This is a genomic window from Flavobacterium aquatile LMG 4008 = ATCC 11947 (assembly GCF_000757385.1).
Lineage (GTDB): Bacteria > Bacteroidota > Bacteroidia > Flavobacteriales > Flavobacteriaceae > Flavobacterium > Flavobacterium aquatile.
Genome location: NZ_JRHH01000003.1, coordinates 634387 through 692057 on the forward strand (window position 1 = coordinate 634387; position 57671 = coordinate 692057).

The window sequence follows — 57671 nt, forward strand, 5'->3', positions numbered from 1 at the left end:
TTGTTTTTTTCTTCGATTACAAAATACAAAGCTTCGTCAACCATTGGCATTTTGCGATTGTTGTCTTGCATGTATTCATTTTCAGTTTTTTGTAAAAGGGCTTTTATTCCTTCTTCACTTAAAAACTTAATTAACGCTTTGTTTCTTGGATATGCACGGAATGCTCTTAATAATTGAAAACCTCCGTCTTTAGTATTTCCTTCTTTAATAAGTTTTTTAGCTTCGGTTAAAAATCCGTTAGCTAACTGACGTTGTAAATTGAAAAGATTTTCGATTTTTGGTTTCAATTCATTAAATTCATGACGATCACCATCTGGAACCGGACCAGAAATAATTAATGGTGTTCTAGCATCATCAATTAATACCGAATCGACCTCGTCGACAATAGCATAATTGTGTTTTCTTTGAACTAAATCTTCTGGCGAATGCGCCATGTTATCTCTTAAGTAATCAAATCCAAATTCGTTATTTGTTCCATAAGTAATGTCGGCTTCATAAGCTTTTCTTCTTGCAACCGAGTTTGGAGAATGGTTATCGATACAATCTACTGTGATTCCGTGGAATTCGAATAAAGGTGCTTTCCATGTACTATCTCGTTTTGCTAAGTAGTCATTCACGGTTACTAAATGCACACCATTTCCAGTCAATGCATTTAAATAAAGTGGAAGAGTTGCTACAAGAGTTTTTCCTTCACCTGTTTGCATTTCAGATATTTTTCCTTCGTGAAGTACGATTCCACCAATTAACTGAACGTCGTAGTGAATCATGTCCCAAGTGATTTCTTTTCCAGCAGCATTCCACGTATTAGACCAATTGGTTTGATCGCCAACTAAAGTAATGTAAGGTTTTGTAGCTGATAATTCTCTATCTTTTTCAGTTGAGGTAACTGTAATTATAGAATTTTCTTTGAAACGTCTTGCAGTTTCTTTCACAACAGCAAAAGCTTCTGGAAGAATTTCCATCAAAACTTTTTCAGAGATTTCGTAAGCTTCTTTTTCTAAAGCGTCCATTGCATTGTAGATGTCTTCTCTGTCATCAATGTCAATTGTGTTTTCTGCTTTTAGTTTAAGTTCGGCAATTTTAGCATCTTTTTCGGCTCTTGCTTGCTTAATTTTTTCTTTGAAAGTAACGGTTTTCGCTCTTAATTCGTCATTTGACAATGCCATTAATGCACTTTCAAATGATTTTATTTTGACTACTAAAGGTTGGATTGCCTTTACGTCTTTTTGAGATTTATCACCTACAAATGCTTTAAGTATGCTATTTATGAAACTCATAATGGTTTTATTTTATATTTTTAGTGTTCCGAAAGTTCGGGATTGCGAATTTAAACAAAAAAAAAGCCCCAATGGAGACTTTTCTTCTGTTGTTTTAGTTTATTTTTAATATTCGTCCTCGTTCCAAAGATAATCTTCGTCGGTTGGATAATCTGGCCAAATTTCTTCCATAGATTCATAAATTTCACCTTCGTCTTCAATAGACTGAAGATTTTCTACTACTTCAAGTGGAGCACCAGCTCTAATTGCGTAATCGATCAACTCATCTTTGGTAGCAGGCCACGGTGCATCACTTAAATACGATGCTAATTCTAATGTCCAATACATCTTCTTTGGGTTTTAATTTGTGCAAAAATAAATTTATTACTGAAAAAGTCAAGTTTTTTTTGATTTATTTTTCAATAAAGTTTAAGAACGTCTTTTTTTTAAATTCCAAATTTTAAATTCCAAACTCCAAAAATGCTCTATTTTTAGATACATTGTAGGATTTAAATGTTGGAATTTGGAATTTTACTTTTGAAGTTTTAAGACACTACTTTCTCGGTATCCATTGAACTTCATCGGCGTTTAAATCGAATGACAACTTCCGTGCCAATACAAAAAGGTAGTCAGAAAGTCGGTTTAGGTACTTAATTACGAGTTCGTCTGTTGGTTCGATGTCATTTAAATGTACGGCTAATCGTTCGGCGCGACGGCAAACGCACCGTGCAATATGACAATATGACACAGTTGTGTGTCCGCCTGGAAGTACGAAATGTGTCATTTGCGGAAGCGATTCTTCCATGGCATCGATTTGATTTTCTAGGTATTCTATATCAGATTCTTGAATGCCAAGATTTTGTAGTCTTTTTTGACCGTTTTTAAGTGTTTCTTTTTCTGGTGGAGTTGCTAGAATTGCGCCAACGGTAAAAAGTCTATCTTGAACTTCTATTAATACGTTTTTGTAAAGTTGATTCATTTCTTGGTCACGAATCAAACCGATGTGGGAATTTAATTCGTCAACGGTTCCATAACTTTCAATTCGGATGTGGTGTTTGGGAACTCTTGTGCCACCAAATAGTGCGGTTGTTCCTGTGTCACCTGTTTTTGTATATACTTTCATTGCTGATATTAGATTTTTGATATTAGATAGTAGATTTTGGAATCTAAATTTCTAAAATTTCTTTTTTCAAAGGTAACAAAAATTAAAATGGATTGTTAACTAGCCCTGACAGGAGAAAGTAGCTCTCGTTTTTTAACGAGACTACTTTGTATGGCAGGAATAAGGATTACTGATAAAGCCCAAGCGATTCGCTCCTCATTAATCTATAAATGATCGGTATTTTGGGTGTCGCTTTCTATTAATCCGTCACGTAAACGTATGATTCTGTGAGCATATTTGGCGATGTCTTCCTCGTGAGTTACCAGGATTACGGTGTTTCCCGAGGCATGAATGTCTCCAAAAAGTTTCATTATTTCTACGGAAGTTTTACTGTCTAGATTTCCTGTTGGCTCATCGGCAAGAATGATGGATGGTTTATTGACCAAAGCTCTTGCAACAGCAACTCTTTGACGTTGTCCACCCGAAAGTTGGTTGGGTTGGTGGTCCATTCTATCGGATAGATTTACTTGTGTTAGTACTTCGGTTGCACGTGCATTTCTCTCGGATTTTGAATATCCAGCGTAAATCATTGGTAATGCGACGTTGTCTAATGCAGTTGTTCTTGGTAATAGGTTGAAGGTTTGGAAGACGAATCCGATTTCTTTGTTTCGGATTTCTGCCAAATCGTCGTCGTGCATTTGACTCACGTCTTTTCCGTTAAGGATATAGCTTCCAGAAGTTGGGGTGTCTAAACATCCTAAAAGGTTCATTAAGGTAGATTTTCCTGAACCCGATGGACCCATTAATGCTACATATTCGCCTTTGTTTATTTGTAAATCGATTCCTTTAAGTACGTATATTATTTCGCTACCTAGCACGAAATCACGCTTTATATTGGTGATGTTGATGAGTGATTGTGACATATCTTCTTTTGACTAATTTATAGCATTAGTAGTTAATAACTGGATAAAGTTACAAACTTTAACAACAAAAAACGAGAATTGTGTAAGATTAAAAAATAAATGTGTAACGCCGCTGATTGATGTTAGGACTAATTTTACATTAAATATTAAAACTTATTAATTATGAAAAAAGGTATATTAAAATTCGGATTGTTTTCGATGGTTCTTTTAGGGTTGGTTTCTTGTAAAAATGATGAAAAAGAGTTGGCTGATAAAAGAATTAGCGAATTAGAAAGTTATGTAGATTCATTGAAAACGGTTGCTGCTGCAGATATGGAAACCAATTGGGATCAAATTGCTGCAGATTTCGACAGAAAAAGCACGGAAGCTAATGCTGCGTTGACAAATTTGGATGAAGAAACGAGAAATACATCACAACAAAAAATTGATGCTGCGCGTTCATCTTATGATGGTTTTAAAGTAACTATTGAAACTAAAGCTGCTGAAACTACTGCAGTTGCTAGTAATCCGAATCAAATGTTACGTGACAGATTTTTTGGTGCTGGTAAAGTAGGTGAGGACATGAATTTTTCTTGGGTAAACAAAGACAATATCTTGAGTGTTTATGATGCTTTCTTTCAGTCTTATAAAGATAATAAAGAATCATTTACAAGAGAAGATTATGATGAAGTAAAATTAATGTATGAAGCATTGGATAGTAGAAAAAATACTGTTGAAAAAGAAGGATTAAGTTCTGAAGACAACGGTAAAATTGCTTCTATCAAATTTAAATTTGGACCAATGTTTAAAATGAACAGAATGGGTGCAAAAAGTAGAGAAACTGCTGAAGCAAAAGAATAATATTAAGTATGATTATTAATTCAGGAAAAGACAATCAGGGATGGTTGTCTTTTTTTTATGCCCTAATCACAAAATGTTCTCTCTTTTGTTCAATTCTAAAGAAAACAATTCCCCATTGAAACGTGTCAATAGTAACGGTAACTTTTGTATGATTTTTAATAATTTCCCAAGCTTCTTCCATGTCTTGGCTCCAATGAATATCATCGAAAATCCAAACAGAATCGTTAGTAATTATAGGAAGTAATAGCTCAAAATACTCCAAAGTAGCTTTTTTAGAATGATTACCGTCAAAATAAATCAGTTGGCAATGTTCAGTGTTCAGTTGGCAGTTTCTTAGATAATTTTCAAATTTTGTGTTTACAAATTCAATATTATTTAGATTTTGCAATTGACATTGATTTTTTGCAATTGCCATTGTATTTGGGCAACCTTCTAAAGTAATAATCTTAGCATTTTTATTACCTAAGGACATTGCTGAAGTTGCTAAACCTAATGAAGTTCCAATTTCTAGAATGTTTTCTGGCTGAAAATAATTTACAATTCTAAATAATAACTCTGCTCTTTTAGAAGAAATTCCGGCGTTTTTAGCAATTTGATTGGTGGCTCGAGTGTTGCTTTTAAAAACTCGCGAACCAGCACCAAAATCGGTTACTTCAATGGTGTTTTTATTTTCTAAAAGTGAATTTCTGTAGTTTTTTAAAATAGAATATTCACGATAATTCTTTTTATCATAAAAACATTTCGTAACCAAATCAAACACAAATGGCGAATGCACTCCATGTTGATTCTTGGAGTTCCAGAGGAAGTTTAGATATGATTTTATATGTTGTAGCAAATCTTTCTATTACACAAAGTTACACTAAGATGTCACAGAGATACACAAAGTTATTATAATCTGTTTGAATCAATCTCATTTTCTTTGTGAGACTTTGCGATTACTTTGCGAATCTTAGTGAAATAATTTATTCCATTTTGGAAGAAAGTTCAAACCAACGTTCTTCTTTTTCTTCCTTTAAATTAATTACTTTTTGAAGTTCCAAAGCTTTCGCTTCAATTTCATTGTCAGCAACTTTTCCGTCAGAAAATAATTGTTCAATTTGTTTCTTTTGGTGTTCTAAATCTTTGATTTCTTTTTCGATTTTATTGAACTCTTTTTGTTCGTTAAAATTCAATCCTGCCGAAATAGTTTTGGCTTGTTTCCAATTGTTCTTTTCTTTGTTATCGTCTTTATTCGCTGGTTCAGCCGAGTCTTCATACGCTCTAAAATCAGAATAATTTCCTGGGAAGTTTTCTACAATTCCGTCGCCTCTAAAAACGAATAAATCATCAACAATTTTATCCATAAAATACCTATCGTGCGAAACCACAAGCAAACAACCCGGAAAATCCAACAAGAAACTTTCCAATACATTCAACGTTACAATATCAAGATCATTCGTTGGCTCATCCAAAATCAAGAAATTCGGATTCTGAATCAAAACCGTACATAAATACAATCGTTTCAATTCGCCACCACTCAATTTTTCAACAAAATCATATTGTTTTTTGCTGTCAAATAAAAAGCGCTCCAATAACTGACTTGCCGAAATCAATTTCCCTTTCATCAAAGGAATATATTCGCCATATTCCTTAATAATATCAATAACACGTTGTCCAGGTTTTGGGTTAATTCCGCTTTGCGTGTAATAACCAATTTTTATTGTATCTCCAGTAATAACTTTACCAGAATCGGTCGGAATGGTTTGTGTCAACAAGTTCAAAAATGTCGATTTTCCTGTTCCGTTTTTACCAATAATTCCAATTCGCGCACCACGCTGAAAATCGAAACTAAAATTCTCCAAAATCTTTTTATCACCAAACTTTTTCGAAATTTTATGCAACTCAATGATCTTGCTTCCAAGACGTTCCATGTTAATTTCAAGTTCGATTTTGTTCTCTTTTCGGCGACTTTCTGCCTTTTCTTTAATCACATAAAAATCATCTTGACGCGATTTCGATTTAGTAGTTCGCGCTTTTGGTTGTCTTCGCATCCAAGCCAATTCTTTCACAAAAAGGTTTTGCGCTTTATCAATAGAAGCATTTTCCGAAGCTAATCGTTCTTCTTTTTTCTCTAAATAATAAGAATAATTTCCTTTGTAACTATATAATTTTCCATTATCCAATTCTATAATTTCGTTGCAAACGCGTTCCAAAAAGAAACGGTCGTGCGTAACCATAAATAATGTAACATTTTCTTTAGCAAAATAACTTTCCAACCATTCAATCATCTCCAAATCAAGGTGATTCGTTGGCTCATCCAAAATCAATAAATCGGGTTTATTTATCAAAATAATCGCCAATGAAAGACGTTTTTTCTGTCCACCAGACATGTTTTTCACTTTCAATTTGAAATCTTCCAACTTCAATTTGAACAAAATTTGTTTAAATTGCGTTTCAAAATCCCAAGCATTAAAACGATCCATATCGTCAAACGCTTTTTCATAAGCTTCTGCATCTTCTGGATTTTCAAGTGCTTTTTCGTAACGCTCGATTACATGTAGAATTTCATTATCAGACGCAAAAATACTTTCTTCAACCGTCAACTCATCTTGTAATTGTGGAACCTGAGATAAAAAAGACATTTTAATATCTTTTCTCATAACAACTTGCCCAGTATCAGGGGTATCGTCGCCGTTAATAATTTTCATTATTTGGGTTTTTCCCGACCCATTTTTGGCAATAAAAGCAATTTTTTGGTCTTTATTAATTCCAAACGAAATGTTTTCAAATAATGTTCTTTCGCCAAATGACTTCTTAATATTTTCTACAGAAAGGTAATTCACAAGTGTATTTTTTTTGCAAAAGTAGATTATATTTGTCAAATGCAACTATCTGTTATCATCCTAAATTATAATGTGCGCTATTTTTTAGAGCAATGCGTTTTAAGTGTTCAAAAAGCACTTGAACATATTGATGGTGAAATTATTGTAATTGACAATAACTCGTCAGACGATAGTTGTGCAATGATGAAAGAATTGTTTCCAAATGTAAAACTCATCGAAAATAAAGAAAATCTAGGTTTTCCAAAAGGAAATAACATTGGAGTTGCACAAGCCAAAGGCGAATACATTTGCATTTTAAATCCAGATACTGTTGTAGCAGAAGATACTTTTATTAAAATATTAGATACTAAAAACTGGCATCCAAATACTGGGATTATTGGCTGCAAATTAATTGACGGAACTGGAAAGTTTTTGCCAGAAAGTAAACGCGGCATTCCAACTCCTTGGGTTGCGTTTACAAAAATCTTTGGATTGTATAAAATTTCAAATCTATTCGGAAAATATTACGCCCAACATTTAACCGAAAATGAATCTGGAAAAGTAGAGATTCTCGTTGGAGCTTTTATGGTTATGAAACGAGAATTGTATAATGATATTGGAGGTTTCGATGAAAATTGCTTCATGTATTCCGACGATATTGATTTGAGCTATATAGTTTTGCAAAAAGGAAAATCGAATTATTATTTTCATGAAACAACGGTAATTCATTATAAAGGAGAAAGTACCATTCGTGACGAAAAGTATATGAAACGTTTTCAAGAAGCGATGAATTTCTTTTATTCTAAGCACTTTAAAAAGTCGTTTGTTTTCGATGTTTTTATGAAAATTGGAGCATTTGTATTTTCGCTAATAAAGAAAAATCAATCCAAAGAAATAAAAAGAACGATTGATGAATATATAATCTTTTCAAAGGATTTATTAGATTTGAATTTGAATAAAAAAGAAACAATTTTAAATGATTTTTCTAGGTTTAAAAACAATTCAAATTTGAATATCGAAATCATTTTTGATACAAAATCGTTTAGTTATAAGGATATTATAAACTTCATGAATTGTAATAAAAGTAAAAATTTAACATTTAAGAATTATATTCCGAACTCAAATTTCATCATCGGAAGTAATAATTCAATCGATAGAGGAGAAATTATCGTTATAAAAAATTAGTATATTCTTCGCAAAATGTAGATAAAATTACTAATTTTGCAATCATTATAAAAAAACACAACTTTAGTTTAAAGATATGGCAAAGTTTGAATTGAAATTACCTAAAATGGGTGAAAGCGTTGCAGAAGCAACAATTACCAATTGGTTAAAAAACGTTGGCGAAAGTATCGCTGCCGATGAAGCTGTTCTAGAAATCGCTACCGACAAGGTTGATAGCGAAGTTCCAAGTGAAGTTTCGGGTACGTTAGTTGAAATATTATTCCAAGTGAATGATGTTGTTCAGGTAGGACAAACCATTGCAATCATTGAAACTGAAGGTGGAAGTATTGATACACCAAAAAGCGTAGAAGTACCTTCGTCAATTGTTGCAGAAGTTGTAAAAACTGTTGATGTAGCTAAAGAAAATGTTGCTCCAGCCGATTTTTCAGGTTCAGATAAATTCTTTTCTCCATTAGTAAAAAACATTGCTAAAGAAGAAGGTGTTTCTGTTGCCGAATTAGAAAGTATTTCTGGTTCAGGAAAAGAAGGACGCGTAACGAAAGAAGATATATTAGATTTTGTAAAAAATAGAACAAGTCAACCAGTTGTTGCTCAAACTGTTGCTCCAGTAGCTAAACCAGTTGTTCAAAACGTTCCGTCAACTTCAACTTCAGCGGTTCCAGTTTCTGTAAATGGAGGTGACGAAATTATTGAAATGGATAGAATGCGTAAGTTAATTTCAGGTTATATGGTGGCTTCGGTACAAACTTCAGCTCACGTACAATCGTTTATAGAAGTTGATGTTACCAATATCGTAAAATGGAGAAATAAAGTTAAAGATGCTTTCGAAAAACGTGAAGGCGAAAAATTAACGTTTACTCCAATCATGATGGAAGCTGTCGCAAAAGCTTTAAAAGATTTCCCTGGAATGAATATTTCGGTTGATGGCGATTACATCATCAAAAAGAAAAATATCAATTTAGGAATGGCTGCAGCATTACCAAACGGAAATTTAATCGTTCCAGTTATTAAAAATGCTGACCAACTAAACCTTGTCGGAATGGCAAAAGCCGTAAACGATTTAGGTAATAGAGCCAAAGCAGGAAAATTAAAACCAGACGATACTCAAGGCGGAACTTATACTGTTACAAACGTAGGAACTTTCGGTTCGGTATTTGGAACTCCAATTATCAACCAACCACAAGTCGGAATTCTAGCTCTTGGTGCCATTAGAAAAGTACCAGCAGTAATAGAAACTCCAGAAGGAGATTTCATCGGAATTCGTCAGAAAATGTTCTTGTCGCATTCTTACGATCATCGCGTTGTAGATGGCGCATTGGGTGGAAGTTTTGTAAAACGAGTAGCCGAATACCTAGAAGCATTTGATGTAAATAGAGAATACTAAAAGAAAAGACAATTTAGTTAAAAAAATACCTACAATTTATTTTGCTAGGTGTTTTTTTTTTTTTTGCTTTGTGAAAATTTAATATTATGAAAATCAAATTACTTTTTCTGTTCTGTTTAGTAATAGTTACAAAAAATAGTTTTTCTCAAACCATTACTTTAGATACTTCTTTTGGAGTAAATGGAAAAGTCATAAATTCTTTTGCGCCTCAAAATGATGGGTTAAATTCTCTATTAATTCAAAATGATGGTAAAATTATAGTATCTGGTTTGCAGGATTATTCACTTAGTGGCAATGTTTTTATCTCAAGGTTTAATATTGATGGAACTTTAGATAATAGTTTTGGTGTAAATGGTTATGTTTTAACTCAATTAGTTTCTGAAACTGGTGGTTCATGTATTATTAAACTTCAGAATGATGGCAAAATATTAATTACAGGTTCTAAATCTCCAAGTGTAAATTCCAGTTTTTTTGATTTTGCAACTATGAGATATAACTCTGATGGAACTATAGATACTTCATTTGGAATTAATGGTTTAGTTGTTACAGATTTATTTGCTACTGGAGATTTTTCTAATGCAATTGATGTACAAAGTGATGGTAAAATTATTGTAGCTGGTTCGACTTATGTTGGTACAAAAACAGTTCCTTCAATTTTAAGATATTTAAATAATGGAACACTAGACACTTCTTTTGGTACAAATGGTAAAGCTCTTTTAGGACTATTTGATCCAAATAAGTCTGAATCAACAGCATGTATAAAAGTTTTATCAGATAATAGTATCATTTTAGGGATATTTACTTCTGCATTAGAAACTTTGGAGGATTATCTAAATTTTGGAGTTATTAAAGTTACTAACAATGGTTTACTTGATTCAACTTTTGGAACTAATGGTCATGTTTTAACTGATTTTGGCTTTAAAGACTATATTAGATCTGTGGATGAATTTGAAGGAAAAATAATTGCTTTGGGTTATTCTAGCAATACAGGTGTTGGAACAAAAATGGCAATAGCTAAATATTTACCAAATGGAAGTTTAGATAGTTCATTTGGAATCAATGGCTTAGTTAATGCTAATAAGAATGGTACTTCTCTTTATGATGCGATTAGTGGTCTAAAAGTTTTAAGTGATGGTAAGATGTTGTGTGCTGGATATACTGCGAGTTCAACTGCAGATTTTTTATTGATAAAATTTAATGTTGATGGAAGTGTAGATACTAATTTTAATAGTGTTGGTTATTTATCAACTGATTTTAATGGTTTCAATGATTTAGGAGCGGCAGTTGCTATTGGTAATGATGGTAAAATTGTTTGTGCAGGAATAACGACAGTTGGTTCAAATTATGACACAGCATTATCTAGGTATACAGTTGAAAGTTTATCGAATGAAGTCTACAATGAAAATTTATTTACAGTTTATCCTAATCCATTTACCGACTCAATAAATATAACTTCTAAAAATTTAGATTTTGCTAACACTTCTGTAGAGATTTATGATAGTAATGGGAAGTTAATTTCAAATTTTAAATTAAATAGTAGTGAAGTTTCATTAAAAGATATTTTATCTAATGGAAATTATTTTTTAAAAATATCAAGTCAAGGAAAGTCTGAAATAATTAAATTAATTAAAAAATAATTTTCATAATCTCTATAAATCAACCCTTTCCAAATTGTGAAAGGGTTTTTTATTTAAAAGCATAATAAATTATAAAATAATCGATAAACGGTAACTACAAAATTTTATATTTGTTGCAATAAAAATTTATAATGGAATTAAAACTCACTAGACCAATTTGCTTTTTCGACCTTGAAACTACAGGTATTGACGTTGCTAAAGATAGAATTGTAGAGATATCAATCTTCAAAGTATATCCAAACGGAAACAAGGAAAGCAAAACGTGGTTAGTAAATCCAACAATTCCAATTCCTGCAGCAACAACTGCTGTTCACGGAATTACCGATGAAAAAGTGGCTAACGAGCCAACGTTCAAAGAATTAGCGTCTCAAATTCATAACATGATTAAGGATTCTGATTTGGCAGGATTCAATTCCGATAGATTTGATATTCCGCTTTTAGCCGAAGAATTACTTAGAGCAGAAGTTGATTTTGATATGAAAAACAGAGTTTCTGTAGATGTTCAAACTATTTTTCATAAAAAAGAAGAACGTACTTTAAGTGCAGCCTATAAATTTTATTGTAATGAAAGTCTTGAAAATGCGCATTCTGCCGAAGCCGACACCATGGCAACATACGAAATTTTAAAAGCACAATTAGATAGATACGACGATTTAGACAACGACATGAAATGGTTATCTGAATTTACAACACGAAAAAAATCTGTTGATTTTGCAGGTTTTATTGCCTTGAATAAAGAAGGAAAAGAAATTTTTACTTTCGGAAAAAATAAAGGACAATTAGTAGAAGAAGTGCTCGAAAAAGAACCAGGTTATTACGGTTGGATTCAAGGCGCCGATTTTCCGTTGTACACCAAAAAGGTTTTAACCGCAATTAAATTAAGAAAACTCAATACAAAAAGCTAGAAGTTAGAAGCCTGAAGCTGGGAGTTTTTCTTCCGTCTTCCATCTTCCATCTTCCATCTTCCATCTTCCATCTTCCATCTTCCAACAATATAAGACATGAAAATCATCTGCATCGGTCGAAATTACGTAAAACACATCGAGGAACTCCAAAACGAGCGTCCAAGCGAACCTGTTCTATTTTTAAAACCCGATTCAGCTATTTTATTGAAACAACATCCGTTTGTAATTCCAGAATTTTCAAACGATATTCATCACGAAGTAGAAATTTTAGTCAAGATTAACAAAGTTGGGAAGTATATCGAACCCAAATTCGCTCACAATTATTACGAGGAAATAGGTCTCGGAATCGATTTTACAGCGCGCGATTTACAAGCAAAACTCAAAGAAAAAGGTTTGCCTTGGGAAAAAGCCAAAGCATTTGACGGCTCAGCAGTAATTGGTGATTTTTTACCAAAAAATTCTTTTAATTCATTAGAAAGTATTAATTTTGAATTAGTTAGCAATGGAAAAACTGTTCAAAAAGGAAGTTCAAGTCACATGTTGTGGAAAATTGACGAACTAATTTCGCACGTTTCACAATATTTTACAATAAAAATAGGAGATATCATTTTTACAGGAACGCCAGAAGGCGTTGCCGCAGTAAAACCAAATGACATTCTCGAAGGATTTATAGAAGATAAAAGATTATTTAAAATACAAGTAAAATAATGGCCCTAAACTACAACTTATCAAAGGTTTACGCACTTTCAGATAATGATCCTGAATTTGTTATGCAAATCATTACGCTTTTCGTAACAGAAGTGCCACTTGACCTAAAACAAATTCACTCTGGCATCAAAAATAAAGATCATAAATTGGCTTATGCGTATGCTCACAAAATCAAACCTACGCTCGATTTACTGGGAATGACAATGGCTCACGAAGAAATTCTTCAAGTAGAAGCATGGACAAGAGCCGAAGGTAAAAAGAAAGAAATTGAAGCCACTTTCGAAAGCATCGAAAACCAAGTTGAAAAAGCAATAAAAGAAATCAAAAAAGATTTCGAATTATAAAAATTAGAAGCGAAAGGCTCGGGAATTGTCAGTAATGGCAATTCCCGCTTTTCGTTACAATCTTGCCTAAAAAAGGCAAGGATTTTCACTACAATCGGGGCTAAAAGACTTTCTATATTATTCTTTGCTATCTTTGTACTCGCAAAAAATCTAATATCTTAAATTTAATATCTAAAATTAATTGAAAGCAACCATAGTAACCATTGGAGACGAAATTTTAATAGGTCAAATCATCGATACCAACTCAGGATATATCGCAAAAGCATTAGATAAAATCGGAGTCCAAACTCACGAATTATTATCAATCAGTGACGACAAACAGCACATTTTAGATACTTTTGAATCACTACAAAATAAAGTCGATTTTGTAATAATAACAGGCGGATTAGGACCAACAAAAGACGATATTACCAAGCACACTTTCTGTGAATATTTCAACGATACATTAGTCATAAATAAAGAAGTTGAAACACATGTTATCGAATTAATAGAATCAGTAATGAAGCGTCCAGCATCACAAATGAACAAAGATCAAGCGCTTGTTCCTTCAAGATGTGAAATCCTTTTTAATCAAGTTGGAACCGCGCCAGGAATGTGGATGAAAAAAGAAAATACAGTATTTATTTCGCTTCCAGGAGTTCCGTATGAAATGAAATATATAGTAGAAAACGAAATCATTCCTAAAATAGTAAAAGAGTACAAGCGACCTTACATTTTACACAAAACCATAATGACTTACGGGCAAGGCGAAAGTCTTGTCGCAGAACGAATTGAAGATTGGGAAAACAACCTTCCAGAATTTTTAAAACTAGCCTATTTACCAGCTCCAGGAAGAGTAAGATTACGATTAACTGCTCGTGGCACTGAAAGAGAAATTCTAGAGAAAACAATCAACGAAAAAGTAACTTCTTTAGCCAAAATAATCGGTGATATCATCGTCGGATTTGATGAAGATGAAACAATAGAAGTTGTTTTAGGACGATTATTAACTCAAAAACAAAAAACAATCGCAACTGCAGAAAGTTGCACAGGAGGAAAAATTGCGGAAGTTTTTACCTCGGTTGCTGGTTCTTCTAATTATTTTAGAGGAAGCGTAGTTTCTTATGCTACAGATACTAAGGTTTCTGTTTTAGGAGTTTTGCAAGAAACAATTGATGAATTTTCTGTAGTAAGCAGTCAAGTTGCTAAAGAAATGGCAATTGGTGTCCAAAAACTAATGAAATCTGATTACGCAATTGCAACAACTGGAAACGCTGGACCATCAAAAGGAGATGCAGATGCTACAATTGGAACTGTTTTTATTGCATTAGCAACACCAAATGATGTTTTTGTAGAAGAATTTAACTTTGGTCAACCACGTGAAAAAGTGATAGATAGAGCTGTAAATAAAGCATTTGAAATCTTACAAAAAGAAATTTTAAAAAATCTCTAATATTTTTTTGTGAATAAGGTTTCTTTTTTGTTTCTTTGCACCCTCGATTTGAATAACGATAAAAGATAAGCATAATGTCAAGAGTTTGTGACCTTACAGGTAAAAGAGCGATGGTAGGAAATAATGTTTCTCACGCAATGAACAAAACTAAGAGAAAATTTTCTGTTAACTTAGTTAAAAAACGTTTCTATCTTGCTGAAGAAGACAGATGGGTTACTTTAAGAGTAGCTGCTTCTACAATTAAAACAATCAATAAAAATGGATTAGCTGCTGTGTTGAAAACTGCAAAAGCTAACGGATTTATTAAATAATTCCTATCCTATAAAAATAAAGCAAGATGGCAAAGAAAGGTAATAGAATACAAGTGATTTTAGAATGTACTGAGCACAAAGGAACTGGTCTTCCAGGAACTTCTCGTTACATTACAAACAAAAACAAGAAAAATACTCCAGATAGATTAGAGATTAAAAAATTTAATCCAATCTTAAAGAGAATGACTGTTCATAAAGAAATTAAATAATTAGAGATTTTTACATTTGTAGAAAATTTCAAATACACATTTTAATCATGGCAAAGAAAACCGTTGCAACGTTACAAACATCTTCTAAGAGATTGACTAAAGCTATCAAAATGATAAAGTCTCCTAAAACAGGTGCTTATACATTCGTAGAAAGCATTATGACTCCAGAAGAAGTGGATACTTTCTTAAAAAAGAAATAATTCCGTATTTAAATATATATCAAGGCTACTTTCAATTGGAAGTAGCTTTTTTATTTTTATATTTGTCTCTAATTTTATTTTTTATGATGTAGCACTTTCTACAATCATAAATTTTTAAACCTAAAGTAGAAAATGAATTTTTTTAAAAAAATATTTTCATCCGAAAAGAAAGAAACATTAGACAAAGGTCTTGAACAAACCAAGACTTCATTTTTTTCAAAACTTACTAAAGCTGTTGCAGGAAAATCTAAAGTAGATGATGAAGTTTTAGATAATCTTGAAGAAGTTTTAGTGTCTTCTGATGTTGGTGTAAACACAACATTGAAAATCATCAAAAGAATAGAAGAACGTGTTTCAAATGATAAGTATTTGGGAACGGACGAGCTTAATCAAATTCTAAGAGAAGAAATCGCATCCTTATTGTCGGAGACAAAATCAGGTGAAGAAACCGAATTTAAAATTCCAGCTGACAAAAAACCGTACGTAATCATGGTTGTTGGTGTAAATGGAGTTGGAAAAACTACTACAATCGGTAAATTAGCCTATCAATTTAAAAAAGCAGGTTACAGCGTTGTTCTTGGTGCCGCCGATACTTTTCGTGCAGCTGCAATAGACCAGTTACAAATCTGGGCAGATAGAGTTGGAGTTCCAATAGTGAAGCAACAAATGGGAAGTGATCCTGCATCAGTTGCATTTGATACTTTGCAAAGTGCAGTTGCTCAAAATGCAGATGTTGTAATTATTGATACAGCAGGACGTTTGCATAATAAAGTCGGATTAATGAACGAACTTTCTAAAGTGAAAAAAGTAATGCAGAAAGTAGTTGAAGATACACCAAATGATGTGCTTTTAGTTCTTGATGGTTCAACAGGACAGAATGCGTTCGAACAAGCAACACAATTTACTGCTGCTACAGAAGTTACTTGTCTTGCAGTGACAAAACTTGACGGAACCGCAAAAGGTGGTGTTGTAATAGGAATTTCAGATCAATTTCAAATTCCAGTGAAATACATTGGTGTTGGTGAAAAAATTGAAGATTTGCAAGTATTTAATAAATATGAGTTTGTTGACAGTTTCTTTAAAAAATAGTTTATGAACAAATTTCTATCCTTTTTTAAAACAACCTCACCACTTATTTTAATTCTGGTAAGTGTCGGAATTGGGATTTTAGCTAAATTAATAGAAATTAAATTTAAAAATATAGCAATGGGTTTGCAACTCATTACTTTTATATTGTTTATCTACGCATTGAAAAGGTTCGGAGATAAAATTTTCAAATAAAAAATAAATGCGCTATTGGTATAGCGCATTTATTTTTCCCCAAAGTTCGTTATCAAATCCCGATAAAGCAAAAGTTGGATTAGCTGGGTTTGCAACGTCTCCCATTCTAATAATAACCATTTTCTTACTAGGAATTACGTAAATTTTTTGATCATTTTTACCTAAAGCAGCGAACATGTCATTTGGTGCATTCGGAATTAATGTTCCGTTAAATTCAAATTGTGTTGTAGGTAAATGATAGGTTGATTTTCCATTCAGCCACCACAAATAACCATAAGCTTCGTTAATATTTTGAGAAGTTGTACTTGCTTGATTGAAAAAACTCTCACTTACAATCGTTGTACCATTCCATTTTCCTCTGTTTAATGACATCAATCCAAAACGTGCCATATTTCTAGCCGTGCTCCAATAAACGCTTAGTCCATCACCAGAATTTACCCAAGCGCCGCCAGTCATGCCAATTCGATCTCGCAATTTGGTATTGAAGTAATTAGGCCAAGTTTGTCCACTAGCTTGAGCAATAACATCTTGTAATTTCACATAAACATTATGATAAGCCCAACGATTTCCGGCATCGGCAACATATTGCAAATTGGCTGGCGAAACATCATCACCCAAACTATCATCCAAACCTGAATTCATAGACAATAAATTTTTACAGGTAATTAAATTTTCTTTTGCCAATGGCGCGCTTGTCCAACCAGTTCCTAAATAATCAGAAACTTTATTATTTATATTGACTAAACCTTCGTCTTGTGCAATCCCGGTTACAGTTGATGTTAAGGTTTTTCCAGCACTTGCCCAATACCAAGGAGTTGTAGCTGAATGTCCATTAAAATAATTCTCCATAACGATTCTACCATTTACTAAAATGATAAATGATTTGGTGTTTTTCAATTCTAAGTAATCCAATAAAGGTTGAACCTGTGATTGATTCCATCCCAAACTTGCAATTGATTTGGTTTCCCAGGTTGTACTTCCATCATTTGGTGGGAAATACATGGTTTCAAATGTTGAAAAACTTACTTGATTACCATAAGCAGTTCCAACAGAATTTGTCGCATAAGCTCGAACATAATACGTAGTATTTGGAAGTAAACCTGTTAAATTGGAAGTAAAAGTTCCAGTTCCAGTTCCATCAGACGTTTTTGAATCTGCTATAGTTGGATTTGCTGTAGTACTCCAGCAAATTCCTCTGCTTGAAACATTAGATAATCCATCCGATGAAATAATTCCACCACTAATAGCTGTTGTGGTTTCAATTGAAGTAACTACAGATGTAGTAAGTGTAGCTAAAGTGGCATTGGAATCATCCGAATCATCATTAGAACTGCATCCTAAGGCAAAAAATGATAAGATTAATAATGTAAAATAATTTTTCATAGTAGGTTGGTTTTACATTTTAGACTTAAAAAAGTTTAAAAGGTTTAATCAAAAATACTTTTTTATTCTTTAATAAATTGTAATTTTAAACTTTATTTAAATCATGAAAAAAGCACTTTATTTTTTAGTTTTATCACTCTTTTTTGTAAGCTGTAAGCAAACAATTACCAATCAAGATATCAGTAAGATTAATGGTTATTGGGAAATTGAAAAAGTACTATTAAAAGATGGTGAAAAGAAAGATTATAAAATCAATGAAACTGTTGATTACTTTCAAGTTTCTAACAATAAAGGTTTTAGAAAAAAAGTAATGCCGCAACTTGATGGAACGTATCGTACCAATGATGTAGTTGAAGAAGTTTCGATTTCATCTAAAGATGGAAGCTATTTCATTAATTATTCGACAAGCTATGGCAAATGGCAAGAAGAAATAATAGAAATTAAAGATTCTACTTTAGTACTTAAAAATAAGGAAGAACAAGAATATTATTATAAAAAATACCAAGGATTTTCATTAAAATAATGGCAAAAAGAACAAGCAACGAGAGTTCCATATCAGAAGTTTTACAACAGTTTATTCAAGTAAATAGGCTAGAAGCTGGCATGGATAAAATTGATGTAGAGCAAGCCTGGAAAAACTTGATGGGAAATGGCGTAAACAGCTATACACAAGAAGTTATTTTAAAAGGAACTACATTGTATGTAAAGTTAACTTCGGCAGTTTTGCGTGAAGAATTAAGTTACGGAAAGCAAAAAATAATAGATATGCTAAACGAAGAATTGCGAAAAGAAGTCGTAAAAGATTTAATTTTAAGATAAAAAAAATCTCGTTTCAATTAAGAAACGAGATTTTATATTTTTATGCACAATCAGCATAACTGCCAACTGCGACTGAACACTCAATACTAGAATTGCTCTCTTCCAGCAAAGTGAAAAGCACTTTCGATAGCAGCATTTTCATCAGAATCTGAACCGTGAACTGCATTTTCGCCAATAGAAGTTGCATATTTTTTACGAATTGTGCCTTCAGCAGCATCAGCAGGATTTGTAGCACCAATTAAGTTTCTAAAATCTTCAATTGCATTTTCTTTTTCAAGAATTGCAGCAACAATTGGTCCACGAGACATAAATTCAACTAACTCACCATAGAAAGGTCTTGCAGCGTGAACAGCATAAAATGCTTGAGCATCAGCAACAGTTAATTGCGTTAATTTCAAAGAAACAATCTTGAAACCACCTTCAGTAATCATGTTTAAAATTCCACCGATGTGTCCGTTTTCAACAGCATCAGGCTTAATCATTGTAAATGTTCTATTTGTAGCCATTTTAATTTATTTGTTTTAATTCGGGTGCAAAAGTAAGCTTTTTTGTTTGAATTAAAAGTTTAAGAGTTTAAAAAAGTTTAATAGTTTAAAAGTGTATTCATTTGGAGCGAATGGCTTGGGCGTTCTTGGTTTCCGTTTTCCTGCTTTCCGTTGCAATTCCCGATGAAAAATCGGGAGATTTCCACTGCAATCAGGGCTAAAAAAAATTCCATTTTAACTTTTGTAAACTTTCTAATCAACAATCTACAAGACTATAATCTTAAATTCTTGTTCCAACGGTTGTAATTCAGCTAAAACTTTTTCTAAAAAACTACTTCCAACTTCAAGATAAAACTCACTAAAATTGGCTTTTCGTTCCTGCAAACTTTGATTGGGAAACAACTCATTTTGAAGTAATAAAATACGTTCTAATTTATCGGTATGCACTCTTTTTTCGGCTTTTAAAAGTCGTTTTTCAAGGTTTTCTAATCCTTTTATTTGTTTTATTTCTTGTGCTTTTACAGCTCCAGTAAACGATTTGTCGGTTTTTACAGCAATTGCAAAAAGTGACTCAAATTGTTTTTTCAAATGTTCTTTTTGTGTAGTAAAGTCAATTGTGAATTCTGAAAATTCTTTAGTTTTTTTATCAAATAACTCTTGCTGATTCGAAAATAAATCAGACCAAAATAATTCTAAATTATCTGCTTTATCAGCTTGTTTTTGTGTTGACAAAAGCACAGAATTCCGAATCAAAAGCATCGGAAAAGTTACGTTATTCGCTTCAAAATTAGATTTCAATTCCAACCAATACGCAATTTCGCCACCGCCACCAATGTAGCATAAATTAGGCAAAATTACTTCTTCGTATAAAGGTCTCAAAATTACATTTGGACTAAATTTTTCTGGAGAATTTTCTAGTTCTGCAAGAATTTCATCTCTGGTAAAAGTGATATCAGTATTGTTTATTTTGAACTTATTATCTTCAAAAATAATTCGTTCACGCAAATTATCTTCAATATAAAATAAGTTGATTTCACGCGGATTCACTTGAACAAAATAGTCTTTAAGATGTTCGTTGGTTTCCATTACGTTCTTAAAGGAATTTTGCTGTAAAAGTTCTTTTTTTACATAAGGAATAAACAATTTTTTCAAATCTGTAGAATCACCATCTATAATCACTAATCCTTCATTTTTAAACAATTCGTTGGCTAAAAATCGAGTTGCATCGGCTAAATTAGAATGTTCTAAATAACTTTTTGTAAACAAATTTCGCAAATCATCAGCATTTGAACCAATTCCTAATTCCGATGAAAATAGTTCAAAAACTTCTTGTAAACCATCTGTAGAAAGTCGTCCTACTGGACCAAAACTTTCTCTGTTCCATTTTACTTTTTTGCTTTTAAAATTAAAATAATTGATTTCTTCAAAATCATGATCTTCTGTCGCCATCCAATAGATTGGTACAAAATCATGCTTTGGGAATTCTGTTTTTAATTGCTTACATAGATTTATTGTAGAAGCAATTTTGTAAATAAAATAAAGTGGTCCTGTAAATAAATTCAGCTGATGACCAGTAGTTATTGTATAAGTATTAGCTTGTTTTAGAAGTTGAATATTGCTCGAACTTACTTCAGAAATTTCAAAACCGGCATATTGTTTTTCTAGTTCAGAAACTAATACGTGACGGTTTTCAACTGGAAAATTGGCTTTTTTCTCGTCAATTTGTAATTTGAAGTTCTCAATTTTCGGAAAGTGATTGTATAGTTGCTTTAAATTGGGCTTTTCATCTAAATAATCTACAATTAATTTAGAAAAATATCCCGAGTTTTGATAGCTTATACAGTCGTTTGGCATTTTATGTTTTTTTTTGTAAAAATACTCAAAATTGAATTAATAGAATTGTCTTTAACTTTCAATTAAGGTTTATCTTTTTAATGTAAAGTGCGCACGATGCTCTCTACCATCTTCTCTTTTTACGACAAACCAATAATCATCAGAAATCATTTTGGTACTATTGTAAGTTCCGTCCCAACCAATAGAATTCGGATTTAATACTTTCATAATTTTTCCGTATCTATCAAAAATAGTGACTGTTAGATTAGGTTCATATTGTGAAAATTTAATTCTCCAATAATCATTTGTTCCATCATCATTTGGAGTGAAAAATTTTGGATAGTTTAAAAGTACAACATCTTCATCTATAATTCCGCATTCATCTTTTACGTAAACGGTGTAAAATCCGCTTGTTAATCCACTAAAAGTATTACTAGATTGATAATTAATTCCATCTAAAGAATATAAATAGTTGTCATTTATAGCTGTTGAAACGATAATAATATTTTCGGAATCGGTCCAATCTTGAGTGTCAATTGAGGTGATATTTGCAATTTCAGATTCTACGACTGCAAATGTCTTAGTTGATGAACAAATTATAGAACCATAATTTTTAGTCACAGTAACAGAATAAGTTCCAGCAGTTGAAATTACAATTGATTGAGAACTCGCTCCAGTTGACCAAGAATAACTATTAAAACCCGTTCCTGCGTTTACAATGATATTGCTTGTTTTGCAGATTGGCATAACATCATCTATTGAAATAACTGGCTTTTGAAACAATGATAAATTTAATTCAACTATTTGGTGACAACCATTTGCAGAATCTAATCTTACATAAACTACCGTTGAACCAATAGATAAAGTATAATTTGTGTTTAATTGATTGGTTATAATTTCATTTTCTGCATCATAATAGGACGAATAATAAGTAAAATTCATACCTGTAGTTGAAGCTATAAGATTGGAATTATAGTTGGAAAGTACTACATTTTCTGAACCATCATTTAAATCATCACAAAACGATTGCGAGTAATTATTTGCATTTAAAGTATTTATCAAAGATGCATTTATTATTAATCTACCTACACTTTCACATCCGTTAATTGTTTGTGTTGCAAAATAGGTTGTTCCGTCAACTAGTGCTGTTGAATTCGGTAAAATAGTCGTACTTGCATTGTTTGCATACCAATTTATTGCGGTTCCAGAAACACTGATGTCACTTAATGTTGGATTAGAAGTAGCACAAAATTCTTGACTAGCATTTCCTGTTGGAATAGGAGTATTCTGAATTGAAATTGTCACAGGAACTCTCAAACTTTCACAGCCGTTGATTGTTTGTGATGCATAATAAATTGTTCCATCAATCAAAATTGTTGTATTTGGAAGTAAATTTCCGGACGTTGACGAGTCATACCAGTTGACATTTGTACCAGAAATTAAAACATCATTTATAGTTGCATTTTGTTGAATACAGAATATTTGTGGTGATGTCACTGTTGGAAGTGAATTTGAATTTACCGTAACATTTATAGCGATTCTATTACTTTCACAATTATTAATGGTTTGGGTTGCATAGTAATTTGCACTGGTTAACAGATGATTAGAAGGAAGCTCAATTGTATCGGTAAGTGATGAATACCATTTTATATTTGATCCGCTAGCTATTAGTGTTGAAATTGTGGCATTGTCACTTTCACAGAATACTTGATTACTAATGATTGGCGGATTTGGAGTTTGATTAATAGTAACAGTAACTGCCAATCTTGAACTTTCAGGACAACTTCCATTTTGATTAGCAGCATAGTAAGTTTGACCATTAACAAGTCCTGTAGAACTAGGTAATTGTATTATTGAAGTTAATGAGTTATACCATTTAATTGAGCTTGAGTTAGGTGATAAATTTGCAATAGTTGGATTTTGGGAAGAGCAAAAAGATTGGTTATTACTTGCGTTAGGTGTTGAAGTATTACATGGACCAAGTTTTAAAACAAAACCATCATCAGTTAGTACTCCACTGTGGACTGCATCAAATCCAACAACATTTAATGATGGATCTAAATCTGCATAACCTGCAAAATAACCGCAATAATATTCATTGTTGTTTTTTATTTTAATTCCAGAAAATTTCAAATTGTATATATAGTCATATGGTGTTGGTTGTACATTGGGCTGTCCTAATTTAAAAGCATATTCAAAAATCCTATTTGGATCAAATTTGACCACTAAACTTTCTCCAAATTGAGATTGATATCCATTTAATAAAAATGTGTTTGGTGATGGATCTACATCAACAAGTCCAGAAAAACCAGACGCAAAATAACAGTTGTTATTATCATCTGATTCAATTAAATTAAAGTTGAGGTTATTAAAATACTCTTTGTAGTCAAGAAAATCTCCATTAGAATTTAACCATAATAAAGTATTGTTTGCAACTGTTAAAACTGAATTTGTTGAAGGATCTATATCTGAAGGCGGTGCACTACTATTTCCTCTAATAAACGATATAATGTAATTACCGTTTTGTGATATATGAAATGCAATCGGAATTAAATTTTGAAAACTTTTCTCCCAAATTAGATTACTACTAATGTTGTCAATTTTCATTAGATTTTCTGTATAATCAGAGGTTGATTGGTTGAAAATATGATATAGAACATTTATATTATTGTCTGGACTTATCTTCAATGATTCAAATTCAGTATGCTGATAATCATATGATTTGGACCAAATAATATCAAAATTAGAATTCATTTTTATTATGTGATTTCCCCATCCATTTGCGAATAAATTTAGAGATGAATTTGAATTGTTTAAAACAATATCATCAATGAAATACCCAGTTAAAAAAACATTATTTGAAGAATCTAAATCAAATGAAGAAGCGTGAATTGAAGATTCATTAATACTATTCAAATCTTTAATGCTCTTTACCAACAATTCATTTCCTAATGGATCAAATTTTGTAATTACAATATTGGCATTTGAAATAGTTGTGTTTCCAGAATAATTAGTCAATGACATTAAAGAATAAATATTATTGTCAGAGCCAATTTTTACATCAATAACATAATCTGCGGTATTTCTGATCATGTTAAATACTTTTCCCCAAAGATAGTTTCCATCTGGATCTAATTTTATTAAGTAGCATATATTTCCAGATGTTCCCACTGTATTGTTTTCTATTATCTCTTCAGCTAATCCAGGATTTATATCAAAGTAATATGAAGAGCTTTCTCCTAATAAGTAACTATTTCCTTCATCATCAATATCCATTGCTTTAATTCTATCAGTTTGACCCTGACCAATTTGTTTAGCCCATTGAAAATCTTGAGAAAATGATTCGAAAAAATTTAAACAGCAAAAAAGAAAAAGAATAGTAAGTTTTTTCATTATTTTTTTAACAAATATATAAATCTCAATCGAAAAATAACTTATGTTAATTTTAAATTTAGCTTACTTTTGCAAAACTAATTATTTTCAATTGAAAGATATCCTCTTAATAACGCCACCATTTACCCAACTGAATACTCCTTATCCAGCAACGGCTTATATTAAAGGTTTTTTGAACACTAAAAACATCTCCGCTTTTCAAATGGATTTGGGGATAGAAGTGATTTTAGAATTGTTTTCGAAAGAAGGCTTGACCGATATTTTTTCTTCCAACTTCGAGCTTCCATCTTCCAACTCACAACGAATTTATTCCTTAAAAAACGATTACATAAAAACAATTGATGCTGTAATTGGTTTTCTACAAGGTAAAAATCCAAGTTTAGCAAGACAAATTTGCAGTGTAAATTTTCTTCCCGAAGCGTCTCGTTTTTCACAATTAGACGATATGGAATGGGCTTTTGGAACCATGGGAATGCAAGATAAAGCCAAACATTTAGCCACATTATATCTTGAAGATTTATCCGATTTTATTGTAGAATGTGTTGATGAGAATTTCGGTTTTAGTCGTTATGCCGAGCGTTTGGGCAGAAGTGCTAACTCATTTGATGAATTGTATGCTAATTTGCAAAACGAACCCACTTATATTGATAAAATTACACTCAAAATTTTAAAAGAAAGAGTAGAAGAAGTCCAACCCAAATTAGTCTGTTTTTCGGTTCCATTTCCGGGTAATTTGTATAGCGCTTTTAGAAGTGCACAATTTATAAAAAATAATTTTCCTGATGTAAAAATCGCAATGGGTGGCGGTTTCCCAAATACCGAACTTCGGGATTTAAAAGATAAACGCGTTTTTGAATTTTTCGATTTTATAACTTTGGATGATGGCGAATTGCCAATTGAGTTAGTTCACCAATCAATTTGTCATTCTGAACTTGTTTCAGAATCTCTTTTTAAACGAACTTTTCTGTTACAAAACAACGAAGTAACTTACGTAAACAATACTACAAAACCCGATTATAAACAAAGCGAAGTTGGAACTCCAGATTATTCTGATTTGCAACTTCAAAACTATATTTCGGTGATAGAAATTGCCAATCCAATGCACAGTTTATGGAGCGATGGACGATGGAATAAACTCACCATGGCGCACGGTTGTTATTGGGGAAAATGTACGTTCTGTGATATTTCATTAGATTATATAAAATTATACGAACCCATTGCTGCTAAAACTTTAGTAGATAGAATGGAGGAATTAATTACGCAAACTGGCGAAAACGGATTCCATTTTGTTGACGAAGCCGCGCCTCCAGCATTGATGCGCGAAGTTGCGTTGGAAATCATTAAAAGAAAATTAGTGGTTTCGTGGTGGACGAACATCCGTTTTGAGAAAAGTTTTACTTCCGATTTGTGTGTTCTTCTTAAAGCTTCTGGTTGCATTGCCGTTTCTGGTGGACTGGAAGTAGCATCTGACCGACTTTTGGAACTAATTAAAAAAGGTGTAACGGTAGAACAAGTTGCTCAAGTAACTAGAAATTTCACCGAATCTGGAATTATGGTTCATGCTTATTTAATGTATGGTTATCCTACACAAACCATTCAAGAAACGATTGATAGTTTAGAAATGGTGCGCCAATTATTTGAACTTAGCGTGTTACAAAGTGGTTTTTGGCATCAATTTGCTATGACAGCGCATTCTCCAGTTGGAATGTTTCCTGAAGAATTTGGTGTTATTCCAGAGCAAAACGAAATTACTTTTGCAAATAATGATATTAATTTTAAAGACAAAACTGGAATCAATCACGATAAGTTCAGCTTCGGATTAAAGAAATCGTTGTTCAATTACATGCACGGAATTTGCTTTGATTATGACTTGCAAGATTGGTTTGATTTCAAGATTCCCAATACTAAAATTCCGTCTGATTATATTATTTCTTGTTTAGAGAAAGAACCCGATTTCAATATAAAATCTTCTGCAAAAGTGGTTTGGATAGGAGGAAAACCAACTATTGAAAGCTTTACAAAATCTAAAAAAGGAAACTCTTGGAAGATGATGAAATTGTCGTTTCATGATAAAACCGAATCTTTCGACATTTCATTAGAAGAAGAAAAAGGAAAATGGTTGGTTTCAGCATTAGAAAAAGTTTCTGTTTATAACGAAAATAAAATCACTTTTTCACAATTAAAATCCGATTTTGAAACACAATTTGAAGACTTCGAATTGTTTTGGTATTCTAAACCAATTGCTACTTTAAGAGACTTCGGACTTCTAGTTTTATAATGAATTAAAAAAGCGCGAACCATTTCTGATTCGCGCTTCTCACTTAACTTAAACTATATTAACTTACTATTTTTTAACTACTTTTTCTACTTTACTTCCTTTATCAGATGTTATTTTAAGGAAGTAAACACCACTTTGTCTATTAGAAATATCCAAAATTACTGCATTCGAATTTTGGAATGATTTCTCTAATATTCTACCTTGAATATCATATAATTCTATCGATTCAATAATATTATCTGAAGAAATATTTAAAATTGAACTCGTCGGATTTGGATAAACACTCAAACTAACATCTGGATTAAAACCACCATTATTTAAAGAGGTATAAGTAGTTTCGGCATCATTTGTAATAATTGGTGCGTTGTAATCAAAGAAAATACTTGCTTTTTTAATCACTTGATCTCCAGTTACCAGATTGCTTTTTGATCTAATCTTGAACAACACATTTCCGTGTCCGCCAACAGGTGGATTTCCAGCAACAGCTGCAAGATTTATATTTTGAAAAACAAATTCTACTTTATTTCCATTAATTCTTGCATCCATATTGTGCGATGCGTTCAAAATTTGTAATGATGAAATGTCATATTGTGTGGTGTCAATAATATCTTGAACCACTACATTTTCTGCATAATACGTTCCTGTATTTTCAAAATTAATTACATAATGAAGATAATTTCCAATTTCTGAAGGCGAAACGGTATCACCTTGCAAACAAGTAATATCATTTGGATCATAAGAACCAACAACCGTTTGATTGAAAACAAAAGTATTATCGGCAGGAATTTCATCACCAACAATTGGAGTAATTGTAGTTGTAAAAGTCAAAATATCACCAATGTTTACAGCTGGAGTTTCCACTGGAGAATTTACATTTAAAACCAATCCGATGCTTCTATTTTCAAAAGGTTGTAGGTTGCTGTAATTCCAATTAATTATTCCAGTTGTTTGCGATGTTGGAGCTGTTGTAGCCGAAACATAATCTAAAACGGAATCGTTATAATTTAAAGTTAAAGTTCCTGACAAAGTTTGGTTTCCTTTATTTTTGTAAACCAATTCATAACTCGCGTTAAATCCTGGTCGAGCTGCATCAATTGGTGCCAAAACCACTTCAACGTCAGGATGTGAACCATTTGGAGTAATACAAATATTTTGAAGAATAGTTAAATCGTTTATTGTATTGCTATCAATATCAATTGGTGAAATGTTGAAATAAGTTGGATTTTCTAAATTGGGTGCTAACTGATAAATTCCTGGAAAAGTGGTGAATAAATTATAAATTCCTAATCCGTTTGTATAAACAGAGGTATTTGTAGAAACTCCGTTTAAACTTATATTCAAACCTAAATAAGGCATTGTCGAATCGGATGAATTACAACCATTATTATTTGAATCAATGATTGCGGTTCCAGTAATGGTATTAAAATTGCCACCTGGATTAAATGTACAAAAACTGTTTATTGTAATTAGTGGATAACTTGCAGCGATTGTTGGAATTTGATTGTCATCGGCACATATGTAAGTAAGATTTGGGCAACCTAACAAGCTATCAGCGTTCAATTCGTTCACACCATTTTTTATAAATAAGGTTTGTAAGTTTGGATTATTTAAAAGAGAAAGTATATTTAAACTAGAATTCATGCTACAATCTAAAGTTGTCAATAAATTATTCAAGCAACGTAACTGTGATAAATTACTATTTTGAGATATATCAAGAGATGAAATTTGATTATTACTGCAATCCAAATAGGAAAGCCCTATTAAATTTGATGTGTTTAAACTCGTCAAATTATTATTAAAACAGTATAGCTCAAACAATAATGTATTTGCACCAAATTGTAAGTTAGTTATTTGATTATGATTTAAATAGAGCATCTCTAATAAAGGCAAAGTTGAAACATTTAAACTAGTTAATGCGTTAAAAGAACAAAAGAAGTTTTTCAAATTTACATTTGTACTTACATTTAAGTTGGTTAATTGATTACTGCTGCAATCTAAATATTCTAATAAAGTTAAATTAGTAGTATTTAAAGCAACGATTGTGTTATTCTTCACATCTAAATTTCTTAAATTAATATTTGTAGAAACATCTAAAGTATTTAAATCATTTAAAGAACAATATAGATTTTGTAAATTAGATAATCCATTAACTGATAATGTAGTTAGTGAGTTATTAGAACAAAATAAATCAAGTAAAGTATTGATACTAGTAAGATTTAAGGTGACAATTTGATTATTGGAACAATTAAATTTCTTTAAATTTGAAAATCCTGCAATTCCTGTGACATCAATAATATTGGCATTTTCAACATTCAATGAATCAATTACAGCAGCTTCTGTAAACTGAATTTCGTTATCATTATTAGCATCAATTTTTACATAACCACTTCCAGAATAAGCTACTTGATTGGTCGGACTTGAAGTGAGTAATTTAGCTTTAAAATTGGAATCTGGAAAAATTATAATATTGGCAGAATCCGTTACATTTAAAACAAAACTTGCTACATCAAAACATCCATAAATATTTTGAGCATTTACCCAAATTACTTGATTGTTTGTTCCTGTAAATGCAGTTGGAGTTGGTAACTGGTTTATTTGAGCATAAGCATCTGCTTCTGAAGTGTAATAGGCAACATTTGTACTAGGATTTCCATTAGTAATGTAATCACTTTGTAAAGTCAAATTAAAAGTAGCAACTCCATCAGTAGGATTTTCATAAACTGTTAAGTTCGGAATTGGTGTTGTTATTAAAGGAATTGGTCTTACCCTTATAGTCAAAAATGTAGTAGAAAAAACACTTGAATTTGCATTTTCTTCAACTCTAACAGCGACAGTTTGTATAAAAGGGGATGTGTTTATATACGGACTTAAAATTCCCGTACCATCCATTTCAGCGTCAAAAATATTTTCATGGTAAGAAACTGTATATAAACTTGATGATAGTGAACCCAATATTTCTGAGTTTTTAGAATCAAGATTAAATACTCCAAAACCATCATTATTGTCATCACAAACTTCTAATGATGTTGGATTGTTTATTGGAATTGGATTACTATTATTAACAATTAAATCAAAACTTGTAATGGAAGAGCAACCAGTTGCAGGATCAATAACTCTTACTCCAATAGTTTGAGGATTTGAAGAATTAATATAATTTGAAGGATTAGCTATTGGATTTGTTCCATTTTGGGCATCGAGTAAAGAACTGTAAAATTCAATAATTACATTACTTCCTTGTGATATTTCTGGTATTTTAGTAGTCAAATCAAACAAAGCAAATCCATCATAAGGCGAATCATTTACTGTGTAATTTGAAGGTGAAACAAAAGTAGGTAAAGGATTTACTATTAATTGCAAAGTTGTAGTAGAGAATTCACTTGTTGCTACTTCAGTAACTCTTACATAAACTGTTTGATTGAAGGGAACCATATTGAAATATCCTGTAACACCCGTTATTTCATTTGTACCATTATTGGAATCTATTAGAGTGGGATAATATTGAACGGTGTGACCACTTGCTGATAAAGCTCCTAATATTTCAGAGTTTTTTGTAGATAAATCAAATACTGCAAATCCATCATTATTATCATCACAAATTTGTAAAGGAGTTGGATTAGTAATTGGAAATGGATTATCGTTAACGATTAAATCAAAATTTGTAATTGAAAAACAACCAGTTACTGGATCATTAATTGTAGCCCAAATAGTTTGAGGATTTGAAATATTCATATAAACATTACCATTGGAAATAGGATTAGCACCAGCTTGAGCACTAGTAAAAGTTTCATAAAAAGATATAACATAATTTGGGTCTGTTGTTATTAAAGGAATTTGAGATTGTAAATCAAATACTGATGTTCCATCAGGATCATTTTGAATTAAATCTGATGGTGTGTTAAATGTTGGTAATGCTCCAATAGTAACTAAAAAACTTCCTTCACTTGTGCAGTTAGGAGTTGTACCAGATTGAGCTAAAATATAAATGGTTTGTGTTGATGTAATTAATGTTCCTGCAGGGATTTCTGTTGCTGGATTTCCACCTGACACTGAATGATAACTTTGTCCAAAAGGTAAAGCAGGAAGTGTATAGGCTTGACATGCTATTACATTTGATGGATTTGGTGTAACAGGTGTTGCGATAATTGTTACAACAAAACTTTCTTCAGCTGTACATAATGGATTTGTACCAGATTGTGCTAAAATATAAATCGTTTGCGTTGATGTAATTGCATCTCCAGCAAATAATATTGTTCCAGTACCATTTGGACCAGTAAAATAATTCTGATTTGATGGTAAAGCCGGAAGAATATAAGCGTCGCAAACGGTCAAATTGACTGGTGTAGGTGAAATAATTGGCAAAGGATTTACAACCAATTCTAATACTGCTGTAGAAGGATTGGCAGGATCAGAATTTTCTATAACTCTAACATAAACAACCTGATTAAATGGATTGATATTACTGTAATTACTTCCTAACGAATTAACCCCAATCGTCGCATCAGTAAATGTTTCATGATACGAAATAGTATGATTTGAAGCTAATAAAGAACCTAAAATCTCAGCATTCTTTGAGGTTAAATTAAAAACAGATAAACCATCGCTATCATTATCACAAACCGATAACGGAGTTGGATTGGTAATTGCTGGTTGCGCATAGCATAAGCTCGTTGCAAATAATAGAATAATTAATAGCGTTTTCATAGTTTGTGATTTTATAATGTGTTTGGTCATAGTTTTGTTTTTAATAATCTTAAATCTAAAGTGCTTTTATCAATTCTTGTAATTTCTCTTTCTTGCTTTGCGCCAACGGAATGTTACTGTTGTCAGCCATAATTACATAACCGCCATCGCTTTTTATGTACGATTTCAAATAAGATAAATTAATTAAATGCGATTGATGAATGCGTTCAAATCCGTGTTCTGTGAGCATTTCTTCATATTCTTTAAGCGTTCTAGAAATTAAAAGCGGTTTATGATTTTTAATAAAAAACTCGGTATAATTTCCTTTGGCTTCGCATCGAATAATATCCGAAACTTCAAACAAATGAATACCATCACTGGTTGATAATGCAATTCGCTTAAAATTATCTACCTTTTTTCGGATGTTTTCTAACAATAAATCGATGTGCTCAAACGAGTTACTTTTTCCAACGGCTTCTTTTATTTTGGCAATCGTATTTTGCAATTCTTCTGGATCGACTGGTTTTAATATAAAATCCAATGCGCTAAATTTGAATGCTTTCAAAGCATATTGCTCGTGCGCCGTGATAAAAATAATATGTGCCGATGTTTTGCCTTTAGTTTTTGCCAATTGCTCCAAAATATCAAACCCAGTTCCATCCGACAAATGAATGTCTAAAAAGATAACTTGTGGTTGCAATTGCTCCAAAGTTGCTACGCCAGTTTTTACACTTTCGGCTTCACCAATGATGTTTATTTCATTTGTATAGCGTTGCAAAAGTGCTTTTAAACCTTCACGCAAATGCTTGTCATCGTCTATTAATACTGCTGTAATCATATTTTTAGTGATTAGTGATTAGTGAAAAGTGATTAGTCTGCTAACTGATCACTGAACACTGCCAACTATTGTATATATTGTATTGGTAATCGTAATGTTACTATTGTTCCGTTATTATCTGTAATTTCTATTTGTGCCGATTTTGAAATCGTGGCTTCCATAATTTCCAATCGTTTTTTAGTAATTTCCAGTGCCATCGATTGGTGTGCTGTAACCGAATTATGTTTCATTTCTTTCGATTTTGAAATCCCAATTCCGTCGTCTTTTATCGTGCAGACTAGTTGATTGTTTTGTACATCAAAACTCACTTCAATCTTCCCATTTCCTTCTTTTGGAACCATGCCGTGCAAGATAGCATTTTCTACAAATGGCTGAATCAATAACGGCGGTAATCCCATGTTAAATTCGACTTTTTCAGATGATTTTATCGAAAATTCAAACTTGTTATGAAAACGCAATTGCTCTAATTCTAAATAATTTTGCAAACTTTCTACTTCTTTATCAATCGGAATTAAAGCACCTTTTGAATATTCCAATGTCAATCGCATCAACTTAGAAAATTTAGATAAATATTTCAATGCCGAATCGGTTCCATTCTGAACAATAAAACTTGAAATCGATCCTAAACAATTGAATACGAAGTGTGGATTCATCTGTAAATGCAAAGCTTTCTGTTCATATTCGGCAACTTCTTTTTGCAATGTTAAACGTCTTTTTATTTGTCTTCTATTAAAAATTACAAATACCAAACTGATTAAAAGCAACGTTCCGATTACTGAAAATAAAGCAAACTGACTTTGACGCTTATTTTTTTCTATTAAAAGCGCTTCCTTTTTTTGGTATTCAAAATCCATTTCGGCACGAAGAAACTTTTCGTTGTTTTCCTGATTGGTAATGCTGTCGCGTGCCACAATATAATTTTTGTAATGAAATAACGACTGCGTTGGATTGTTCTGAACAGCATACAATTCACTCATCAATTTCTCCGAATGAAAGGTTTGATCCAGAACGCCAATTTCCTTTGCATAAGACAATGATTTTGATGCAAATGGCATAGCTTCACCATATTTTTTTTGATCAAAATAAAGTTGTCCTAAATTATATAAAGCCAATGAAGCCCCAAATTTATTCTGCATTTCTTCATACAAATTCAACGATTTTGTATAATAAGAAATTGCTTTTTCCGAATCTTTCTGCTTATTGTAAAAATCTCCTAAATAGTTATTTAATAAAGCAAAACCACGTTTATTATCTATTTTAATAAAGTATTCCTGAGCTTTTTTGTAGTAATTTAAAGCTTCTTTATTGTTTCCGTTTTCAAAGTAAATAACACCAATGTTGGTTAAAGTCACAGCAACGGTTTGTTCTCCAATTTCTTCCTGAATTTTTAGCGCTTTCTTTAAATATTCAAGTGCTTTGGTGTTGTTTCCTTGCGATTTATATACAATTCCAATATTATTATAAGCTTTCGAAATACTATTCTTCTGATCGATTTCTTGATATAACTTCAACGCTTTTTGATAATTCTCTAAAGCCATGTAATAATTATTTTCTTCCGAAAAAACTACACCAGAACTTGCATAAGCGCGCGCCAAACCATTTTTAAGTTGCTTATTATTAGAATCATCTTCTAATAAAGATTGATATGAAATTTGCGCCTGACGAAAATCAGTAAGCGCATTTTTATAATTCCCTAGAATAATATTCGAATTTCCTTTGTTGATGTACGAATTGGCTAACCCAAATCCATATCCAATTTTCTTAGAAAGAACAGTTGCCTTTTGAGCATAAAAAGCAGTCGAATCGGGATTGGTTTCTTTAAATTTATCGGCTAAGTTGTTGTAAAGATTTACTTTAGCAGTATCAATTTTTACAACTTTCAAAACTCTTTTCAAACTATCAACAGCAGTATTTTGCGAATAGCTAATACTACTGAAAGCAATTGTGAAAAGAAGTATAATCTTGTGGAGCGTATTTTTCAAAACATTTCATTTAACTTATCTCTACAAATATATAGTAAGTTTTTAGTAAATTTTATCTCACCTATTATTCTAATGGTTTGACTTATTATTTATGCATTTATGATTACAATTTCAAAATAGCTATATTAAATTACCAATTTTAATCCAAAATTTAGTTCACGAAAACGTTTTCTTTGTTTATTTTTACGGTCAAATTTAAATTAAGTCGTATGAGTAATTCGTATCAACTTTCGGTAAACAACACTGCTTCGTTTGATTTATCAGAAAGTGACCTTAAAAACCTTGACGCTGTTAGCATGGATAAAACTAAATTCCATGTACTAAAAGATAGTAAACCATACAAAGCCGAAATCATAGCAACCGATTTCATAGCTAAAAAATACACTATAAAAGTGAACAACAACACTTATGAAGTTGCTATTTCAGATGCTTTAGATATTCTCATAAAAAGTATGGGAATTGAAATTGGTAAAACCAAAGTTGTGAATGCTATAAAAGCACCAATGCCAGGTTTGATTCTAGAAATTAGTGTAGAAGTTGGACAAACAGTTAAAGAAAATGATCCATTATTGATTCTAGAAGCCATGAAAATGGAAAACAGTTTTCTATCACCAAGAGATGGAATTATAAAGTCAATTGCTGTTGAAAAAGGAAATGCTGTCGATAAAGGACAATTGTTAATCGAATTCGAATAATCATGAAAAAAATAACCAAAATATTAGTTGCCAATCGTGGTGAAATTGCCATCAGGGTAATGAAAACTGCCAAAAAAATGGGTATCAAAACGGTAGCTGTTTTTTCAACTGCCGACAGAAATGCGCTTCACGTGAAATATGCTGACGAAGCTGTTTGCATTGGTGAAGCCGCATCAAGTCAGTCGTATTTACGAGGCGATAAAATCATTGAAGTTTGTAAAGAATTAGGTGTTGATGCCGTGCATCCAGGTTACGGATTTTTAAGTGAAAATTCAGCTTTTGCCGAAGCTTGTGAAAAAAACAACATCATTTTCATCGGGCCAAAATCGAAAGCTATTGAAATGATGGGAAGCAAATTGGCAGCAAAAGAAGCTGTAAAACATTATAATATTCCGATGGTTCCTGGAACTGAGGAAGCCATTACCGATATTGAAGAAGCTAAGAAAATTGCAACCAAAATTGGTTTTCCAATACTGATAAAAGCATCTGCTGGCGGTGGCGGAAAAGGAATGCGTGTGGTTGAAAAAGAAGAAGATTTTGTTTCTCAAATGGACAGAGCAATTTCTGAAGCTACAAATGCTTTTGGCGACGGATCGGTTTTTATAGAAAAATATGTAACCAAACCACGTCATATCGAAATCCAAATTATGGCCGATAGTTATGACAATGTGTTGTATATTTTTGAAAGAGAATGCAGCATTCAACGCCGCCATCAAAAAGTAGTTGAAGAAGCACCATCATCAATTTTAACTCCAGAAAAACGTAAAGAAATGGGTGAAGCAGCTGTAAAAGTAGCTCGTGCATGTGATTATCTTGGCGCTGGAACGGTAGAATTTTTAATGGATGGAGATCTTAATTTCTACTTTCTTGAAATGAATACGCGTTTGCAAGTAGAACATCCGGTAACGGAAATGATTTCTGGTTTGGATTTAGTAGAGTTGCAAATAAAAGTCGCTCAAGGAGAAGTTTTAGATATTAAACAAGAAGATTTGCAAATAAAAGGTCACGCCATGGAACTTCGTGTTTATGCCGAAGATTCTATGAATGATTTCCTTCCAAATGTCGGATTTTTAAGCACTTATAAATTACCTGAAGGCGAAGGAATTCGTGTTGATAATGGAATTGAAGAAGGAATGGATGTGCCAATTTATTACGATCCAATGCTTTCTAAATTGGTAACTTACGGAAAAACTCGTGAGGAATCTATCGAACTAATGATTAAAGCAATCGATAATTATCATGTTGAAGGTGTTGCAACAACATTGCCTTTCGGAAAATTTGTTATGGAACACGAGGCATTTCGTTCAGGTGATTTCGATACTGGTTTTGTAAAATCATATTACAATCCAGAAAAAATGAAAGCCAATTTAGATGTTGAAGCAGAAATTGCTGCTATGATAGCATTGAAACAATATATTTCTGATAAACAAATCCTAAGGTTACCAAATTAAAGTATTAAGATTTAAGAATTAAGTAATAAAACAAAAGTTTAGCTTGAAACTTGAAACCTTAAACTTGAAACAAAAAGTAAAATGGAAGATAAAATTAAAATATTAAACGATAAAATTGCTCTTGCCAAATTAGGCGGAGGCGAAAAACGTATTGCCAAGCAACATTCTAATAAAAAATTGACGGCTCGCGAACGAGTTGAATATCTTTTAGACGAAGGTTCATTTGAAGAAATCGGAATGTTAGTAACACACCGAACCACCGATTTCGGAATGGAGAAAGAAGTGTATTATGGTGACGGAGTTGTAACAGGTTACGGAACAATTAATGGAAGAATTGTGTATGTTTTTGCACAAGATTTCACTGTTTTTGGTGGTTCATTATCTGAAACACATGCTGAGAAGATCTGTAAAGTTATGGATATGGCACTAAAAAGTGGCGCACCTATGATTGGACTAAACGATTCTGGTGGCGCACGTATTCAAGAAGGTGTGCGATCGCTTGGCGGTTATGCCGATATTTTTTATAGAAACGTGCAATCTAGTGGAGTGATTCCGCAAATATCTGCCATTATGGGACCATGTGCTGGTGGTGCGGTTTATTCACCTGCAATGACCGATTTTACAATGATGGTGGAAGGAAGTAGTTATATGTTTGTTACTGGACCAAATGTGGTGAAAACGGTTACTAATGAAGAAGTTACTTCAGAAGAATTGGGTGGTGCAAGTACGCATTCTACCAAATCTGGTGTGGCGCATATTACTTCTCCAAACGGAATTGAATGTCTAGAAGATATCAAGAAGTTGTTAAGTTATATGCCACAAAATAACAGAGAAACGACGCCTAAATTACCTTACACGCCAAACGATGAAATTCGTGAGAAACTGGACACTATTATTCCAGAAAATGCGAACAAACCGTATGATATGCATGATGTGATTTCGAATATTATTGATGAAGATTCATTTTTCGAAATTCATAAGGATTATGCCGAAAATATTGTGGTTGGTTTTGCACGATTAGGTGGAAGAAGCATCGGAATTGTGGCCAATAATCCGAAATATTTGGCTGGTTGCTTGGATGTTAAGAGTTCGATAAAAGGTGCTCGATTTGTACGTTTCTGTGACTGTTTTAATATTCCGTTGTTGGTTTTAGAAGATGTTCCTGGTTTCTTACCTGGAACCGATCAAGAATGGAACGGAATTATCATGCATGGAGCCAAATTATTATACGCATTTAGCGAAGCAACAGTACCGAGAGTTACTGTAATTACCAGAAAAGCTTATGGTGGCGCGTATGATGTAATGAATTCGAAACACATTGGTGCCGACATGAATTTTGCTTGGCCAAGTGCCGAAATTGCAGTTATGGGAGCAAAAGGTGCCTCTGAAATTATCTTCAAAAAAGAGATAAGTGAAGCACAAAATCCAGCAGAGAAATTGCTTGAAAAAGAGGCAGAATATGCTGAGTTATTTGCAAATCCTTACACAGCAGCGCAACGCGGATTTATTGATGAGGTAATTTTACCACACGATACGAGAAGAAAATTGATGAAAGCTTTCAGTATGTTAGAAAATAAAGTGGTTGATGTTCCTAAAAGGAAACACGGAAATATACCGTTGTAGTTGATATAAGTTTAAAAAACCGTTTTGTACTGCAAAACGGTTTTTTATGTTGATTTTGATTAATTGACCAATAATGGCGAGTAGCCATAAACAGCTTTTTTTAACGTTCTGGCGCTACACGAGGTTTGGGATTTAAGAAGCGAGATTTTTCGGTTAAACACAAATTTTCCAAGTACAAAACCATCTTTAAATTCAACCTAATGCCCAAATCTCATGTAACGGCTGTTAGCCGACGTTTTTTTTTGTTAGTTTCATTTTTTCTTTTTTGAACAAGCTTGTTTTTCTTCTAAGGTAATAAAGTGAGTAACCAATAGAAAGAAATCCTGCAATCAATCCAATATAAATTAAGACACTTTCTTTTTTCTCATACTCCTTTTTGTCAAGTAACACAATTCCATTTCTTTCAATTTGTATCAAATCTATGTTTACATTTTCAGAGTCATTATTGTTTTCTTTATAGTAAACCGTTAATTTGTCATTTGTATTTATTTTAGAAATCAAGTCATCGTATTCTTTTGACATTCTATAAACTCCAATTTTTTCATTCAAGTTTTTCAGCTTTATATAAAACACTTTAGATCTTTTTCCTTTACTACCGTGTCTGTAATCTATTCCTCTATTCTCAACCTGACTTGTTATTTTGTCAACATTATTAAGATTGATATTTTGTTTTTCAAAACCAATTTTTGCAAGAAAAAAATAAAGAAAAGAAAAAGAAAATAAAAATATAAAACTTATAATTTCTTTTGTTTTTTGGTTAATTTTTAACATTCCTATTTCGTTTTTTTAAACTGACGGCTAACGTGCCGCGGCTTCGCGACTGTTGCGATGCCAGCGAACTGAGTACTTTCTGCTAAGATAAAATATTTTCGTGAAGAAAGAAGTTTAATTCAAGAAAAACTAGCAATAGCGCGAAACCGCTGTTATAGGACGTTTTTTAGTTTGTTGGGTCTAATCCGTACATAAAATTATTCAGTTGCCCATCCGAACTTTCAAGCCCGACAATATCCATAAGCTCTTCAAAATAAGCGCAAACTCTTTCTCTATCTTCTGTGTCGATTTCTAAATAAATACTTTTAAATCTATCCAAACCTTTCCCTATGGCATTCTGATAATCTTCGTCAGTAGCGTTTCCATTTTGCGCAATTTTTTCAAAGTCTTCGGCTGCCAAATTAATTTTCTCAGTTAAAATTGGTTTCAATTTTTCGTCACCAATTCCAGGATATAAGATTTTCATATCTTCTACAAACTTTTCTTTTGCTTTAAATTTTTCAAATTTTTCCATCGCTTTATTTGGCGTCTTTATTTGTTTTTGTCCACAAGCAGTAAACATAAAAAACAGAAGTACTAAAAATATGCTTATTGTCTTTTTCATGCGGTTTTTAAAAATATCCTATAACGTCCCTTGGCTTGCATTCAGTGACTTTTTTGAACACTGACGCTAACAAATATACCGAAAACTTTGAAAGAAAAAACGCTTTAAAAAAGAAAAAATTTTGACCGATTAGTTTCCCGATAAGTCCCAAGCCAAGCCATTGATGCAAACCAATGTTATATGACGTTTTTATCTTATTCTTTTAAATATTTCTGCTTTTAATTCTTCCATATTTTGTCTCTCAAATAAAGTATCTAACATTCCTATATATGATTCGTCAGTACAACTTACATATTTTTGAGCTTGTTTATATACTACAGCGTCCACCAGCATTCTTAAATATGATGGAAATTCACTTCTGCGGTTTGCTTTAATAAATAATCTATTGCCTGATAATGGAAATAAATAGTCATCTTCATAGACTTTCGGATTTTCACTTTCAAAGATTATTGGACTGTCTGAACATAGAAACGGTAAATTTTCATGACTTTCCAATATTGAATATGGCGTTCTACAATTAACTCCACGAACTGAATCCATTAAAGAATTATAGAATTTAAAACCTTTAACAAATTCTGGATTGTTTTTGATTTTTTCTTCTGTTGCTATTTGTCGCTCTCCACTTTTATCTATAACTTTTAACCCTAAACTTTCTAAATCACTATTTTTTAGAATTTTTTCGAGTTCATTTGTACGATGTGGTAATCTCCAATACATTAGGCTTACAAAGTGATTCATTCTTGGCATGTCGTCATCCGTAACACTATAGTTGGTTGTGTAATCTGACTGGTTAATTCTTTCAATTAATGTCGACATCTCATTGTCAAACTCCGCATAACTAGACTCTATGTAATCATTTTTTTTATCCCCAAATATTACTGTATTAGCATCTTTCTCAAAAAAGAAAGATTCTGGTGAGAATTCTTTTCCATTTTTCAAGAAGCGTTTTTCTTGAACATTGAAGATTTTTAAAAGTTTAGAATTCTTGGTAAAACCTTTAAGGTAGAAAATAGGTAGATAATGATGTCTCCAGGAAATATTATTCATTTGCACAAAACTTCTAAAATGGCATACAACTTGTATATATAAGCCATAAATCACACATATCTACCCTTTACTAGGTGGCTTTGTGCCATAAATTGGCTATTTTATTTATTTTCCAAATATATTAAATATTTTCTTCCTTGCGCAGTTCCTTTACAAATTCTTTCATGCGTTGGAGTTCGTTGGGTGTCATTTCTATTAGCTCTTTTATCAAGTTCATGTCGGTTTGTTTTACCCATTCTTTTAGCGGTGTGTTGTCTAGGCTCGTGCTGTCTTTGGGCAGTTCTATGGCTAGTAATTCTTTGGGTGTGCAGTTCAAATAGGTGCAAAACTTATAGAGGTCGGCAAGATCAATTGTCTTTTGGGTGCCATTTAGTATTTTTTGGGCACGCGTTCTTGGGATTCCCATCTTTAGTAACTGAAAATAAGGTCTCAAAACGCCTTTTTGAAGGAACATTTCTTTCACTTGTAGTACAAACATAATGGCTTAATTTAATGATACAATAGTCAAATATACAAAAATTGTCGTTTGGCAACCCAAAATTGTTATTTAACAACCTATAATTGTCATTTAGCGGTACAAAATTGTTATTTAGCAACCTATAATTGTTATTTGACAACCCATACTTGATACATGACAACCCATACTTGCTATCTGACAACCCATTATTGCTATCTGACAATCCAAACTTGTTATCTGACAACCCAAACTTGTTATTTGAAAACTAAAACATCCAAAATGTACAATTAGGATGCTTCTTTCACTAAGTAATATGCAATTGTATTTCTAATTTTAGTGGGCAAGCACCTTATTTGCGCTACTCTTATATTGTAAATTAAAAGGAAACCTCGTTTAATTCCGATAGTTCAGAATTTAACGAGGTTGGTTATCGCAGTTTTTTGAGGGTTTATTTTAGAGTTTTGGGTGTAGTAAATATTCTTTGCAATACTCTTTTCACTTTGTTTGTTAGTATAGAACGTAATTACCCTCTATCAGGTTGAAGTACAATTATTGTAAATAAATTTCCATAATTTTTCTCCTATTCATTGCTTTCAATTTTATTAAAAATACTAAAAAAATCTGTCACTATTTGACTTGTATTAATTATTGAAAATGATTTATTTTTTAGGGATAAATGCGTTGCTTTTTTAAATTTTAGTTAAAATTTCCCTCGAAACAAGCATTTATTTGTAAATTGCGATTCCAAAAAAATGTGTGTTTTGCACATTAGAATTTATACTATCCATGAAATTTAATACACTTTTTATACTTATAGCTTTTTTTGTTTCTGCCATTTCATCTGCTCAAAAAATTATTAAGCATAAGGTAAAATCGGGTGAATCGATTTATTTAATTGCCAAAAAGTATGATGTTACCCAAGCCGAAATTTTTGATTTAAATCCGAAATTAAAAGGTGCCGTTTTGGGTTTGAAACAAGAAGTAAAAATTCCGAATAAAAAATACAAACCCGAAGAAAAGAAACCTAAAGTTGCTAAAAATGAAGCAGTTGTTATGGCTAAAACCGAGAAATCAACTTCTTCCGAACCGTATATTATTCACAAAGTAGAAGCCAAAGAAACACTTTATAGTCTTTCTAAAAAGTACAATGTGAGCATGGAAAGTATTTGTGATTTAAACCCAGAATTGAAAACCGGAAATTTAAAAGTAGGAGCAAAGCTGAAGTTTGTAAACCCAAATCCAACGCCAGTAGTTGCAGAAAATAACACCCCAACCAACACCAATGAAGTTGCTGAAGTTTCTAATGTTGATGTAGTGCATAAAGTGTTACCGAAAGAAACGCTATACAGAATTTCTAAGCAATTTGGCGTTACCGTAGACGAACTTGTAAAACTAAATCCTGGTGTTGAAAACGGACTTCCAGTAGATTATTTGTTGCTAATTAAAAAAGGTTCAAGTTCTACTTCTATTATAGAAGTAGCTGATAAACAAGCTGTTGAAACGGCTTCGGCAGAAATTGAAAATAAAGTGATCCCAGTTGGAAATTTGGCGAAAGCCCAGTTTTTAATTGAAAAAGCATCAGAACATTTAGGAACGCGTTATAGAAGTGGTGGCACAACAAGCGCAGGTTTTGATTGTTCGGGTTTGATGTTTTCTACCTTTAAAAGCTTAGATATAACCTTGCCACGTTCGTCTCATGAAATGGCGCGCTACGGAACAAAAATTGACAAATCGCAAGCGCAAAAAGGCGATTTAATTTTCTTTGCCACTTTCGGTGGAAGCAGAGTGAGCCACGTAGGTATGGTTACCGAAGTTCTTGATGACGAAATTAAGTTTATTCATTCGTCTACAAGTTCTGGTGTTATCTATTCATCCACTAAAGAACGTTATTATGCCCGAACTTTTGTGCAAGTAAATCGTGTTATTGCGGAGTAATTTATTCGTTTATTGAGAATTTGAAACCAATTCCGTGTAAGTTTTCAATAGCAATTCCAGTTTCTGTTGAGAGAATTTTTCTCAATCTTGATATAAAAACATCTAGACTTCTTCCCATAAAATAATCGTCATTTCCCCAAAGTGATTTTAAGATTTCTTCACGTTTCATTACTACGTTTTTGTTGTCTAAGAAGAGTTTCAACAGTTCGGCTTCGCGCTGGGTTAAACTAATTTTTTCTGTATCTGTAAAAACTAAATAATTCTTGCTGTCAAATTTATATTTTCCAACATTATAAATCAAATTTTCGGATATAGAACTTTTTTGAGAACGCTTTAAAAAGATTTCAATTTTAAGTAATAATTCTTCAATACTAAAAGGTTTTACCAAATAATCATCCGCTCCAAGTCGTAAACCTCTAATTCGATCTTCTTTTAATGTTTTGGCAGAAAGAAAAATTATTGGTACATCAGAATTGATTTTTCGAACTTTTTCGGCAAGATCAAATCCGTCCATTTTAGGCATCATAATATCAAATATACAGATGTCAAACGAATCTTTTTTAAACGCTTCTAAACACATTTCGCCATCAGTACAATGCGTTACATCATACTGATTTTCAAGATTGTCTTTGGTTAAAAACGCTAAGGTTTCGTCGTCTTCTGCGTAAAGAATTTTATATTTTGTCATAGTCGTATTACTTTGGAATGGAAATCGAAATTGTAATTCCTTTAGTCAAATTATTGGTTGCAAAAATCTTCCAGTTATGTTGTGTACAAATCTTTTTTACATAATATAATCCCAGTCCGAAGCCATTTACTTCATTACTTTTGGTACTCGGAATTCTGTAAAACTTATCAAAGATAAAGTTTAAATTTTTATTTGAAACACCAATTCCGTTGTCTGTAAAATCCATTTGAATCTTACCTTTTTCTTCCGCAATTCTAATAATTATTATCGGATTTTCATCGCAGTATTTTACAGAATTGTCCAATAAATTATAAACGATATTGGTGAAATGAAATGCATCGGCTTGAATAATGTACTCTTTATCAGAATCAATTTTTACAGATAAATTTGGATGTTTGAGTTGCATGTTTTCGATTACATCATTCAAAATCGGAAGAATTGAAACCTCTGTTTTCTCCATTTTCATCGGAGAATTATCTGATTTTGCCATATTCAAAATTTGTTCGATATGACTGTTTAACTTCTTACTCTGATTGATAATAATGTCGGTGTATTTTTCTAGTTTTTCGTCTTTTCTAATCACTTCCTGTTTATTTAAAAAATTGGAAGCCAATAGAATAGACGATAATGGAGTTTTAAATTCATGAGTCATATTATTGATGAAATCACGTTGTAACTCGGAATATTTTTTCTGTTGGATTATGGTGTAAATGGAATAAACATAAACCAATAAAATGATGATTAACGCTAATGAAAGAACAAACCAAAAGCGGAGGGAACTTAATAAATACGATGTTTCATTTGGAAAACGAATCGCAAAATAATAGACTAAATTTTTATGCTTTGGGAAATTGATATTGGTTTTTGAAGATTTGTTGTCTATAAAATCAACGTATTTTCCATACACCATTTCATCACTTTGACAATTGTACATGGCGTACTCAAAATCGGTGTTGATGTTGAATTTTGCAAATTCAGTTTTTAAATAAAATTCTAAAATATCGGGTTGAAAATCATTTTCTACATTAACAATGTAGTAATCGTTAGAAACCTTTTGCACTGGATTATCAACTGGAAGTTCTCCAGTTGTCCCTTCATACAATTTTTTCACAACCTCAAGTAATGCAATATGAACCTTTTGAGAAAATTTCTTTTCCTCAAGATTAAAAGCTTCTTTGGTCCAAAGTAATTGCGCAATCAATATTCCTATTGTGGCTACGAGTCCAAGAACAATAATTATATTTAGATTTTTAGTTTTCATGATTTTGCGAGGCACGAAGCAATCTCCTCTTTAAATATACATTATTTGAATAGGTAATATTACTAAAAAAAATCAATTAATACGCCACTTAACAAGTCATTAACAAACATTTGAAACCAGTTAACAGCAGTGTTTGAATGATTGCACTACTTTTGAATTGTTCAATCGAATAAAAGCATTTTAGAGTAAATATAAAACAATTATAAAATATAAAAATTATGAAAGCTATTAAAATTTCAATGTTGGCATTAGCATTAGGATTAATGTCATTTTCTGTTTTACCAACAGATAAAATTTCAACAGAAAAAGTAACGCCAGTTGCTGGAATTACATGGAAATCGGAAACAGTTGATGTTGGAACTATTCCACAAGGAACTCCAAAAACTATTGAATTTGAATTTAAAAATACAAGCGATAAATCGGTTATTATTACTAATGTAAAGCCCGCATGTGGTTGTACCGCTGCCGATTACACTAAAGAGCCAATTGCTCCGGGGAAATCGGGTTATGTAAAAGCTACTTACAATGCAGCAGCAGCAGGTTCATTTACAAAAACAGTTACAGTAACAACAAACGCAGATGCAACTCCAAAAGTGTTAACTTTTAAAGGAACTGTTCAAGCTAAAGCATAATTAATTAATAAAGGTTGGTTAAGAACGAAAAACTCCTAAACGTAATGTTTAGGAGTTTTTTTATGTAAAACTAAATTTTTATTTTTTATTTTTTATTTTATTTATTCGTTCTTTTCGGCTTTCAATGATTACTTTATATTTTACTTTTTGTTCATTATTTAAAAAAGTATTTATTGTTGTATCCATTTTTTCGGTTATAGCGTTAATTTCTGCAGCAAGTTCATCTTGTGATTTATCTTTTTCTTTAGCAAGTGCGTATATTTTTTTGTTACTTTCTTCAACTTCTTTTCTAACAATAACCAATTGAAGCTCGTCTAAATTAAGTTCGTTTTTTAACGTTTCTACAGATTTATTAGTGTTTTCTGCTCGCTCTTTATCTAATGTTTCTTTACTTTTTTCATATTTGTATTGATTACCAGCTGTTGCGCCTATTGGTCCTCCAGCTCCATTTCCATTACCAATACCATTTCCGTAGTATCCATTGTTACCATATTGGGCATTTGCAGATGAAATAGTCATTAACGTTACACTAACAACTAAAATAGATTGTACTATTTTCATATCTAATTTATTAAAAAATAAAGTTAAGTAAAAAAAATGATAATTAAACCGGTTCTGCGTACAAATCATATTCAGTAGCATCTGTAATTTTTACCATCACAAAATCGCCTGTTTTTACATAGAATTTAGCAGCATCAATTAATACCTCATTGTCAACATCTGGACTGTCAAATTCGGTTCTACCCACAAAATACTGACCTTCTTTTCTATCAATAATACATTTAAAAGTCTGACCAATTTTCTCTTGATTCAAATCCCATGAAATCTGTGATTGTAAATCCATTATTTCTTGAGCACGCGCTTTTTTAACTTCTTCAGGTACATCATCAACTAAAGCAAATGCCGATGTATTTTCTTCATGAGAATACGTAAAACATCCCAAACGCTCAAATTTCATTTCCTGAACCCAATCTCTCATTATTTCAAAATCTTCTTGAGTTTCTCCAGGGTAACCAACAATTAAAGTAGTTCTAATCGTCATTCCAGGAACAGCAGCACGAAATTCTTTCAATAATTTAGTTGTTTTTTCTTTCGTAGTTCCGCGTTTCATCGATTTTAGAATGTTATCTGAAATATGTTGCAACGGAATATCAATATAATTACAAATTTTTGGCTCGCGTTTCATCAATTCCAAAACATCCATTGGAAAACCAGTAGGGAAGGCGTAGTGCAATCTTATCCATTCAATTCCTTCCACTTTTGCTAAGTTTTCTAGCAACTCAGCAAGATTACGTTTTTTGTATAAATCCAATCCGTAATAAGTCAAATCTTGAGCAATAAGAATTAATTCTTTCACTCCGTTTTTAGCCAAACCTTCTGTTTCACGAACCAATTTTTCAATAGATTGCGACACGTGTTTACCTCGCATTAATGGAATTGCACAAAAACTACAAGGTCTATCACAACCTTCGGCAATTTTTAAATAGGCATAATTTTTTGGAGTTGTAGTAATTCGCTCTCCAAGCAATTCGTGCTTGTAATCGGCACCTAGAGCTTTCAATAACTGAGGTAATTCAGTAGTTCCAAAGTACTGATCAACATCTGGAATTTCCTTCTCCAAATCGGGTCTGTATCGTTCAGATAAACATCCGGTAACGAACACTTTATCCACAATTCCACGAGATTTTTTATCGGCATATTCTAGAATTGTATTTACAGATTCTGCCTTAGCATTATCAATAAATCCGCAGGTGTTAATTACAACAATATTTCCTTCTTCTTCATGCACAACATCTTTTCCACTGGCTCTTAATTGTCCCATTAACACTTCGCTATCGTAAGTGTTTTTAGAACATCCTAGGGTAATAACATTGATTTTATTCTTCTTTAACGATTTGGTTCTCATACCTTTTTTTATTGGAGTGCAAAATTACATCTTTTATTTTAAGGAGCGAAACTTTTGGGAGTTTTTGGCAAACCCTATTCCTGCCATCCGCTGTATTCCCGATGAAAAATCGGGAGATGTCGCTTCTGTCAGGGCTAGATTGCAAGCGAAGTACACAAAAAAACCATTCGAAAGACGAATGGTTTTATAATTGACGTTTAAGTTTTGTTACAATTCAAATAACATCGTTAAACTTATATTACTGTTTTTAGAATTTATTGTAGCTGCATCTACCAAACCTTGACTAAAAAACTGTTGTTTGTAATCACGTTCAGCATAAGAGTAAGCCAAATCTACTTTTATTTCACCAAAGTTGTAACCAATACCAGCAGAATATCCAGTTAAATCGCCAATAGTTTCGCCATTTTTATACGGGCTTTCTTCAAATCTGTATCCACCACGCAAACTAAATTGCTTAATTTTGTACTCGGCACCGACTCTAAACTCATTTGAAATATCTAAAACATTAGAAATTAAATTGTTTTGATCTTCAAAATCTCTATCTGGAGTAAATGATGTATTACTGTAATCTTTTATTGCATAATCAAAACTTATTAAGCCAGTTTTACCAAAAACGTAAGCAATACTTCCAGTCCATTTTCCAGGAGTTCTCAATCGGTAAGGCTCGTAAACCATAGTCAATTGTGGATCTACAACATCTGCAGGCAATTCGCCATCAACATTACTGCTTACTGCTGCAATATTTTGAGTAAGTTCATCTGTATAGCGCATCCAAGTTGGAGATTGATACGCCAAACCTAGTCGAAATTCTTTGGTAGCTTTATATATGGTTCCAATTTGAAAAGAAAAACCATTTCCGTAAGTGTACAAATCATTATTAAAACGTACTCTTTCTACAAAATCTACTGCAGAAGTATTGTTATTATTACTTTCAAAAAAGCTAGTTCTTTTTCTATAATCGCTAAAATGCGCGTTTAAATTTACACCAACTAATAATCGGTCTTTGTATTGAGCCGATCCGTTGAATGAAAGCTTTCCGTTATATCCAGTTGTAGAGATAGAATTTTCTTGATAGTAATTTCCGCCTGGCGCAACATTAGAAGTATAAGTTGTGCTGTCTGGGTTACTGTTCGCGCCTACAATAATTTTAGATTTGTATCCCAAATACGCTTGTTGCTCATCGTAAAATAAATCACCATAATAATAATCAGTGCCATTAACTGTACTCAACGGAATTCCATTGGCATAACTCAAAAAGTAATTTGAAATCGAGTTTGTTGGATTTGTACCAGCACTAAATATAGAATTGTCATAATTGTTTACATTATCATAATTTAATGCTACTGCAAATTTAGACCATCCGCTACTTTTATCTTCGTTTTCAAAAACGTAAACACCACCTAATTGGTTAATATCAAATGCGTTGTCTTTTTCTGTTGTATTTAATCCAAAATAATTTGAATTGTTTTTTATATTATAATTAGAAATTGTAAATCCAACTTGATTGTTAGCAAACACAACCGAACCAGCCGGATTTACATTTAATGCAGAGAAATCGCCACCTAAAGCTCCAAAAGCACCACCCATCGCCCTAAAACGAGCGGTTCCATTCATGTTGTCTTGCGAATAAAGTAGCGCATCGTTTATATTCTGTGCTTGAGTATTAAAGGCTACCAGTCCAATTGCAAAACTTAAAAATATCTTTTTCATTTTTATTTTTTGTATTACAATTATCTTCTTCCACCACCACCAGATGAACGACCACCGCCACCGCCGCCATAGCTTCCGCCACCACTTGATCTTCCGCCGCCGCTATTGCTTGGAGAATATGAACGTGGAGTGCTATTAGGCGATACAGTTCTTGGTGTAGAATTTCTTGGTGTGCTAGTATTATAATCTCTTGTTGTATTATTACTAGTTGGCCTTGTTGTATTGTACGACTCATTTCTGGTAGTATTATTTCTAACACCAGAATTTCTTACAGTAGTGTTTCTAGTTGTGTAAGTTGTATTCGAATTTCTTCTTGAAGAAGAATTTATACTTCTATCTATACGGTTACTTGAAGTTCTTCCGGTACTGTAATTATTATAAACTCTAGAATCTCTTCTTCCATAAGAGTAGGCGTAATTATTACCATACCAATTGTTGTTCCAACCCCAGTTATTTCCATACCAAGAATTGTAGCCCCAACCCCAATTATTTCCATACCAACCGCCATAGTAACCCCAACCTGGACCGTACCAATTGTTCCAACCAAATCCAAAGCTTGGACCATACCAACTGTTCCATCCCCAATTATTACCGTACCAATTGTTCCAACCTCCATAACCCCAGCCATTGTCATAAATATTTACGGTTATATTACTAGATGGATTTGAACCCCAACTAGAATAGCTAGTATTTTCTACTCTTGCGGTTGCTCTGTTAACAGTATCATTTGGATAAGAATTGTATTCATCTACATTTGTGAATATTTCTTCGTTTTCTTTGTTTAAAGAGCTGAAATATTCTTTATAATAGGCGTTGTTGGAATTAGTTTCTGATGCAACTCTTTTCTCATCGCCACCATAAATCCCATCATTATCATAATACGATTTATTTTGGTATGATCCACAAGAAGTTACAACCAACGCCAAAAGTCCAAATAGGGTATAAATGGAGCTTTTTTCTTTAATAAAATAATTTGTTTTCATATCTATAGCATTTTTATTGTTGGACAATACAAAAATAGTTAGTTTTGCCGAACTATTTAGTTAAAATAAGTTAAACAATTTTTATGCCAAACTATTCATTATGAGTAAGAACTTAACAACAAGAGCAGAAGACTATTCCAAATGGTATAATGAGCTCGTAGTAAAAGCAGATTTAGCAGAAAACTCGGGCGTTAGAGGTTGTATGGTTATCAAACCATATGGCTACGCAATTTGGGAAAAAATGCAAGCAGAATTAGACAGAATGTTCAAAGAAACAGGTCATAGTAATGCCTATTTTCCACTGTTTGTTCCCAAGAGTATGTTTGAAGCTGAAGAAAAAAATGCTGAAGGATTTGCTAAGGAATGTGCTATTGTAACTCACTATAGATTAAAAAATGATCCTGACAAACCAGGAAAGTTAATGGTTGATCCAAATGCTAAGCTGGAAGAAGAGCTAATTGTTCGTCCTACCAGTGAGGCAATTATATGGTCAACATACAAAGGTTGGGTTCAATCTTATAGAGATTTACCGTTATTGATTAATCAATGGGCAAACGTTGTTCGTTGGGAAATGAGAACGCGTTTATTTCTAAGAACGGCTGAGTTTTTATGGCAAGAAGGTCATACTGCTCATGCTACTAAAGCTGAAGCTATTGAAGAATCTGAAAAAATGATGAATGTTTATTCTGATTTTGTTCAGGATTTTATGGCAATTCCGGTTGTTAAAGGATTAAAAACAGAAACAGAACGTTTTGCTGGAGCAGAAGAAACTTACTGTATTGAAGCTTTGATGCAAGACGGAAAAGCTTTGCAAGCAGGAACGTCTCATTTCTTAGGACAAAATTTTGCTAAAGCATTTGATGTTAAATTTGCTAATCAAGAAGGAAAGCAAGAACACGTTTGGGGAACATCTTGGGGTGTTTCTACAAGATTAATGGGTGCGTTAGTGATGACACATTCTGATGATAACGGATTGGTGTTACCTCCAAATTTAGCTCCAATTCAAGTTGTGATTGTTCCGATTTTTAAGACTGAGGAAGAATTTGAAAAAATATCATTGGTTGTAAACGAATTAGTTTCTCAATTTAAAAAGTTAAGAATTTCAGTAAAATTTGACAATAGAACAACTCAAAAACCAGGGTTTAAATTTGCTGAATGGGAATTGAAAGGTGTTCCAGTTAGAATTGCTGTTGGTCCGAAAGACTTAGAGAATGGAACATTTGAAGTCGCTAGAAGAGATACACTTTCTAAAGAAGTTGTTTCAAAAGATGGTATAGTTTCTTACATAAATGATTTATTGGAAACTATTCAAACTGATTTATTTCAAAAAGCATTATATTATAGAAAAGAACATATTACAGAAGTCAATTCTTTCGAAGAGTTTAAAGATGTTTTAGAAAATAAAGGCGGATTTATCTCAGCACATTGGGATGGAACTCCAGAAACTGAAGAGAAAATCAAAGACTTAACTAAAGCAACCATTCGTTGTATTCCGTTAGATAGAAAAGAAGAAGCAGGAAAATGTGTTTTTTCTGGATTGGAATCTGCTGGTAGAGTGTTATTTGCAAAAGCGTACTAAAAAAAATATAAAAAAAGTCGATTCAGCTATTGTGTGAATTAAAAATAGTTGTATTTTTGCACTCGCATTACAAAAATATGTAATGGCCCGTTCGTCTATCGGTTAGGACGCATGGTTTTCATCCATGTAAGAGGGGTTCGATTCCCCTACGGGCTACAAGTTCAATGTTTATTGAAAATTACAAAAGATTAAATGGCATTGGCCCGTTCGTCTATCGGTTAGGACGCATGGTTTTCATCCATGTAAGAGGGGTTCGATTCCCCTACGGGCTACAATTAGTTGTAAATAAGTTTTATAAAGTAATAATTGGTGTCTCGATTATTGTTTTATTAGTTAAAACCAAAGTGACTTTTAAAGTTGTGGGAGGTTTTTCTTTTTTAACTAGGAGTTTATAACAATTAAAAAAAAGAAAAAATGGCAAATCATAAGTCAGCTTTAAAGAGAATTAGAAGTAACGAAAAGAAAAGAGTGTTAAACAGATACCAACACAAAACTACTCGTAATGCTATCAAGGCATTAAGAATGGCTACTGTTAAATCTGAAGCTTCTGCAAAATTATCAAGTGTAATTTCTATGATTGATAGATTAGCGAAGAAAAACATCATTCATGATAACAAAGCTTCTAATTTAAAATCAAAATTAACTAAGCACGTAGCAAAACTATAATTAGTTTTCTCGACTTTTTAAATAAAAAAAAGCTTCCAATTTTGGAAGCTTTTTTTTATTTAATATTGATTGATTTTAGCATTTCTATTGTAATTGGTTTTGATAGAAAATTTAAAACCATAGGATATTGTTTAGCTTTTTCAATATCTCTAGGATCAATTGTTGAGGAAAGAACAATTACTTTAACTTCGGGAAAAATAGTATAATAGTCACTTTTAGAAAAGATGTCTAAAAATTCCCAACCATTCATTATAGGCATGTTTAGGTCTAAAAAAATAAGTTGAGGTTCTAAAATTTCATTGTTTGCCTCTTTTTCTTTTTTTAAATTTTCAAAATACTTTAACGCTTCTTCTCCATTATTGCTGGTGTCAATCTCTGAGGAGAATTCTGCTTTTGCAATAACTTTTTTGCACAACATAAGTGTTATTGCATCGTCGTCTACGCATAAAATTTTAGTAAACATTATAGTTCGTTTTTAAATGTAATTATGAAGCTTGTGCCTTTGTTTACTTCGCTTTCAACGCTTATAGTTCCGCCCATGGATTCTACTTGAGATTTTACTAAGTACAACCCTAAACCTTTACTATCTGCATAATCATGAAACCTTTGGTATAATCCAAATATTTTATCTTTATTTCTTTCTAAATCAATTCCTATTCCGTTGTCTTTAAATGTAATAATGGTATTTTTTTCTCTCGATTTGGATGAAATTTCAATTTTTAACTTTCGAACATCATCTTTATATTTTAATGAATTAGTCATTAAATTCAATAAAATACTTTCGAAATAAGATTTGTTTGCAAAGATAGTTTCTGCTTTTTCAAAATCCATTTTTATAATGGGTTTTTTTGCGCTAATTAAAAAACTCAATTGATTAAAAATATTTTCGAACACATCTCCAATTACCACTTGTTCTTTATCAATTGACGGACTGTCTTTAATTATTATTACTTTTACTAAATCATTAATGGTTTCATTCAATTGATTTGTTGATTTTGAAAAACCATTTAAAATTTCTTTAAGTTCTTCATTTTCAACTGGAATGTCTTCTATTAGGTTGAGTAAACCGGTTAAGTTGGAGAGTGGTGCTCGTAGATTGTGTGATGTAATGTAGGAAAATTGCTTTAAATCTTTGTTGTTTTGAGTAAGTTCACTGATGAGTTGTTCTCGTTCTTTTTCTCGTTCTTTTTCTTTAGAAATATCTCTTTGTATTGATATCCAATGTGAATGTTCGTTATCTTTATTTGTTATTGGAATCATTGAAATATTGGTCCAATATTCTTCTTTATTTTTATTAAGGTTAATGGTTTCGAAGCTAATTTCTTCTTTCTTTTTTAATGCTTGGCTAATTCTTTTAAAATTATATTTAAGTGCAGTTTTATTCATGAAAACGTTTGCAGTTTTACCAATTACATCTTCGGGATTGTAGCCTGTTAATGTAGTGAATGCTGGGTTTACATATAATATTTTTGGAATTCCTGTTGAAGTTTCATTGGCTTCAGTAATAATTACAGAATCTTTGGTTTGCGTAATAACAGTTTCTAAAAGTTTTAATCGTTCTTCTTCTTTTTTTAGCTTGGTGATGTCTTGCATTGCACCAATTATTCGGGTAACTTTTTTATTTTCATCCATTACTAGAAATCCTCTGTCATAAATGTATTTGTAAGTTCCGTTGGCACATTGAAATCTATAGTAATCTTGCCATTTTTCTATTTTTTGCTCAACATATTTATGGATATTAACCGACATTTTTATACTGTCTTCGTGGTGTATTTTTTCAAACCACCAATCTATTGTTTCGCCTACGTCTTTTTGATCGTATCCAAAGATACCTTGTATACCTTTGTTAAATATGAATTTTTTACTCTCTATATCCCAGTCCCAGATAGTGTCGCTTGTGGCTTTAGCAACAATATCGTATCGTTCATTTGATTTAAATAATTCCTCGTTTTTGATTAATAAATCGTTTAATTCTTGTTGGTTTTTTTTACAATACTTTTTTGTGAAATATTTTAATAAAAGAGATGTTATTATGATGTAAACAACTGCAATTAGTGAAGTAGATTTCCAATTGAAATTATTATCAAAATAGGTAAGGGTAATTAATTGGCTAGCAAAAACCAAAAAAGAGGTAACTAGAAAATAAGTAAGAATTATTTTATTCGATTTATTTTTCATTAATCAAAAATAAAAAATTAAATAGTAAAACAATATAATTTGTAGAAAAAATTCGACATTTTCATAAAATTGTCCCAAATAAGTTATTAAAATGTAAACTATTAAAATTGAGGTTTTTTTAATCAAAATAAAGTGTACCTTTGCACCCATTAAAAATCACAGATGGAATCTATTAGAAACATTGCAATTATTGCTCACGTCGATCACGGTAAAACTACACTGGTTGATAAAATTATGTATCACTGTCAATTATTTCGTGACAACGAAAATACAGGTGATTTAATTCTAGATAATAACGACTTAGAGCGTGAAAGAGGTATTACTATTACTTCTAAAAACGTTTCAGTTACTTATAAAGGAACTAAAATCAACATCATTGATACTCCAGGTCACGCCGATTTTGGTGGTGAAGTAGAACGTGTATTGAACATGGCTGATGGTGTTTGTCTTCTTGTAGATGCATTTGAAGGTCCGATGCCTCAAACTCGTTTCGTACTACAAAAAGCATTAGATTTAGGGTTAAAACCTTGCGTTGTTATCAATAAAGTAGATAAAGAAAACTGTACTCCTGAAGAAGTTCATGAAAAAGTTTTCGACCTTATGTTTGAATTAGGTGCTGAAGAATGGCAACTTGATTTCCCAACAGTTTACGGTTCGGCAAAAAACAATTGGATGTCTGATCATTGGGAAAATGTAACGGATAACGTGGAAGCATTATTAGATATGGTTATTGAAAATGTACCAGCTCCTAAAGTTTCTGAAGGAACTCCACAAATGTTAATCACATCTTTAGATTTCTCAGCATTTACAGGTCGTATTGCTATCGGTCGTCTTGAAAGAGGTGTCTTGAAAGAAGGTATGCCAATCTCATTAGTTAAAAGAGACGGTACTGTAACTAAATCACGTATTAAAGAATTACACACTTTTGAAGGACTAGGTCGTAAGAAAGTTCAAGAAGTAATTGCTGGAGATATTTGTGCAATTATTGGAGTTGAAGGTTTTGAAATTGGAGATACTATCGCCGATTTCGAAAATCCAGAAGCTTTACAAACTATTGCTATCGACGAACCAACTATGAGTATGTTGTTTACAATTAACGACTCTCCTTTCTTTGGTAAAGAAGGTAAATTTGTAACTTCTCGTCATATTAGAGATCGTTTAACAAAAGAATTAGAGAAAAACTTAGCAATGAAATTGGGTGAAACTGATTCTGCTGATAAGTTTATGGTATTTGGTCGTGGTGTACTTCACTTGTCTGTTCTTATTGAAACAATGAGAAGAGAAGGTTATGAGTTACAAATTGGTCAACCACAAGTTATCATTAAAGAAATTGATGGTAAAAAATGTGAGCCAATTGAGGAATTGACAATTGATTTACCAGAAACACTTTCAGGAAGAGCAGTTGAATTTGTTACTCAACGAAAAGGTGAAATGTTATCTATGGAAACTAAAGGTGAACGTATGATTGTGAAATTTAATATTCCATCACGTGGAATTATTGGATTGCGTAATCAATTACTAACTGCTACTGCTGGTGAGGCTATTATGGCACATCGTTTTATAGGATACGAACCGTACAAAGGAGAAATTGCTGGACGTAATAAAGGTTCATTGATTTCTATGGAAAAAGGAAAAGCTATTCCTTACTCAATTGATAAATTGCAAGATCGTGGTAAGTTTTTCGTTGAACCAAATGCTGAAATCTACGAAGGTCAAGTAATTGGAGAAAACTCTCGTGGTGATGATATGTGTGTAAACGTAACTAAAGAGAAAAAACAATCTAACGTTCGTTCATCTGGAAATGATGAAAAAGCTAGAATTATTCCACCAATTATTTTCTCATTAGAAGAAGCTTTAGAATATATCCAAAAAGATGAGTATGTAGAATGTACACCAAAATCTATTCGTTTAAGAAAAATCTTTCTTACTGAAACTGATAGAAAAAGATTTAAAGTATAATTTTAAATATTTTAGATATTAAAAAACCATCTGTGAAAGCAGATGGTTTTTTGTTTTATTAATAACTTATTGCATTATGTTTTTAAAACCCTTTTGCAATTTACAAAAGGGTTTTTGTGTATTTAAGGTTGTTTTTTTAGTATATAAACACCATCAGGATAAGCCGTGTAGCCTTTTTGTTGACCAGGAAGTGTAGTTGCGCTACGGCTATTTTTGAATAGTTCTATTGCTTCTTGACCAAAGACCGTTGTGGTTTTACGAATGTCTATTGTAGATCTTACTCTTGGTGTTTCTCTCATAGATAAACGTATTCTAATTTCTCCTGGAGGAGCCACATCAAACGGTGATGGTGTTTGTGGAATATCATTTCCATATATTCTATGCTCATATTGATTAGGATAAACAATGTTTATTTGGTCTAGACTATCATAGAGGATAAGTCCATTACTATCAATGTATTGATATTCACCAATCATTATATCTTCATAATATCCGCTGTTAAAAAACAGACTCTTTTTCACAAGTATAATTTTGAATTTAATGTTGCCATTGGTATACACCCATGTGCCTTCAAATTGATTGAAAAGATTGCTAGTATCTTTAAGATACATTCCTGATGTTATTGTACCGTCCCATTCTTGTAGATCTATAATAGGATTTTGAGCTTTACATTGTATTGTTACAAAAGCAAGCAGTATAAATAGTATATTTTTCATCTAAATTTTTTAAAAACTCTTTTGCAATTTACAAAAGAGTTTTGTGTATTTAAGGTTGTTTTTTTAGAATATAAACACCATCAGGATAAGCCGTGTAGCCTTTTTGTGGCTTAGAAAAGGTAAAAAAAACCAGCTACTAAACTGGCTAATCACTTTAAATTTTATTTAATGTATATTCTATAAAACCTTCTGTTGTAAAAAAGGGAATTCTTATTTCACTTGGTTCGCCTTCTAAAGTTAGTGAATTTCCAGCTTGAACAATTTTCGCTTTTATCTGAGTTGGGCTTATGTATCTAAAAACTATTGCCATTGGCACCATAGGTCTTTCAGGGTCTTCAAAAAAAGATTTAATTCTAAACTCAGTTACACCACACTCTGAGCATTTAGGATATTGCCCTTTATGAATAAAAACAGCGGAAGAAATATTGTGTTCTAATGGGTCAACTGCTGAATCGGTCATATCTGGCAAGGAATTTATTATTGTTGCTCCTGTGGCATCTACATATTTATATTCACCAATTAAAATGTCTTTGAAATAAGCATCAAAATCATAATGTAGAAACTTATCAAGAATGATTGTTAACGACTCATTTCCAGATTG

At 32.2% G+C, this 57671-nt stretch carries 50 protein-coding genes and 2 tRNA genes (2 of these 52 only partly in view); 25 read left to right on the forward strand and 27 right to left on the reverse strand.

Annotated features, from left to right (window positions below; genetic code table 11):
- The 4 genes from secA to LG45_RS08885 form a co-directional block, all read right to left on the reverse strand.
- On the reverse strand, window positions 1–1277 hold the beginning of the coding sequence (gene secA / locus LG45_RS08870) for a preprotein translocase subunit SecA (protein ID WP_035126275.1). 2077 nt of this gene lie to the left of the window's left edge; the window shows 1277 of its 3354 coding nt (coding positions 1–1277); it begins with the start codon at window positions 1275–1277; the stop codon falls past the left edge of the window.
- Between the two features lie 105 nt (window positions 1278–1382).
- On the reverse strand, window positions 1383–1604 hold the full coding sequence (locus tag LG45_RS08875) for a DUF2795 domain-containing protein (protein WP_022828503.1): 222 nt from the start codon (window positions 1602–1604) through the stop codon (window positions 1383–1385).
- Between the two features lie 205 nt (window positions 1605–1809).
- Entirely contained in the window at window positions 1810–2379 is a 570-nt protein-coding gene (locus tag LG45_RS08880) for a cob(I)yrinic acid a,c-diamide adenosyltransferase (RefSeq protein ID WP_035126278.1), read from the reverse strand.
- 203 nt (window positions 2380–2582) lie between these two features.
- Window positions 2583–3281 carry an ABC transporter ATP-binding protein gene (locus LG45_RS08885; RefSeq protein WP_035126280.1) on the reverse strand — a complete coding sequence of 233 codons (699 nt, stop codon included), beginning with the start codon at window positions 3279–3281 and terminating at the stop codon, window positions 2583–2585.
- Between the two features lie 162 nt (window positions 3282–3443).
- Between LG45_RS08885 and LG45_RS08890 the strand changes: the two genes are divergently transcribed.
- The gene (locus LG45_RS08890) at window positions 3444–4121 is read left to right on the forward strand and encodes a hypothetical protein (protein ID WP_035126282.1); all 678 of its coding nucleotides are present in this window, start codon (window positions 3444–3446) and stop codon (window positions 4119–4121) included.
- Between the two features lie 55 nt (window positions 4122–4176).
- Here LG45_RS08890 and LG45_RS08895 read toward each other — a convergent pair whose 3' ends face one another.
- Window positions 4177–4956 carry an O-methyltransferase gene (locus LG45_RS08895; RefSeq protein WP_035126284.1) on the reverse strand — a complete coding sequence of 260 codons (780 nt, stop codon included), beginning with the start codon at window positions 4954–4956 and terminating at the stop codon, window positions 4177–4179.
- Between the two features lie 127 nt (window positions 4957–5083).
- Window positions 5084–6943: an ABC-F family ATP-binding cassette domain-containing protein gene (locus LG45_RS08900; RefSeq protein ID WP_035126286.1), complete on the reverse strand. Its 1860-nt coding sequence runs from the start codon at window positions 6941–6943 to the stop codon at window positions 5084–5086.
- A 39-nt stretch (window positions 6944–6982) separates the two neighbouring features.
- Here LG45_RS08900 and LG45_RS08905 point away from each other — a divergent pair, with 39 nt between their 5' ends.
- The 11 genes from LG45_RS08905 (at window position 6983) to ftsY (ending at window position 16326) form a co-directional block, all read left to right on the forward strand.
- Window positions 6983–8107, forward strand: a complete 1125-nt coding sequence (locus LG45_RS08905) for a glycosyltransferase family 2 protein (RefSeq protein WP_035126288.1) — start codon at window positions 6983–6985, stop codon at window positions 8105–8107.
- A 76-nt stretch (window positions 8108–8183) separates the two neighbouring features.
- The gene (locus LG45_RS08910) at window positions 8184–9491 is read left to right on the forward strand and encodes a dihydrolipoamide acetyltransferase family protein (RefSeq protein WP_035126290.1); all 1308 of its coding nucleotides are present in this window, start codon (window positions 8184–8186) and stop codon (window positions 9489–9491) included.
- Window positions 9492–9577: 86 nt separating this feature from the next.
- Complete coding sequence (locus LG45_RS08915) at window positions 9578–11128, forward strand: T9SS type A sorting domain-containing protein (protein ID WP_035126292.1); 1551 nt, start codon at window positions 9578–9580, stop codon at window positions 11126–11128.
- Window positions 11129–11259: 131 nt separating this feature from the next.
- Entirely contained in the window at window positions 11260–12033 is a 774-nt protein-coding gene (locus tag LG45_RS08920) for a 3'-5' exonuclease (protein WP_035126294.1), read from the forward strand.
- Window positions 12034–12129: 96 nt separating this feature from the next.
- The gene (locus tag LG45_RS08925) at window positions 12130–12741 is read left to right on the forward strand and encodes a fumarylacetoacetate hydrolase family protein (RefSeq protein ID WP_035126296.1); all 612 of its coding nucleotides are present in this window, start codon (window positions 12130–12132) and stop codon (window positions 12739–12741) included.
- On the forward strand, window positions 12741–13085 hold the full coding sequence (locus tag LG45_RS08930) for an Hpt domain-containing protein (protein WP_035126298.1): 345 nt from the start codon (window positions 12741–12743) through the stop codon (window positions 13083–13085). The genes LG45_RS08925 and LG45_RS08930 overlap by 1 nt, the downstream gene beginning before the upstream one ends.
- A 181-nt stretch (window positions 13086–13266) precedes the next feature.
- Window positions 13267–14517 carry a CinA family nicotinamide mononucleotide deamidase-related protein gene (locus LG45_RS08935; RefSeq protein WP_035126300.1) on the forward strand — a complete coding sequence of 417 codons (1251 nt, stop codon included), beginning with the start codon at window positions 13267–13269 and terminating at the stop codon, window positions 14515–14517.
- Window positions 14518–14591: 74 nt separating this feature from the next.
- A complete protein-coding gene (gene rpmB / locus LG45_RS08940; RefSeq protein ID WP_035126302.1) occupies window positions 14592–14828 on the forward strand; it encodes a 50S ribosomal protein L28 in 237 nt (78 codons plus the stop codon).
- Between the two features lie 26 nt (window positions 14829–14854).
- Entirely contained in the window at window positions 14855–15037 is a 183-nt protein-coding gene (gene rpmG / locus LG45_RS08945) for a 50S ribosomal protein L33 (RefSeq protein WP_035126304.1), read from the forward strand.
- Window positions 15038–15084: 47 nt separating this feature from the next.
- A complete protein-coding gene (locus LG45_RS16275) occupies window positions 15085–15237 on the forward strand; it encodes a DUF4295 domain-containing protein (RefSeq protein WP_081932060.1) in 153 nt (50 codons plus the stop codon).
- 132 nt (window positions 15238–15369) lie between these two features.
- Window positions 15370–16326 (forward strand): signal recognition particle-docking protein FtsY, encoded by a 957-nt coding sequence (gene ftsY, locus LG45_RS08950; protein ID WP_035126306.1) that lies wholly within the window; start codon window positions 15370–15372, stop codon window positions 16324–16326.
- A gap of 204 nt (window positions 16327–16530) precedes the next feature.
- On the opposite strand, the gene LG45_RS08960 is transcribed toward ftsY, so the two are convergent.
- A complete protein-coding gene (locus tag LG45_RS08960; protein ID WP_240471841.1) occupies window positions 16531–17901 on the reverse strand; it encodes a serine hydrolase domain-containing protein in 1371 nt (456 codons plus the stop codon).
- A 103-nt stretch (window positions 17902–18004) separates the two neighbouring features.
- Here LG45_RS08960 and LG45_RS08965 point away from each other — a divergent pair, with 103 nt between their 5' ends.
- Window positions 18005–18424 carry a lipocalin family protein gene (locus tag LG45_RS08965; protein ID WP_035126310.1) on the forward strand — a complete coding sequence of 140 codons (420 nt, stop codon included), beginning with the start codon at window positions 18005–18007 and terminating at the stop codon, window positions 18422–18424.
- Window positions 18424–18720 carry a DciA family protein gene (locus tag LG45_RS08970; protein WP_035126312.1) on the forward strand — a complete coding sequence of 99 codons (297 nt, stop codon included), beginning with the start codon at window positions 18424–18426 and terminating at the stop codon, window positions 18718–18720. The genes LG45_RS08965 and LG45_RS08970 overlap by 1 nt, the downstream gene beginning before the upstream one ends.
- 86 nt (window positions 18721–18806) lie before the next feature.
- Here the strand turns inward: LG45_RS08970 and LG45_RS08975 are convergent, their stop codons facing one another.
- The 3 genes from LG45_RS08975 to LG45_RS08985 all read right to left on the reverse strand — a co-directional run bounded on the left by LG45_RS08975 (window position 18807) and on the right by LG45_RS08985 (window position 24431).
- Window positions 18807–19226: a nucleoside-diphosphate kinase gene (locus LG45_RS08975; RefSeq protein WP_035126313.1), complete on the reverse strand. Its 420-nt coding sequence runs from the start codon at window positions 19224–19226 to the stop codon at window positions 18807–18809.
- A 243-nt stretch (window positions 19227–19469) separates the two neighbouring features.
- Window positions 19470–21059 carry a bacillithiol biosynthesis cysteine-adding enzyme BshC gene (gene bshC / locus LG45_RS08980; RefSeq protein ID WP_035126315.1) on the reverse strand — a complete coding sequence of 530 codons (1590 nt, stop codon included), beginning with the start codon at window positions 21057–21059 and terminating at the stop codon, window positions 19470–19472.
- 69 nt (window positions 21060–21128) lie between these two features.
- Window positions 21129–24431, reverse strand: a complete 3303-nt coding sequence (locus LG45_RS08985) for a T9SS type B sorting domain-containing protein (RefSeq protein ID WP_035126318.1) — start codon at window positions 24429–24431, stop codon at window positions 21129–21131.
- Window positions 24432–24474: 43 nt separating this feature from the next.
- Here LG45_RS08985 and LG45_RS08990 point away from each other — a divergent pair, with 43 nt between their 5' ends.
- Complete coding sequence (locus LG45_RS08990; protein ID WP_052087535.1) at window positions 24475–26709, forward strand: B12-binding domain-containing radical SAM protein; 2235 nt, start codon at window positions 24475–24477, stop codon at window positions 26707–26709.
- Window positions 26710–26775: 66 nt separating this feature from the next.
- Here LG45_RS08990 and LG45_RS16090 read toward each other — a convergent pair whose 3' ends face one another.
- The 3 genes from LG45_RS16090 to LG45_RS09005 form a co-directional block, all read right to left on the reverse strand.
- Window positions 26776–31410 (reverse strand): DUF7619 domain-containing protein, encoded by a 4635-nt coding sequence (locus LG45_RS16090; RefSeq protein ID WP_165570801.1) that lies wholly within the window; start codon window positions 31408–31410, stop codon window positions 26776–26778.
- A 55-nt stretch (window positions 31411–31465) separates the two neighbouring features.
- On the reverse strand, window positions 31466–32227 hold the full coding sequence (locus LG45_RS09000) for a LytR/AlgR family response regulator transcription factor (protein WP_035126320.1): 762 nt from the start codon (window positions 32225–32227) through the stop codon (window positions 31466–31468).
- Window positions 32228–32292: 65 nt separating this feature from the next.
- Entirely contained in the window at window positions 32293–34209 is a 1917-nt protein-coding gene (locus LG45_RS09005) for a tetratricopeptide repeat-containing sensor histidine kinase (protein WP_035126322.1), read from the reverse strand.
- Between the two features lie 209 nt (window positions 34210–34418).
- On the opposite strand from LG45_RS09005, the gene LG45_RS09010 reads away from it, so the two are divergent.
- The 3 genes from LG45_RS09010 (at window position 34419) to LG45_RS09020 (ending at window position 37978) form a co-directional block, all read left to right on the forward strand.
- Entirely contained in the window at window positions 34419–34904 is a 486-nt protein-coding gene (locus tag LG45_RS09010) for an acyl-CoA carboxylase biotin carboxyl carrier protein subunit (RefSeq protein ID WP_035126323.1), read from the forward strand.
- Between the two features lie 11 nt (window positions 34905–34915).
- Window positions 34916–36355 (forward strand): acetyl-CoA carboxylase biotin carboxylase subunit, encoded by a 1440-nt coding sequence (locus LG45_RS09015; RefSeq protein ID WP_035126757.1) that lies wholly within the window; start codon window positions 34916–34918, stop codon window positions 36353–36355.
- 81 nt (window positions 36356–36436) lie between these two features.
- On the forward strand, window positions 36437–37978 hold the full coding sequence (locus tag LG45_RS09020) for an acyl-CoA carboxylase subunit beta (RefSeq protein WP_035126326.1): 1542 nt from the start codon (window positions 36437–36439) through the stop codon (window positions 37976–37978).
- Window positions 37979–38203: 225 nt separating this feature from the next.
- Here LG45_RS09020 and LG45_RS09025 read toward each other — a convergent pair whose 3' ends face one another.
- The 4 genes from LG45_RS09025 to LG45_RS09040 form a co-directional block, all read right to left on the reverse strand.
- Window positions 38204–38749 (reverse strand): hypothetical protein, encoded by a 546-nt coding sequence (locus LG45_RS09025; protein WP_035126328.1) that lies wholly within the window; start codon window positions 38747–38749, stop codon window positions 38204–38206.
- Window positions 38750–38915: 166 nt separating this feature from the next.
- Window positions 38916–39353, reverse strand: a complete 438-nt coding sequence (locus LG45_RS09030; RefSeq protein WP_035126330.1) for a DUF4844 domain-containing protein — start codon at window positions 39351–39353, stop codon at window positions 38916–38918.
- 189 nt (window positions 39354–39542) lie between these two features.
- Complete coding sequence (locus LG45_RS09035) at window positions 39543–40400, reverse strand: DUF4238 domain-containing protein (RefSeq protein ID WP_035126332.1); 858 nt, start codon at window positions 40398–40400, stop codon at window positions 39543–39545.
- 121 nt (window positions 40401–40521) lie between these two features.
- Window positions 40522–40878 (reverse strand): helix-turn-helix domain-containing protein, encoded by a 357-nt coding sequence (locus tag LG45_RS09040; protein WP_035126334.1) that lies wholly within the window; start codon window positions 40876–40878, stop codon window positions 40522–40524.
- A gap of 765 nt (window positions 40879–41643) precedes the next feature.
- Here LG45_RS09040 and LG45_RS16280 point away from each other — a divergent pair.
- On the forward strand, window positions 41644–42792 hold the full coding sequence (locus LG45_RS16280) for a peptidoglycan endopeptidase (protein WP_035126336.1): 1149 nt from the start codon (window positions 41644–41646) through the stop codon (window positions 42790–42792).
- A gap of 1 nt (window position 42793) precedes the next feature.
- On the opposite strand, the gene LG45_RS09050 is transcribed toward LG45_RS16280, so the two are convergent.
- Window positions 42794–43480, reverse strand: coding sequence for a response regulator transcription factor (locus LG45_RS09050; protein ID WP_035126338.1), 687 nt, complete (start codon window positions 43478–43480; stop codon window positions 42794–42796).
- 7 nt (window positions 43481–43487) lie between these two features.
- Complete coding sequence (locus LG45_RS09055) at window positions 43488–44741, reverse strand: sensor histidine kinase (RefSeq protein WP_035126340.1); 1254 nt, start codon at window positions 44739–44741, stop codon at window positions 43488–43490.
- 218 nt (window positions 44742–44959) lie between these two features.
- Between LG45_RS09055 and LG45_RS09060 the strand changes: the two genes are divergently transcribed.
- Entirely contained in the window at window positions 44960–45373 is a 414-nt protein-coding gene (locus tag LG45_RS09060; protein WP_035126341.1) for a DUF1573 domain-containing protein, read from the forward strand.
- Window positions 45374–45451: 78 nt separating this feature from the next.
- Here LG45_RS09060 and LG45_RS09065 read toward each other — a convergent pair whose 3' ends face one another.
- From LG45_RS09065 to LG45_RS09080, 4 genes are all read right to left on the reverse strand, one after another.
- On the reverse strand, window positions 45452–45934 hold the full coding sequence (locus LG45_RS09065) for a hypothetical protein (RefSeq protein ID WP_035126343.1): 483 nt from the start codon (window positions 45932–45934) through the stop codon (window positions 45452–45454).
- 43 nt (window positions 45935–45977) lie between these two features.
- On the reverse strand, window positions 45978–47279 hold the full coding sequence (rimO, locus tag LG45_RS09070; protein WP_035126345.1) for a 30S ribosomal protein S12 methylthiotransferase RimO: 1302 nt from the start codon (window positions 47277–47279) through the stop codon (window positions 45978–45980).
- A 207-nt stretch (window positions 47280–47486) separates the two neighbouring features.
- Window positions 47487–48989, reverse strand: coding sequence for an OmpP1/FadL family transporter (locus LG45_RS09075; RefSeq protein ID WP_035126347.1), 1503 nt, complete (start codon window positions 48987–48989; stop codon window positions 47487–47489).
- 20 nt (window positions 48990–49009) lie between these two features.
- Window positions 49010–49972, reverse strand: a complete 963-nt coding sequence (locus tag LG45_RS09080; RefSeq protein WP_035126349.1) for a hypothetical protein — start codon at window positions 49970–49972, stop codon at window positions 49010–49012.
- A gap of 100 nt (window positions 49973–50072) precedes the next feature.
- Here LG45_RS09080 and proS point away from each other — a divergent pair, with 100 nt between their 5' ends.
- The 4 genes from proS (at window position 50073) to rpsT (ending at window position 52217) form a co-directional block, all read left to right on the forward strand.
- Window positions 50073–51551 carry a proline--tRNA ligase gene (gene proS / locus LG45_RS09085; RefSeq protein WP_035126351.1) on the forward strand — a complete coding sequence of 493 codons (1479 nt, stop codon included), beginning with the start codon at window positions 50073–50075 and terminating at the stop codon, window positions 51549–51551.
- Between the two features lie 84 nt (window positions 51552–51635).
- Window positions 51636–51707, forward strand: a tRNA-Glu gene (locus tag LG45_RS09090).
- A 44-nt stretch (window positions 51708–51751) separates the two neighbouring features.
- A tRNA-Glu gene (locus LG45_RS09095) sits at window positions 51752–51823 on the forward strand.
- A 142-nt stretch (window positions 51824–51965) separates the two neighbouring features.
- Window positions 51966–52217, forward strand: a complete 252-nt coding sequence (gene rpsT, locus LG45_RS09100; RefSeq protein ID WP_035126353.1) for a 30S ribosomal protein S20 — start codon at window positions 51966–51968, stop codon at window positions 52215–52217.
- 55 nt (window positions 52218–52272) lie between these two features.
- Here the strand turns inward: rpsT and LG45_RS09105 are convergent, their stop codons facing one another.
- Both LG45_RS09105 and LG45_RS09110 read right to left on the reverse strand, forming a co-directional pair.
- A complete protein-coding gene (locus LG45_RS09105; RefSeq protein WP_035126355.1) occupies window positions 52273–52680 on the reverse strand; it encodes a response regulator in 408 nt (135 codons plus the stop codon).
- Complete coding sequence (locus LG45_RS09110) at window positions 52680–54395, reverse strand: PAS domain-containing sensor histidine kinase (RefSeq protein ID WP_035126357.1); 1716 nt, start codon at window positions 54393–54395, stop codon at window positions 52680–52682. Before LG45_RS09110 ends, LG45_RS09105 begins: the two co-directional genes overlap by 1 nt.
- A gap of 162 nt (window positions 54396–54557) precedes the next feature.
- Here LG45_RS09110 and typA point away from each other — a divergent pair, with 162 nt between their 5' ends.
- Entirely contained in the window at window positions 54558–56354 is a 1797-nt protein-coding gene (gene typA / locus LG45_RS09115; protein WP_035126359.1) for a translational GTPase TypA, read from the forward strand.
- Window positions 56355–56476: 122 nt separating this feature from the next.
- Here the strand turns inward: typA and LG45_RS09120 are convergent, their stop codons facing one another.
- The gene (locus LG45_RS09120) at window positions 56477–57070 is read right to left on the reverse strand and encodes a DUF6705 family protein (RefSeq protein ID WP_035126361.1); all 594 of its coding nucleotides are present in this window, start codon (window positions 57068–57070) and stop codon (window positions 56477–56479) included.
- Window positions 57071–57224: 154 nt separating this feature from the next.
- Window positions 57225–57671, reverse strand: partial view of a DUF6705 family protein gene (locus LG45_RS09125; RefSeq protein WP_035126363.1) — the 3' portion only. Its footprint extends 195 nt past the window's final position; only the last 447 of its 642 coding nucleotides appear in the window; the start codon falls outside the window, past its right edge; its stop codon occupies window positions 57225–57227.

Excerpts from the sequence above, each read along its gene's own strand:
- LG45_RS08975 (WP_035126313.1), bottom strand. The coding sequence starts at position 19,226 with ATGGCTACAAATAGAACATTTACAATGATTAAGCCTGATGCTGTTGAA.
- LG45_RS09040 (WP_035126334.1), bottom strand. The coding sequence starts at position 40,878 with ATGTTTGTACTACAAGTGAAAGAAATGTTCCTTCAAAAAGGCGTTTTG.
- LG45_RS08910 (WP_035126290.1), top strand. The coding sequence starts at position 8,184 with ATGGCAAAGTTTGAATTGAAATTACCTAAAATGGGTGAAAGCGTTGCA.
- LG45_RS08965 (WP_035126310.1), top strand. The coding sequence starts at position 18,005 with ATGAAAAAAGCACTTTATTTTTTAGTTTTATCACTCTTTTTTGTAAGC.
- LG45_RS09110 (WP_035126357.1), bottom strand. The coding sequence starts at position 54,395 with ATGAAAAATAAATCGAATAAAATAATTCTTACTTATTTTCTAGTTACC.
- LG45_RS08905 (WP_035126288.1), top strand. The coding sequence starts at position 6,983 with ATGCAACTATCTGTTATCATCCTAAATTATAATGTGCGCTATTTTTTA.
- LG45_RS09080 (WP_035126349.1), bottom strand. The coding sequence starts at position 49,972 with ATGAAAACAAATTATTTTATTAAAGAAAAAAGCTCCATTTATACCCTA.
- LG45_RS09065 (WP_035126343.1), bottom strand. The coding sequence starts at position 45,934 with ATGAAAATAGTACAATCTATTTTAGTTGTTAGTGTAACGTTAATGACT.
- LG45_RS08880 (WP_035126278.1), bottom strand. The coding sequence starts at position 2,379 with ATGAAAGTATATACAAAAACAGGTGACACAGGAACAACCGCACTATTT.
- bshC (WP_035126315.1), bottom strand. The coding sequence starts at position 21,059 with ATGCCAAACGACTGTATAAGCTATCAAAACTCGGGATATTTTTCTAAA.
- rpsT (WP_035126353.1), top strand. The coding sequence starts at position 51,966 with ATGGCAAATCATAAGTCAGCTTTAAAGAGAATTAGAAGTAACGAAAAG.
- LG45_RS08920 (WP_035126294.1), top strand. The coding sequence starts at position 11,260 with ATGGAATTAAAACTCACTAGACCAATTTGCTTTTTCGACCTTGAAACT.
- LG45_RS08915 (WP_035126292.1), top strand. The coding sequence starts at position 9,578 with ATGAAAATCAAATTACTTTTTCTGTTCTGTTTAGTAATAGTTACAAAA.
- rimO (WP_035126345.1), bottom strand. The coding sequence starts at position 47,279 with ATGAGAACCAAATCGTTAAAGAAGAATAAAATCAATGTTATTACCCTA.
- LG45_RS08960 (WP_240471841.1), bottom strand. The coding sequence starts at position 17,901 with ATGAAAAATTATTTTACATTATTAATCTTATCATTTTTTGCCTTAGGA.
- ftsY (WP_035126306.1), top strand. The coding sequence starts at position 15,370 with ATGAATTTTTTTAAAAAAATATTTTCATCCGAAAAGAAAGAAACATTA.
- rpmB (WP_035126302.1), top strand. The coding sequence starts at position 14,592 with ATGTCAAGAGTTTGTGACCTTACAGGTAAAAGAGCGATGGTAGGAAAT.
- LG45_RS08925 (WP_035126296.1), top strand. The coding sequence starts at position 12,130 with ATGAAAATCATCTGCATCGGTCGAAATTACGTAAAACACATCGAGGAA.
- LG45_RS09105 (WP_035126355.1), bottom strand. The coding sequence starts at position 52,680 with ATGTTTACTAAAATTTTATGCGTAGACGACGATGCAATAACACTTATG.
- LG45_RS08875 (WP_022828503.1), bottom strand. The coding sequence starts at position 1,604 with ATGTATTGGACATTAGAATTAGCATCGTATTTAAGTGATGCACCGTGG.
- LG45_RS08990 (WP_052087535.1), top strand. The coding sequence starts at position 24,475 with ATGTTAATTTTAAATTTAGCTTACTTTTGCAAAACTAATTATTTTCAA.
- LG45_RS09010 (WP_035126323.1), top strand. The coding sequence starts at position 34,419 with ATGAGTAATTCGTATCAACTTTCGGTAAACAACACTGCTTCGTTTGAT.
- LG45_RS08885 (WP_035126280.1), bottom strand. The coding sequence starts at position 3,281 with ATGTCACAATCACTCATCAACATCACCAATATAAAGCGTGATTTCGTG.
- LG45_RS08890 (WP_035126282.1), top strand. The coding sequence starts at position 3,444 with ATGAAAAAAGGTATATTAAAATTCGGATTGTTTTCGATGGTTCTTTTA.
- LG45_RS09050 (WP_035126338.1), bottom strand. The coding sequence starts at position 43,480 with ATGACAAAATATAAAATTCTTTACGCAGAAGACGACGAAACCTTAGCG.
- LG45_RS09055 (WP_035126340.1), bottom strand. The coding sequence starts at position 44,741 with ATGAAAACTAAAAATCTAAATATAATTATTGTTCTTGGACTCGTAGCC.
- LG45_RS08985 (WP_035126318.1), bottom strand. The coding sequence starts at position 24,431 with ATGAAAAAACTTACTATTCTTTTTCTTTTTTGCTGTTTAAATTTTTTC.
- LG45_RS16090 (WP_165570801.1), bottom strand. The coding sequence starts at position 31,410 with ATGAAAACGCTATTAATTATTCTATTATTTGCAACGAGCTTATGCTAT.
- LG45_RS16275 (WP_081932060.1), top strand. The coding sequence starts at position 15,085 with ATGGCAAAGAAAACCGTTGCAACGTTACAAACATCTTCTAAGAGATTG.
- LG45_RS09025 (WP_035126328.1), bottom strand. The coding sequence starts at position 38,749 with ATGTTAAAAATTAACCAAAAAACAAAAGAAATTATAAGTTTTATATTT.
- LG45_RS09035 (WP_035126332.1), bottom strand. The coding sequence starts at position 40,400 with ATGAATAATATTTCCTGGAGACATCATTATCTACCTATTTTCTACCTT.
- LG45_RS08930 (WP_035126298.1), top strand. The coding sequence starts at position 12,741 with ATGGCCCTAAACTACAACTTATCAAAGGTTTACGCACTTTCAGATAAT.
- LG45_RS09000 (WP_035126320.1), bottom strand. The coding sequence starts at position 32,227 with ATGATTACAGCAGTATTAATAGACGATGACAAGCATTTGCGTGAAGGT.
- LG45_RS09075 (WP_035126347.1), bottom strand. The coding sequence starts at position 48,989 with ATGAAAAAGATATTTTTAAGTTTTGCAATTGGACTGGTAGCCTTTAAT.
- LG45_RS16280 (WP_035126336.1), top strand. The coding sequence starts at position 41,644 with ATGAAATTTAATACACTTTTTATACTTATAGCTTTTTTTGTTTCTGCC.
- LG45_RS09030 (WP_035126330.1), bottom strand. The coding sequence starts at position 39,353 with ATGAAAAAGACAATAAGCATATTTTTAGTACTTCTGTTTTTTATGTTT.
- LG45_RS09060 (WP_035126341.1), top strand. The coding sequence starts at position 44,960 with ATGAAAGCTATTAAAATTTCAATGTTGGCATTAGCATTAGGATTAATG.
- proS (WP_035126351.1), top strand. The coding sequence starts at position 50,073 with ATGAGTAAGAACTTAACAACAAGAGCAGAAGACTATTCCAAATGGTAT.
- LG45_RS08970 (WP_035126312.1), top strand. The coding sequence starts at position 18,424 with ATGGCAAAAAGAACAAGCAACGAGAGTTCCATATCAGAAGTTTTACAA.
- typA (WP_035126359.1), top strand. The coding sequence starts at position 54,558 with ATGGAATCTATTAGAAACATTGCAATTATTGCTCACGTCGATCACGGT.
- LG45_RS09020 (WP_035126326.1), top strand. The coding sequence starts at position 36,437 with ATGGAAGATAAAATTAAAATATTAAACGATAAAATTGCTCTTGCCAAA.
- LG45_RS09120 (WP_035126361.1), bottom strand. The coding sequence starts at position 57,070 with ATGAAAAATATACTATTTATACTGCTTGCTTTTGTAACAATACAATGT.
- rpmG (WP_035126304.1), top strand. The coding sequence starts at position 14,855 with ATGGCAAAGAAAGGTAATAGAATACAAGTGATTTTAGAATGTACTGAG.